General features: G+C 24.9%; 38 protein-coding genes and 1 tRNA gene (1 of these 39 running past the window's edge). 23 read left to right on the forward strand and 16 right to left on the reverse strand.

Features of this window, described 5'->3' with window-relative positions; translation table 4 throughout:
* From metG to JXZ93_RS02235, 8 genes are all read left to right on the forward strand, one after another.
* Nucleotides 1–1,355, forward strand: the 3' portion of a protein-coding gene (gene metG / locus JXZ93_RS02200; protein ID WP_241007092.1) for a methionine--tRNA ligase. 190 nt of this gene lie to the left of the window's left edge; the window shows 1,355 of its 1,545 coding nt (coding positions 191–1,545); the start codon falls outside the window, past its left edge; it ends in the stop codon at nt 1,353–1,355.
* An 11-nt stretch (nt 1,356–1,366) separates the two neighbouring features.
* Entirely contained in the window at nt 1,367–1,651 is a 285-nt protein-coding gene (locus tag JXZ93_RS02205) for an antibiotic biosynthesis monooxygenase (RefSeq protein ID WP_205851727.1), read from the forward strand.
* 107 nt (nt 1,652–1,758) lie between these two features.
* Nucleotides 1,759–2,601: an RluA family pseudouridine synthase gene (locus JXZ93_RS02210; RefSeq protein WP_205852600.1), complete on the forward strand. Its 843-nt coding sequence runs from the start codon at nt 1,759–1,761 to the stop codon at nt 2,599–2,601.
* Between the two features lie 7 nt (nt 2,602–2,608).
* Entirely contained in the window at nt 2,609–2,911 is a 303-nt protein-coding gene (locus JXZ93_RS04225; RefSeq protein ID WP_308699347.1) for a glutamyl-tRNA amidotransferase, read from the forward strand.
* Nucleotides 2,911–4,227 (forward strand): amidase family protein, encoded by a 1,317-nt coding sequence (locus JXZ93_RS02220; RefSeq protein WP_205852601.1) that lies wholly within the window; start codon nt 2,911–2,913, stop codon nt 4,225–4,227. Before JXZ93_RS04225 ends, JXZ93_RS02220 begins: the two co-directional genes overlap by 1 nt.
* Nucleotides 4,228–5,655, forward strand: coding sequence for an Asp-tRNA(Asn)/Glu-tRNA(Gln) amidotransferase subunit GatB (gatB, locus tag JXZ93_RS02225; protein ID WP_205852602.1), 1,428 nt, complete (start codon nt 4,228–4,230; stop codon nt 5,653–5,655).
* The gene (locus tag JXZ93_RS02230; protein WP_205852603.1) at nt 5,636–6,757 is read left to right on the forward strand and encodes a YhjD/YihY/BrkB family envelope integrity protein; all 1,122 of its coding nucleotides are present in this window, start codon (nt 5,636–5,638) and stop codon (nt 6,755–6,757) included. The genes gatB and JXZ93_RS02230 overlap by 20 nt, the downstream gene beginning before the upstream one ends.
* Before the next feature lie 209 nt (nt 6,758–6,966).
* Nucleotides 6,967–8,640 carry a hypothetical protein gene (locus JXZ93_RS02235; protein ID WP_205852604.1) on the forward strand — a complete coding sequence of 558 codons (1,674 nt, stop codon included), beginning with the start codon at nt 6,967–6,969 and terminating at the stop codon, nt 8,638–8,640.
* A 277-nt stretch (nt 8,641–8,917) separates the two neighbouring features.
* Here JXZ93_RS02235 and JXZ93_RS02240 read toward each other — a convergent pair whose 3' ends face one another.
* The 9 genes from JXZ93_RS02240 to JXZ93_RS02280 all read right to left on the reverse strand — a co-directional run bounded on the left by JXZ93_RS02240 (nt 8,918) and on the right by JXZ93_RS02280 (nt 21,664).
* Nucleotides 8,918–9,961, reverse strand: coding sequence for an IS30 family transposase (locus tag JXZ93_RS02240; RefSeq protein WP_308699385.1), 1,044 nt, complete (start codon nt 9,959–9,961; stop codon nt 8,918–8,920).
* A gap of 204 nt (nt 9,962–10,165) precedes the next feature.
* Nucleotides 10,166–12,124: a hypothetical protein gene (locus tag JXZ93_RS02245; protein ID WP_205852605.1), complete on the reverse strand. Its 1,959-nt coding sequence runs from the start codon at nt 12,122–12,124 to the stop codon at nt 10,166–10,168.
* A 2-nt stretch (nt 12,125–12,126) separates the two neighbouring features.
* Nucleotides 12,127–12,402: a hypothetical protein gene (locus tag JXZ93_RS02250; RefSeq protein WP_205851713.1), complete on the reverse strand. Its 276-nt coding sequence runs from the start codon at nt 12,400–12,402 to the stop codon at nt 12,127–12,129.
* A 3-nt stretch (nt 12,403–12,405) separates the two neighbouring features.
* A complete protein-coding gene (locus tag JXZ93_RS02255) occupies nt 12,406–13,446 on the reverse strand; it encodes a carbohydrate ABC transporter permease (RefSeq protein WP_205851711.1) in 1,041 nt (346 codons plus the stop codon).
* Nucleotides 13,394–14,437 (reverse strand): carbohydrate ABC transporter permease, encoded by a 1,044-nt coding sequence (locus tag JXZ93_RS02260; protein ID WP_205851709.1) that lies wholly within the window; start codon nt 14,435–14,437, stop codon nt 13,394–13,396. The genes JXZ93_RS02255 and JXZ93_RS02260 overlap by 53 nt, the downstream gene beginning before the upstream one ends.
* Nucleotides 14,427–16,511, reverse strand: coding sequence for an ATP-binding cassette domain-containing protein (locus JXZ93_RS02265; RefSeq protein ID WP_205851707.1), 2,085 nt, complete (start codon nt 16,509–16,511; stop codon nt 14,427–14,429). Before JXZ93_RS02265 ends, JXZ93_RS02260 begins: the two co-directional genes overlap by 11 nt.
* A gap of 38 nt (nt 16,512–16,549) precedes the next feature.
* The gene (locus tag JXZ93_RS02270; RefSeq protein WP_205852606.1) at nt 16,550–17,893 is read right to left on the reverse strand and encodes a thermonuclease family protein; all 1,344 of its coding nucleotides are present in this window, start codon (nt 17,891–17,893) and stop codon (nt 16,550–16,552) included.
* A 77-nt stretch (nt 17,894–17,970) separates the two neighbouring features.
* On the reverse strand, nt 17,971–20,244 hold the full coding sequence (locus JXZ93_RS04230) for a P68 family surface lipoprotein (protein ID WP_205852607.1): 2,274 nt from the start codon (nt 20,242–20,244) through the stop codon (nt 17,971–17,973).
* Between the two features lie 190 nt (nt 20,245–20,434).
* Entirely contained in the window at nt 20,435–21,664 is a 1,230-nt protein-coding gene (locus tag JXZ93_RS02280) for an MFS transporter (protein WP_205852608.1), read from the reverse strand.
* Nucleotides 21,665–21,867: 203 nt separating this feature from the next.
* Between JXZ93_RS02280 and upp the strand changes: the two genes are divergently transcribed.
* Genes upp through JXZ93_RS02300 form a run of 4 tightly spaced genes read left to right on the forward strand, consistent with a single transcriptional unit; the run spans nt 21,868 to nt 28,969 of the window.
* Entirely contained in the window at nt 21,868–22,494 is a 627-nt protein-coding gene (gene upp / locus JXZ93_RS02285; protein ID WP_205851700.1) for a uracil phosphoribosyltransferase, read from the forward strand.
* A gap of 9 nt (nt 22,495–22,503) precedes the next feature.
* Nucleotides 22,504–24,831 carry a class I tRNA ligase family protein gene (locus JXZ93_RS02290; protein ID WP_205852609.1) on the forward strand — a complete coding sequence of 776 codons (2,328 nt, stop codon included), beginning with the start codon at nt 22,504–22,506 and terminating at the stop codon, nt 24,829–24,831.
* A gap of 12 nt (nt 24,832–24,843) precedes the next feature.
* Complete coding sequence (gene lon / locus JXZ93_RS02295) at nt 24,844–27,483, forward strand: endopeptidase La (RefSeq protein WP_241007093.1); 2,640 nt, start codon at nt 24,844–24,846, stop codon at nt 27,481–27,483.
* Nucleotides 27,476–28,969, forward strand: coding sequence for an APC family permease (locus JXZ93_RS02300; protein WP_205852610.1), 1,494 nt, complete (start codon nt 27,476–27,478; stop codon nt 28,967–28,969). The genes lon and JXZ93_RS02300 overlap by 8 nt, the downstream gene beginning before the upstream one ends.
* Here the strand turns inward: JXZ93_RS02300 and JXZ93_RS02305 are convergent.
* Nucleotides 28,964–32,920, reverse strand: coding sequence for a hypothetical protein (locus JXZ93_RS02305; protein ID WP_205852611.1), 3,957 nt, complete (start codon nt 32,918–32,920; stop codon nt 28,964–28,966). The genes JXZ93_RS02300 and JXZ93_RS02305 overlap by 6 nt on opposite strands.
* A gap of 382 nt (nt 32,921–33,302) precedes the next feature.
* Here JXZ93_RS02305 and whiA point away from each other — a divergent pair, with 382 nt between their 5' ends.
* The 5 genes from whiA to rplT all read left to right on the forward strand — a co-directional run bounded on the left by whiA (nt 33,303) and on the right by rplT (nt 36,645).
* Nucleotides 33,303–34,157: a DNA-binding protein WhiA gene (gene whiA, locus JXZ93_RS02310; protein WP_205851692.1), complete on the forward strand. Its 855-nt coding sequence runs from the start codon at nt 33,303–33,305 to the stop codon at nt 34,155–34,157.
* Between the two features lie 186 nt (nt 34,158–34,343).
* Nucleotides 34,344–35,207, forward strand: coding sequence for a hypothetical protein (locus JXZ93_RS02315; RefSeq protein ID WP_205852612.1), 864 nt, complete (start codon nt 34,344–34,346; stop codon nt 35,205–35,207).
* Nucleotides 35,208–35,357: 150 nt separating this feature from the next.
* The gene (gene infC, locus JXZ93_RS02320; protein ID WP_205851689.1) at nt 35,358–36,044 is read left to right on the forward strand and encodes a translation initiation factor IF-3; all 687 of its coding nucleotides are present in this window, start codon (nt 35,358–35,360) and stop codon (nt 36,042–36,044) included.
* A 1-nt stretch (nt 36,045) separates the two neighbouring features.
* Nucleotides 36,046–36,234 (forward strand): 50S ribosomal protein L35, encoded by a 189-nt coding sequence (gene rpmI, locus JXZ93_RS02325; protein WP_174892773.1) that lies wholly within the window; start codon nt 36,046–36,048, stop codon nt 36,232–36,234.
* 60 nt (nt 36,235–36,294) lie between these two features.
* Complete coding sequence (rplT, locus tag JXZ93_RS02330; protein ID WP_205851686.1) at nt 36,295–36,645, forward strand: 50S ribosomal protein L20; 351 nt, start codon at nt 36,295–36,297, stop codon at nt 36,643–36,645.
* An 88-nt stretch (nt 36,646–36,733) separates the two neighbouring features.
* Here the strand turns inward: rplT and JXZ93_RS02335 are convergent.
* Nucleotides 36,734–36,807: transfer RNA gene (locus JXZ93_RS02335), tRNA-Trp, on the reverse strand.
* A 223-nt stretch (nt 36,808–37,030) separates the two neighbouring features.
* On the opposite strand from JXZ93_RS02335, the gene metK reads away from it, so the two are divergent.
* Together metK and JXZ93_RS02345 are read left to right on the forward strand one after the other, a co-directional pair.
* On the forward strand, nt 37,031–38,167 hold the full coding sequence (gene metK / locus JXZ93_RS02340; protein WP_205851684.1) for a methionine adenosyltransferase: 1,137 nt from the start codon (nt 37,031–37,033) through the stop codon (nt 38,165–38,167).
* A gap of 45 nt (nt 38,168–38,212) precedes the next feature.
* Nucleotides 38,213–38,578: a hypothetical protein gene (locus JXZ93_RS02345; protein ID WP_205851682.1), complete on the forward strand. Its 366-nt coding sequence runs from the start codon at nt 38,213–38,215 to the stop codon at nt 38,576–38,578.
* Nucleotides 38,579–38,709: 131 nt separating this feature from the next.
* Here JXZ93_RS02345 and JXZ93_RS02350 read toward each other — a convergent pair whose 3' ends face one another.
* On the reverse strand, nt 38,710–39,810 hold the full coding sequence (locus JXZ93_RS02350) for a DUF3137 domain-containing protein (protein WP_205852613.1): 1,101 nt from the start codon (nt 39,808–39,810) through the stop codon (nt 38,710–38,712).
* 57 nt (nt 39,811–39,867) lie between these two features.
* Nucleotides 39,868–40,560, reverse strand: coding sequence for a pseudouridine synthase (locus JXZ93_RS02355; RefSeq protein WP_205851679.1), 693 nt, complete (start codon nt 40,558–40,560; stop codon nt 39,868–39,870).
* Nucleotides 40,561–40,675: 115 nt separating this feature from the next.
* On the opposite strand from JXZ93_RS02355, the gene JXZ93_RS02360 reads away from it, so the two are divergent.
* From JXZ93_RS02360 to JXZ93_RS04240, 4 genes are read left to right on the forward strand one after another with little or no spacing between them, the layout of a single operon-like run.
* Nucleotides 40,676–41,116 carry an RpiB/LacA/LacB family sugar-phosphate isomerase gene (locus tag JXZ93_RS02360; protein WP_205851678.1) on the forward strand — a complete coding sequence of 147 codons (441 nt, stop codon included), beginning with the start codon at nt 40,676–40,678 and terminating at the stop codon, nt 41,114–41,116.
* A gap of 2 nt (nt 41,117–41,118) precedes the next feature.
* Nucleotides 41,119–41,367: a DUF2188 domain-containing protein gene (locus JXZ93_RS04235; protein WP_205851676.1), complete on the forward strand. Its 249-nt coding sequence runs from the start codon at nt 41,119–41,121 to the stop codon at nt 41,365–41,367.
* A 49-nt stretch (nt 41,368–41,416) separates the two neighbouring features.
* A complete protein-coding gene (locus JXZ93_RS02370; RefSeq protein ID WP_205852614.1) occupies nt 41,417–42,916 on the forward strand; it encodes a phospholipase D-like domain-containing protein in 1,500 nt (499 codons plus the stop codon).
* A 15-nt stretch (nt 42,917–42,931) separates the two neighbouring features.
* Entirely contained in the window at nt 42,932–46,519 is a 3,588-nt protein-coding gene (locus tag JXZ93_RS04240) for a DEAD/DEAH box helicase family protein (protein ID WP_205852615.1), read from the forward strand.
* Nucleotides 46,520–46,553: 34 nt separating this feature from the next.
* Here the strand turns inward: JXZ93_RS04240 and JXZ93_RS02380 are convergent, their stop codons facing one another.
* Genes JXZ93_RS02380 through JXZ93_RS02390 form a run of 3 tightly spaced genes read right to left on the reverse strand, consistent with a single transcriptional unit; the run spans nt 46,554 to nt 50,232 of the window.
* Nucleotides 46,554–47,477: a site-specific integrase gene (locus JXZ93_RS02380; protein ID WP_205851670.1), complete on the reverse strand. Its 924-nt coding sequence runs from the start codon at nt 47,475–47,477 to the stop codon at nt 46,554–46,556.
* 49 nt (nt 47,478–47,526) lie between these two features.
* Complete coding sequence (gene thiI / locus JXZ93_RS02385; protein WP_205851668.1) at nt 47,527–48,681, reverse strand: tRNA uracil 4-sulfurtransferase ThiI; 1,155 nt, start codon at nt 48,679–48,681, stop codon at nt 47,527–47,529.
* Between the two features lie 15 nt (nt 48,682–48,696).
* A complete protein-coding gene (locus JXZ93_RS02390) occupies nt 48,697–50,232 on the reverse strand; it encodes a hypothetical protein (RefSeq protein ID WP_205852616.1) in 1,536 nt (511 codons plus the stop codon).
* Nucleotides 50,233–50,445 lie beyond the last annotated feature (213 nt).

Below are 50,445 nucleotides of genomic sequence, written 5' to 3' on the forward strand. Positions count from 1 at the left end.
GGGTAAAACCACAAGAGTTCGTTGATGAACTAGCATTAAAATTTCAACAGATGTGAAAAGATTTTCGCATTGAATATGATTATTACTCAAGAACAACTTCACAATACCACAAAAAAACAATACAAGATATTTTTAGTTATTTTCTAAAAAAAGAATTTGTATATAAAGGAAAATATCAAGGTCTATACTCTATTCCTGATGAAGAGTTTTTAACCGAAACTCAAGCAATTAAAAAAAATGGTAAATTTTATCACCCAACTTCAGACCACGAACTTACTTTAGTATCTGAAGAAAGTTACTTTTTTAAAATGAATTTATTTCAAGATTGACTAGTTGATTATATAAATAAAAATAAAGAATTTTTAGCTCCGAAAAAAATTGAAAACGAAATGATTAATAATTTTATTTCAAAAGGGCTTGAAGATTTATCGATAACAAGAGCCAAAATTGATTGAGGAATTAAAATTAATGAAGATCCTTCACATACTGTTTACGTTTGGCTAGATGCTCTTGCTAATTATATTACAGCACTAGGGTTTGATATTAACGGTAATCACAAAGATGATTTTAAATATTTTTGAGAAGATGATAATGCAGAAGTTGTTCACTTAATAGGGAAAGAAATATCTCGTTTTCATATGATTTATTGACCTATTTTCTTAAAAGCATTAAATTTAAAATTACCTTCAAAAATACAATCGCACGGATGGATAATTACCCCTACTGGTAAAATGTCAAAATCTAAAAACAACATTATAGACCCATATAAATTATTAGAAAAATACGATCCTGAAATTATAAAATATTTCTTTGTTAGTCAAAGCGCACTTGGTGATGACATTGTTTTCGATGAAGAAAGATTCGTTAATACAATTAATGCTGAATTAATTAATACTTATGGAAATTTGATTGCACGTACTTTAAAAATGAAAAGCAATTCTTTTTCTAACCCGATAAAATATGCAAAAACTACTTATCAAGAAGATTTAGATATCGAAAATGATATAATAAATTCAATTAAAGAATATAAAAATAACTTTGATGAGTTTAGAATAAATAAAGCTTTTCAAATTGCAAACGAGCTTGGAAACCAATTAAACAAATATATTGATTTAACTAAACCATGAACTATTACAAATTTAGATCGCCTAGAACAAATTTTAGTTAGATTATTAAACGGAATATATGCACTTTCTACATACTATTCGGTTGTTTTACCAAATAAAGTATCAGAAGTTGCGACGGCACTAGATTTAAAAGAATTTAAATTAGATGAAATTAAAGACTTTACTAAATTTAATGACAAAAAATTAACTGAATCGTTCATTCTATACAAACGTTTAAAATTTAATTAAGGAGAATAATTATGATATATGCACAAGCAACAATTTACACAATTGATCCTGAAAAATTAAAAGGTTTTATTGATTATTTATATGTTTTTACACAAAAAACAAGAATGAAAGAAAAAAACCTTTCTTATGAATACGGATTAATGACAGAAGAAAAAATATTAGTAATACAAAGATGATCTACGAAACAAGATTATGAAGACTTCATTAATATTGAAGAATTTGCAAAAGAATTAAAAATGCTTAAAAAAATGTCTAAAAATGTAAAAAATTTATACCAAATTGAATTGACAAGATAAGAATTTTATACTAGTAAGATAACTCTATTTATTAATGGCGTTATCTTATTTTATACAACATTAAACTATAATTAATGTATAATTAATAATTATAATAAGGAGAATAAATGTTTGAAATTTTAGCCACCAAAAACGACTCTGGTAGAACTATTTATAAGTTAATTGCCAAGTATTTAACCAATTTGCCTAAAAGCAAATTGGAAAGTCTATTTCGTAAAAAAGAAATTAAAATAAATGGGAAAAGAATAAACGAAAAAAGTTTAATAGTTCAAGAAAATGACCAAATAGTAATTTACGGAATTTTTGATAAAAAAGAAAAAAAAGAAGTTTTTAAAGTAGAACAAAATTTTAATATCATCTACGAAGACGAAAATATATTAATAGTAGATAAAAAAATAGGAGTTGAAGTTCACGGGCCTGATAATTCCTTAGATAATCAAGTTTTATCTTATTTGAAATTTAAACAAATAGATAGTTTTAAACCAAGCCATGTTGGTAGATTAGATAAAGAAACAAGTGGGTTGATAATTTATGGTAAAAATTACCACACAGTTAAACAATTAAATGATAAAATTTCTAATTTTGATAAAAAATATATGTTTAAAAGTGATTTTAATGAACAATACAAAGAGGTTGAACTTTATTTCTTAAAAGATTATTCGACAGGAAAAATGAAAGTTTCACCAAAAGAAAAAGAAAATTCTAAGTATTCTAAAACAATACTTTATGTTGAGAAGAATAAAAAAATTGCTCAAATTTTAACTGGTCGCAAACATCAAATTAGACTTACACTTAAGTTTTTAGGTAAACCTATTTATGGTGATATAAAATACGGTGGTAAAAAAGCAGATAGATTAATGTTACATTCTTATTACTTAAAACTACAGAATTTAAATGGTGATTTAAAATATTTAAATGGTTTTGAATTTTACTCATTACCAAAATGATAGGAGTATAATGATTATAAATAAGGAAAAAATTAAAGAAATAGTAAGTTCGCTAATGTTTAACCCTAGTGAGGAAGTTTTAAATAATATAATTAAAAATTGAAATGAGTTAGAAAATGATTTAAAAAATCTTGATAAATTAAATTTGGATAATATAAAACCGCTTTCACACATAAACGAGGAATACAAAATAGATTTATTGAGAGAAGATGAATTTGATAATGAATTTAAATCAATTGATAAAAATCAAATTTTATCAAACGCAAAAACTTCTGACCAGGACTATGTAACAATTACAAAGGTGGTTAAATAATGAAAAGAGTTATTAAAAACAAAGGTAATTTACAACTTGCATTAAACAATTTAAAAAACGACAAAAATAACGCCGTTGCTTTTGTATATGATAAAATCGAAAATAAAAATGTTGGATTATTTAAAGATGTTGTCGTTACAATAAAAGATAATTATGCTACAAATGATGCGCCAACAAGCGCTTCTAGTTTGATATTAGAAAAATTTAATACACATTATAACGCTACAGTTATTGATAAATTTATTCAACAAGGAGCTTTAATACCTGCAAAATTACATTTGGATGAATTAGCACTTGGTGGTACAGGTACACATAGTGCTTACGGTATAGTAAAAAACAAATTTGATTCTAGCAGATTATCCGGAGGTTCTTCTTCAGGTTCTATAGCTACTTTTGACGAAAACATTTCAATAGCTTTAGCTAGCGATACAGGTGATAGTGTTAGATTACCGGCAAGTTATAACGGTGCAGTAGGTTTTAAACCATCTTATGGTGCAATTAGCAGATACGGTTTATTTGCTTACGCTTCTTCACTAGATACAGTAGCATATTTTACACATAATGTTAACGACGCAATTGTAACTTCGCAAATTTTATTCGGAAAAGATAAATATGACATGACTAGTTTAGATATCGAGATTAAAGAAGTTATTAAGACAAAACCTAAAAAGATTGCTTTATTAAACTTTTCAAAATTTTCAGAAGATTATGTTAATGTTTCGGTTGAAAAACTTCATAAAAACTTAAAAAAGGAAGGTGTTGATGTAGATGTTATTGAACCTAATTTGGATATTTTAAATGCAATTAAACCAGTCTACAAAGTAATTTCTTTTTCAGAAGCTAGTTCTAATTTAGCGAACTTAAATGGTATCGCTTTTGGCTCTAGAGTAGAAGGAGATTCTTGGGAAGAAGTTATTAAAAACACAAGAAGCAGTAAATTTGGGAAAATGGTTCAAGAAAGGTTATCACTTGGTAGTTATTTTCTTTATTCAGAAAATATCGAAGAAATATTTGTTAAAGCCCAAAAGGCTCGTCGTGTGATAAAAGATTACATGAACGATTTACATGAAAAATATGATGCTGTTATATTTCAAGCTTTTGGAGGTGTTGCGCCTAGCTTTGATCAAAATAGTAAATATGGTGTTTTAGAATTTATTTTAACCGCGGCAAACTTAGGTGGATATCCTTCGATTACAATTCCGTTTGATAAACACAAAAATTTACCTTATAACTTGACAATAGAATCTAAAATATATTCAGATGCAAAGCTTTTAGGGATTGCAGAATATTTTGAAGAATTATTAGGAGGGAAATAAATGAAAAATTTTGAAGTCATTATAGGTATAGAAATTCATATTGAGCTTAAAACAAAGACAAAAATGTTTTCTCCCGCATTAATAGATTTTAATGCCGAACCAAACACATACGCAAACCAAATAGACTTAGCATATCCGGGAACTTTACCACTAGTTAATAAACAAGCTATTAAATATGGTATCGCCCTAGCGAAAGCTTTAAAAATGAAAATAGACGACGAATTACATTTTGATCGTAAAAACTATTTTTATCCGGATTTACCAAAAGGATATCAAATTACTCAATTTTTCCGTCCAATTGGATCAAACGGTTCTTTAGAAATTAAATTACCAAACGGAGAAAAAAAAGAAATTAAAATTGAAAGAATCCATCTTGAAGAAGATACTGCAAGACAACACCACAACACCGATAGTACACAATTAGATTACAACCGTGCCGGAGTGCCTTTGATTGAGATAGTTACTTACCCGGTTATTAGAAGTGCTGACGAAGCAGCTGCATACGTTGATATGATCAAAAAAACAGTACTAGCATTGGGTATTTCAGAAGGTAAATTGGAACAAGGTTCATTACGTGCCGATATAAACATTTCATTGCGACCATATGGTGTAAACATTTTTGGTACTAAAGTAGAAATTAAAAATATGAACTCACTTTCAAATATCAAAAAAGCAATCGAAAACGAAATTGAAACACAGTCAAAACAATTACTTACTGGGAAAAAAATTCTTCAACAAACCAAAAGATTTGATGATAAAACAAATTCAAATATAGTTATGAGAACGAAAACGGGTACAGTTGAATACAAATACTTCCCAGACCCTAATATACCATATATTAAACTTTCAAGCAATTTTATAAATTCGATAAAAATAAATGAACTACCACATCAAAAAGAACAAAGATATTTAGATAGTAAAATTCAACAAATTTATGTAGATAGTTTGATTGATGATATTGATTTGGCTAATTATTTTGACTCTATCGAATATTTAGATAAAAATAAATTATCAAAAATATTTTTTGCAGAAGTAGTATCTTTGGCGAATACTAAATCAGTCAAAGCTTATGAATTAAATATAAAACCAGAACACATAAAACAAGCAATAGAACTTTTAGATCAAGAAATTATTTCAAGTAAATCATTAAAGAAATTAATACCGCTTTTAGTTAATTATAACGATAAAATTGATATTTTACTTGAAAAGCACAACTTAAAACAAATAACAGATCAAAACCTAATTGATCAAATAATAATTAATATAGTTGATAAAAACCAAAAAATTACAGATGAATACATAACAAGACCCGAAAAAGTTCTTAAATTCATTCTTGGTATGTTAATGAAAGAAACTAACGGACAAGTTAATCCTCAATTATCTAACCAAAGAGCACTTAAAGTATTAGATGAAAAATACAAAAATTAACTATAAAAAACTCTCAAAATTAAGAGGGAAAAACTCTATAATAAGAGCTTTTTATTTGAATATAATTCAACCAAGTAAATTTATTATTTTTTCAATAATATATGAAAAAATAATAAAGTATATTATTAGCTTTTTCGCTTTCATTCTCATTAGAGCAAATAATATTGAAAAAAAAGATACTAGAACTAAAGTAGTTCACAAAGTATATGAAAATTTTTCAACTCAGAATTTTACATTTATATGATTATCAATTACTTTTTATCTTCTCATTTCTGTGGTTCCAATTATTTATATAATTAACTTTTTAAATTTGACGATCACCGATAATATTTCAACTTTAACAAATCATGTTGAAGTGTTAACCAAAGAATACAACACTAACAATACAAGTATTTTTCAAGGCTTATTTAACAATATAATTTTTAATAAATTTATTCCTGGTGGACAACAATATTTTAATAACAACGAAGGTGTTGAAGTTATTGACGATTCATTTAGTAAATTATATTCTTTAATACCTGGTTCTTTTATTGCTATACCTTCGCTTTACATTTCTGCGGGCGGATATGGAAAAATAATTACAGCTTATAATTATATGTTTTCTCACGATAAAGTAGGAACTTATTGAGGAAATAAACTAAAAGGATTGTTTTTAGTTTTCGCAATTTCTATATTACTATTTATATTTAGTAATATTTATATATTAATATATGCCTCAATGATTAAAAGCGGATTAAGTAAAACTCATTGAATTTTAGATGTATTTTACTTATTCTTTTCGCTAGTTTTCTTCTTAGTGTCTTTTTTAGTTTTATTTAGATTAACACCTTCTTTTAAATTAAATTTTAAATCTATTTGAAGAGGAGCAATAATATCCACAATTCCAACGTTTGGATTATTAATAATATATACATATTTAAATAAAGTTATTTCATACTCTAAATTTGGGTCTGCTGTAGGTTTCTTTTTTACTGTTGGATTTTTTATAAACTGATTTTCTTATTTTATGTTTTTAGGTATAACATTTAATGAAGCTTACTATAAAAATTATATTAGCACTCGTACAATACCTAAAAAAGTATATTTTTGATTGATGATTTAAATTATTAAGCAATTATTCCTATTTATTAAACAAGATATTTTTTATTTTAACTCTACATCTTGATAGGTCCAGAACTCAAAAAATAACTAAAATTTAAATAAAAAAATATATAATAATATTGTTTAGTTATCAATCTAATAAATAATAAAATTATTATTTATTTTTTATTTAAAACTAAATAATTTCCACAAATAATACAAGGAGAAAAAATGAAATTTAAAACAAAATGATTTAAAGGATTAGTTTTAGTCTTACCTTTTGCAGCGGCAGCTATCACCGTTGGTACTGTTCTAGGTTTAAAAAACAATGAAGAATCACCTGAAAAAGTTGCATATATAAAAGTTATAAATGAAGCGACCGAATTTTTAAATTCCACACCAGATCAAGGTTTCTCAAACATTAAAGAAAAATTAAAATCTAAAGTCGAAGAGGCTAAAAAAATAATTCAATTAGATAATAAAACTCTTGAAGAATTAAAAAATGAAACTCAAAAATTGATAGCATCATTTAATGAAGCGAAAGATAATAAAGAAAAAGTTTTGGTTTCCAACGCAAGAAAACAACTTAAATCAAAACTAGACGAGATTAAGAAATATCTAGATTCTTTAGATGATACAAAATATCCAACAATAAAACAAGAATTACAAAATAAATATAATGAATCTGACAAAATACAAAAACAAGATAATCATCCTAAAGAAACATATAGAAACGAAACAAGAAATATCGAAAACGCCTTAAACAAGGCTAAATCAGACGTAAGAACTAAAGATGAAGAAATAAGAATAGAAGAGGAAAACAAAAAAGCTATTCAATCACTTAAAGAAGAAATAACACAAATTAAATCAAAGATAAACGAACAAAATAATAATTTAAATGATAGATATAAAACACAAAAAGATAAAGTTAGCGCAAAACTTTTAACATTCAATAATGATGATACGCAAACAAGAAATCAATTAGAGGCAACAAAAACAAAAATAATCTCATTCGAAACTGAATTTAATAATTTTGAAAGAGATACAAAAATTTTAGATGAAGTTATTAATTCGCATCAAGAAGAATTTAAAAATGTAGATAATAGTAATCAAATTTTAAATAAATTAAATCAACTAAAAGAAAGCGCATCTTTAAACCTAAAAAAAGCAGGAGAACTAAATTTTGTAAAAGATGAAAATTCTAAAAACAAATTCTTTAATTGGGTATTAGGCGATAATAATGTTACATTTTCAAAAAATGATGATAAAGAAAGATATTTAAGTATATTAAATGACGAAACTTCATTAGAACTTAAAAACGAAATTAAAAACAAATTATTAGATACAACTGGACTTAAAAATATGTTTGCTGTATTACTAGGATATGAGGAAAATTATAATGATTTATTTATAAATAACTCATATATAATTGATAAAAATAATTTAAATAACAAAAATTATGATAATTTTAAACACTTTGAAGGAAATGACAATGGTAAAATTGGTTTACACCCAAGATTACTGGAAAATTGATTAATTTTTAATTGGGATAAAGATCAAAATAACACCCACTATGGTGATACTGTTGATAAAATAAATGATAAAGTTGAACAATTACTTACAGAGTTAGAAAAAATTGATAATGTAGAAACATTTAAAGAAAACGAATTTAATGAACTATCAAAAAGAATAAATGATTTTAGCCCTTTAATTAAAAATGCAATGACAGACGATAAGAGAGCGAAAGCAAAAGAATATTCAGAAGCTTATTTATCTTCATATTTAAATTTAGTCATAATAAAATATGAAATGAAAAAATATATTGCTAAAGAAATAGAAAAAGTAAATAAAAGCATAAGTGTTGTTGAAAAGATAAACAACTTCTTGGAAGATTCAAATAAATAATAACTATTAAAATAACATTAATTTAGATGTTATCCTAAAATGAAATATCAAGTGCAACACTTTCGTGCTTGGTATTTTAATTATATCTTAATGATCCATAAAATCTTAAATTTATTTAAAAAAATCAATATTTTTGTTTTTGTTGTCAATATTAAAAGTTTTTTTGTTTCACTTTTTTAAAAAAGTGAAAACTTTGTTTCTTTGGTTACAAAGAAACCCACCCTTCGCTAGAAGGGTGTTTTAAAATTGTTTTGTTAAATTTTTTATTGCTTAAATCTTAAGTCAAATTTTCAAAAGTAAACATTTCAAGGGAAGTTTTTCATTTTAAAATTTCTCTTGGCATATTGTTTATTTTAAAAACAATTTCTTGTAAATAATCAAAATTTATAGAGTTAAAATCAAAACCTTTTTTAAATTCTCTACGTATAAGTCCATTTCAATTTTCATTTGATCCGCGTTGGAATGATGCATAAGGTTCTGCTCTATAAATTTTGATATTTAATCACTTAGCTAAAATACCTATTTTTTCAAATTCAATTCCGTTATCAATTGTTATTGATTTAACATTAAGTTTATTTTTAATAATCATTTGCTTTAATTTTGCATTTATTTCATTCGGTGATTTAGAACTAACAAAATCTGCAAAACCAATTCTAGTTTTACGCTCAGTTAAAGTTATTATATTTTTATAACCTGTAGATCTTTTACCTAATATTAAGTCTGCTTCCCAATGTCCAAATACTAGTCTTAAATCGACTTCTTTAGGTCTAGCCCATATTGGTAATACGTATTCAGCACTTTTAATGAGTCTGCTTATTACAGAAGATTGCCGCTTTCCGCCTTTTTTATAGTAAGATCTTAATCTATCTTTTCTGGTTATAATTCATTTATTAGTTTTGAGTCAATTAAAAATAGTTTTTATAGATGGTATTAAAATATTATTGTTTTTACTTTTTACATAATTATATGTAGCCTTAACACCGTGAAATTTTTTATCATATTTTTTCTTAAAATAATTGCTAAATTCTTCGAATTTAAAATTAACATCAAATCTAAAAAGATATTTATGTGATTTTCTTCTCAGCATTTTTTCTTCGGCAATTAAAAAATTATAATTACCATAATAATCACAATTTTTTCTTATTTCTCTTGAAATCGAAGAAACATTTCTTCTTAAACTTCTAGCGATACTTCGTAAAGAAAAGTTATTTTGAATACTATGAAAAGTTATTTTGAATACTATTTTGTATAAAAAATCTTTCTTCTTTAGTCATTTGATTGTAATTTTTTGTTGTATAAATCATATGGTTCCTCGGTTCATGTGGAGCCATTTTTTTATTAAAAAATTTCAAGTGCTCCACAACTATATTTTATATTAATTGTGTTGCACTTGAAATTACAATTTAGCATAACATTAATTTAGATGTTATTTTTTTAATATAATAGAATTTAAAATATGATTGAGCATAAAAAAACACCAAAAAGTTGTTAAATTTGGTGTTTTTTTGCTTTAGTATAATTAAATTTATTTTACATTCGCTATTCTAACAAATGCTGGATCAATTATAAATTGTCCTTGATTTATTTTTTCTTTTGTTATTTCGTAGTCATTAAAATTAACGTTATCTAAACTCGAAGCTGTTTTTGTATCTTGAAATAATGAATAAATATCATAAGCTTTTCATTCTTCGCTAGATTCTTGAACTTCTAATCAATAAGTTTTTTCTCTTTGAGTTGAGTTTGTTTTACTTGGTTTTGTACCTAAAATAATTTGGGTTTTATTTTCTAATAAGAATAATATTTTAGCAAATATTTCATTTAATGAAAATTGAGTTGATTTAGCTATATTAGCTTCTTCTCTAACAAAATTAATTATTTTATCAATATCTTCTTTATGATCTTGTCTAAATTTTGTTAAGAATTGTTCGTCTTTTTCTGGTAGGTTTAATTTATCTATATATGCTCTAGAAGTTTGAATTCTTTCAACTTCTTCTATTTCTTCTTCGAATTTTTTAAGCTTAACCTCTGCTTCAACGATTCTAGCTTCATTTTCTTTAATTAATCTCGAATTTAATGAAGAAGATTTTGGATTAGTACTCATTTGTGCTCTTAATGTATTATTAAGGTTAACATATTTATTAATTCTATTACGCAATTCATTAATACTATCAGAACTATATTTATAAATTATTAAATATAAATGTGATTCTATAAATTCAATAGGATTTTTTAAGAATTCTTCATTTTGTTGAGCATCTAATTCTATTTGTTTTTCAGGTTGGTCTTTTTCAAAAGTGAATATTTGGAATTCAAATGATTTCTCTTTGTTAATTCTGTCTATACCTTGTAATAAGTGGGTAGGACCAAAACCTAAAGAAATACCATTTGATAAACTATCTAAAGAATCTACTTTAAAATTAGAATAATTAGTAATGAAGTTTTTAAAAAGTTCTTTAAGTAATTCTGAACCACGTTTATTTTGTGAATTTAAGAATAAATTTAAATTATTACCAGTTATTTTTTCAAATACGTTTCTAGGAATAGCGTCTTCTACTATTTGTGGCGAAATTGAGACATTAAATTTATAAGAAGATGAGTCATGTGATAATATTGGATTTCCGATTTTTAAATATTCTTCTGCGGAAGTTTCGTTTTTACTTGATTCTTTTGATAAAACATCATAAGTTGCAAACGGAGTGTCTTTTATAAAAGCATTAACAATTCATTTAACATCAGCTTCCGTAACAACATTTTTAATATTAGTTAAATCAAAATAAAAGAAATTATCTAATGCTATTAAACGTTTTTGGATTTCTTTTTCTTTATCAACTAATATACCTGTATCTCTTTTATCATTAAAAATATATCTTTTAATTCTAAATAAATCTTTATGTGTTTGATTAGGTTCAAGTTCTTTATACTCTTGTATTTCATTAGTTAATTCACTAATTGTAGTTTTTAAGGCTTCTAAATTATTAAAATTAGTTCCTAATAATTCTTCTACATATTTAAGACGATCTCAAACATATTGACCATCTGAATCTGTGTTTGGATATGCATCTTTTTCTTTCTTTATTTTTTCTTTTACAGCATCAAATTGATTTTTATAATCATTAATTTTATTTGTATTAATTTTTATTGAACTATAGTCTAATTCATAAAAGTCATTAAATAATTTGTTTAAATGTTGATTATCAACACTTACAATATTCGGGAGTGCAACATCTACGTTTGAAAACGTATAAATAAGTTTTTTAGTTTCTATAATATCTTTTACAAATTCTTTTTGTTTGTAAGCTTCATCTTTTTTAAAATATCCATCTTTAGGATTAAAAGTAACGTTGTTAAATAAATTATTTTTTACAAATTTATCTGAAAATTTTACTGAATTATCGCTATCATAAAAACATGATACAGCACTAAGAGGTGCAAGTGTACTAAGCACAATTCCACCCATTAAAAATTTTATTTTCTTAAATTTCATAATTATGAAAACATATCAACGTATTTTCAAGATTTATATCCAGCATACGAAATGATAGATCCAATCCCGAAGACTACAACTGAAAATGCTAACCCCCCTATTGAATATGATTTGATAAATTTATATGTATCGGTTATTTTTTGATCTAATGTTACTTTTTCAGACAAGTTTAATACAAATTCTAAATTGCTAATTAATATTGATAAAGATACTATTCCAATAAAAGCAATTAAAGTTACAATTGATCATATAATAATTTTTGTTTTATATTTTCCCATAATCTATCCTTTAATTGTTGAACCTTGTCTACTAATTGCACTCATAATTCTTTTTCTAAAGATTAAGTAAATGATAAACATTGGTAAAATAACGATAACCGAAGCAGCTAATCTAATATTTTGTTGTACATTTTGAGTTGAATCAGGATCGTTAGGATCAATACCTGCTTTAAATAATCATACAGAAATAACTTGTGCTTCTTTAAAGTCTGAAGCAATAATTGATGGTCATAAATATGAATTTCAAGACGCTAAGGCTGTTAGAATAACTATTGTTAATGTTGTCGGAACAACCATTGGGAAAGCAACTTTAAATAAGTATTTAAACCCTGAAGCACCATCTACAAGTGAAACTTCTTTAATTCTTCCAGGAATTGCTTCGAAAGCATTTTTATACATAACAGTATTAAAAACACTTGCAACAAATGGAAGAGAAATACCTAATAACATTGTAAGTAAATTGCTTTTTAGGTTTGTTTTAACTACTACTGTATATTGACCAGAAAGTAAGGCAACTTCCGGTAAAACTAAAAGTGCTAAGGCAAAGAATCAAATTATATTTTTACCTTTTCAATTTCGTAACGAAAATGCATAACCCATTAAAAATGTAATAATAACCTTAAGCGTAACAGAAATAAGCACATTTAAAAATGTGAACCCCGCAGATGATCAAAATCCTGAAGTAAAAGCACGTTTATATGTATTCGCAACTACTGTTGCTCAAGGTGCTATTGAAAAACCACCAGCAGTATCTGCGTTAGTATTAACAAAATAAGTTCTACCTTCTGTAAATGAAGGTAAAAATCTAAATTCTGTTTGTAATTTTAACGCTTCATCATCTGTCATAAATGATATAGAAATCATTAAAATAAACGGAAATAATATTAATACCCCAAAAAATGAAAGTAATAATAATTTTGATAGCCCACTTAATATAACTGTTGATAAATTTTTATCAACTACTTCGGAGGTAACTTTTTCTTGATTGCGCTTAATTTTGCTTTTTATTAATCTCTTTTGAAGCTTTAACTTTCATTCAAACATTTCTTTCTCCTAAGTTATTTAGTGATAATTGAACCATAAAGAATCCACCACGAATTATTGATGAGAATGTTACCCCGATGATGAATAATGAAATGGCTGCCGCTCCAGCTAAGTGGAAGTTACCTTGTTTTGTTACTAAATATACATATAACATAAGTGTACCACCACCATATGTAAATGCATCTTCTGGTCTATTTTGGAATAAAGCAAGTGGGAATACTTTAAGTCCACCAATAATACCAAGTGTAATAATAAAGTTAATTGTACCTTTAATTGAAGGTAATGTTATTTTAAAGAACTGTTTAAAACCAGCACAACCATCGATTGAAGCAGATTTATATAAATTCTTATCAACACCTAACATTGATGTTGTAAATATTAAAATATTAAATGCTAAACCGCTTCAAATACCATTAATAAACATAGCGAATAAAGCATTAAAAGTATATGGATCATTTGTTGATAATCATGGTGTATTACCACCTACCATATTATTTAATATACCATTTGTACCAAAGAATTGGATGAATGCTGCAGAAACCGCAACCGCATTAGTTACATATGGCATAAAGAATATTGTTTGTCATAATCCTTTAGCGTATTTACGATGTAATCTTGAAATTACTGATGAAATTGTTAAAGATATTGACATAACAAACGGTAAAACAATTAAACCATAAATGAATGAGTTTCTAACCCCAACGGCAAATCTGATATCTTGGAATATTTTAGAATAATAAGAAAGTGTAAATTGACCATCAGGTGTATAAAATGACTCTTTAATATTAAGAATCATAGGATAAACCGTAAACATACCGATTAAGAATAAACCTGGCGCTAAAAGTAGTAGTGGTATTCAAAATGGAGTTGGTTCATCTAAAATTGAGTGTGATAAAGAAAGTTTTTTCTTAGATTGTTTTTTAAGTGATCAGTTTAGAATGAATGGAATTTTAGTTGCGATAAATTGATGCAAACTATTATTAAAATTCATATTCAATTCTTTCTTCTGTTGATGCATTAAAGATATGTAGTTTATTTAATGGTAAATTGAAATAAATTTTATCATCAACTTTGAAGTTGTATGTATTATCAAGTAAGAAATTAATTTTTCCTACATTTTCAATATCAACAACTAATTTACTTTCTTTACCAAAGTTTTCTTGAATTGCAACTCTACCTTCAAACATATGTTCTTGGTCTTTTTCTGTTAAAATAAAATCTTCAGATCTAACCCCAACATTTAATGATAAGTTTGAAGCATTTGGTATTTTAACTGAATCGATTTTTTTGTTTGCAATGTATAAATTACCATCTTTATATTCAGAACTAAATAGTCCCATTTCAGGCATACCTAAGAAACGAGCAACGAATTGGTTTCTTGGCTTGTTATATAGTTCAAGCGGTGAACCAATTTGTTGAACTTTTGCTGTAGACATACACACAATAATATCAGAAATTGACATCGCCTCTTCTTGATCGTGTGTAACAAACACTGTTGTAATACCTAATGATTGTTGAATTTCTCTAATTCATTGTCTTGTTGAGATACGTAATTTTGCATCTAAGTTTGAAAGAGGTTCATCCATCAATAAAATTTCTGGTTTTTTAACAATAGCACGAGCTATTGAAACACGTTGTTGTTGTCCACCAGATAATCTAGTTGGTTTCTTTTGAAGAATAGGAACTATTTCAACACGCTTAGCAACTTCCATAACTTCATTATGAATTGCTTTACGTAATGAAATATTATCTTTTAAGAATTCTTTTAATTGTAGTTTTTCTTCCTCATCAAGAATTGAAGGAATAGTTCCTTGTCTTTCTTCTTTAAGTTTTTGATTTAAATTATATTTAGTTTCAATTTCTTTAACTAAAGTATAAAAATCTTTTTTAGCTAATAAAGGTAAATTTCTGCTATCTTTTAAAAGAGTTTTGTAAGCTTCGTCTGTTTTTTTAACATTTTTAAATAATTGTTTTTCTTTTAAATATTGAGCTTTAGTTTCTTCTTTAATAACTTTGTATTTTTCAACAATTTCTTTATGTTTTTGAATATATTTATATCTAGTCAATAATTTAAGTAATTTTTCTTCAAGTTTAACAATTTTTATTCTATCGTTTAAATCGTAATTGTGAAGGTCCACAGAAACTAAATTAGCAATATTTTCTTGTAATTCATTTATACGTGAATTATAGTCATCTTCGTTTTTAACTTCCTTGTATTTCAAGATATTTTTATCGAAGTTTTCAAGAATTTCAACCTTAGTAAATGTTTCTGGTAATAAATGATTATTTTTATCAGAAACAAACTTTTCTTTTATATTTCTAATTTTGTTTTTAGAATCTTGTTTTACTTTTTCATTTGTTTTTAATACATTTTTTGTAAGCAATGAAATATCTGAAGTTTCATGAACTATTGATAATTTGTAATTTGTGTGTGCTTTTTCATAATTATCAACTATTTTTGCATAATATTCATTTAATTTGTGTGGCAATTCTTCAGATAGTACTTGTCAAGTGTCAAAAGAAGTGATTAATGAGTTTATTTCTTCTTCTGAAGCTCCTAGTTTTCTTAAATATAATGATCTAATATTGTTTTTAGCTTTTTCCTTTTTTAAAAATGTTTTGAATTGTCAATCAAAATCATTTTTAAGAGGGAAGGCAATGTTTGCATAAACACTTAAATGCGGATATAAAGCATAGTTTTGGAAAACAAAACCGATTTTTCTTTTTTGTGGAGTAAAATCAGTAACATCTTTTCCTTTAAAAAGAATTTTTCCTGAAGTTACTGTTAATAAACCTGCTATAGCATTAAGTGTGGTTGTTTTTCCAGATCCTGATGGACCAAGTAATGTAACTAATTTTCCTTCTGGAATTTTAAAACTAACATTGTCAACTGCTAATGTTTCTCCAAAGTCAATATTTAAGTTTTTAAGTTCAATAGCCGAAATATCATCGTCTTTTTCATTTTTAAACTTATCATAATATGACTTAATTTGATCTTTTGATTCATTATTGTTTGTTAATATTAATTCTAACAATAAATTTTTAATTTTTTTAAGTGAAATCATTAATAATCCTTTCTATTCTAATTTTACTATATTTAATGTTATTTATCAATGTAATCACCTATATTTTTGGAATTTTTATCACTTTTTTCACCATAAAATGGATGTCATTTGTTATTAATTTTGATATTATAGATGTATTTTGTTACATCAAGAGGTCTATCGAAGTATTTAAAGAAACCATTATTGTTTTTTATAGCTTCATTAAATGATTTATACATCTCTGGGTAAATTGATTTAATATATGAATTTTCTAGTGTTTCTGATCTCATAGCTGTTTCTCATGCGTCATTTGCGTATGGCAAAGTAAATCCTGCCCTAACAACCTCGTTGTTATATGAAAATTGATGTTTATCTCCGAAGAAAATATCTGCTGTAACACGTCCATAAGCGTCAAAATCAGTAACAAAACCAACATAAACATCATTTTTATATTCTTCAGAATTTTTAAATAAACTTTCAGCAAAATGTGTTGGCATTAGAGCAAAAGCGTATTCAAATGGTGAAGAAGTAACTACATTATTACCGCTACCAACCGCTTTTTCAGGTGTATCAATTCCAGCTAATCTAATTGTATATTGTTTATCTTTAACCACAGAAACATTCGATACATTTTCTTTATTTTCTAAAGCAATAACATCAAATGTATCTCCGTCTTTTACACGAACTATTTTGGCTCTAAAATAATCAACTTTTTTAGCACTTTCGCTTTCTCAATCAAAAGCGGGTTTAAATTTTGTTTTATCATAAGTTGTTGGTAATTTACTCAAAATTGGATTAATTGTTGTTCTTGGTGCATCCACTCTAAATTCAATATCTTTTAAATTGAAAAAAGTTTTATCGTCCAAATATGCTTTGTAAGTTATAGTTATGTAATTGTTAACCTCTTCTAAGTTTAAGGCTGCCTCTTGAGATTTAGCATCTTGACCTTTTTGACTTAAAATTCCTAAGTAAAGATTAGATTTTGTTTCTAAAAATTTTCAAGTGATAGTTTTTAGTTGTCCATCTAAATTCATTTTACTTTCAAACGATTCTGGATAACCAGAAATTTGATTAGGATTTCTCAATAATTTTGATCCGTTTTGTTCGGGAATAATTATTGAGTTTAAATTATTTTTTTGTTTAATATCATCAACATATTTATTTATATATTCATTAAATCTGTTTCTTGTTTTTATTACAGATTCATTAGGTATTGATGATTTATATTCAATATAATAAACATTTCCTCTTAATTTTGTATTTAACTCTAATTTATCTATTTTTTCGTTAGATTCTTGTTTAGAATCATTAGAACTGGAAGAACATGAAATTGTCGCTACCAACGATGAAGAACTTAAAATTATAGGGAAAGCATATAATAATTTTTTAATATTTTTTTTCATTTTAACATCCTATTATTAAATTTATAAAATAAATGAGTTTGCAATGCAAACCCTATTTATTTTTTATTTTATATTAATTATTGAGCGTTTAGACCTTGAGTCATTGTTTCTACAAATTTATTAAAATCTGTTTTAGTTGCAGCGTTATCTGAATATTCTTTTTGTCTAGCGTCTCATGCAGCTTTAATTTGTTTTCTAAATGAAGCTGAATATTCACCTGCCGGTTCTTCGAAAGCAACATAATCATCATCCTCTGATACTTTTCCGAACTCTTCTAATGCAACTTGTAAATATTTATTATTTCCGTAAATTTTCTTTTTCTCTTCTTCGGTAAATGTATTGAAGTTAGATACCGGTGTAATATAACTCATTGATTTTTGTAATGAAAGTAATTGTTCTTTGTTGTTCATTAATCATTTAACAAACGCTTTAGTTGCATTATCTTCAACTTCATTTGCGTGAACTCCAATTAATGATGGACCTTGTAAGTACAATACTTTTTTAGCGTCTTTTGATTCTCATTTTGTAGGTGTTACCCTTGATATTAATTCATTTTCATTTAAGTAATCTTGATCTGATCTTGATTCAAATGATAATCCCATTTTTGCTAAAAATTCATTTTTATTGGCACTAGAAACTAAAACTAACACAACTTCTTTGTTTCCGTTTATTAATTCAATGTATTTTCCTGAAAGTTCTGTTTCATTTGCTTTGAATGTTTCGTTAACTTTTAGTAAATCAAAATCTTTTTTATCAATTACTAAAAGTGTTGAAGATTGCGCATTTAAAAAACTTTCTAATTTAGTATCTGAACTTGCATCTTTTGATTTGTAATCATATTTACCAACTTTTTTATCACTTGTTGATTTCAATAATTGATTTTTGTATGAACTTATATAACCTATAACATCTTCTGGTTTTTGACCTTTTTTAGGGGTTAAACCATATTCTAAAAATGTTTTATTATCATCATTTAAAACAACTTTTCCATCTGCTGTTTTATAAACACTTACTGCATTACCTGCTTTTTTAAAGTTATATGAATAACCTGCTGTAGAACCTATAGAAAATGCAATTTTATGTTCTGTTTGTGTGGTTGATGAATATTGTCCACCAGGGAATGCATAAACTGCACCTTTTTCAAATGCGTTTGAAAATACATCGAAAATAGCATTAGAATTTTTGTAAGTACTTTGATTAGAATTTTTTATATTTGTGAAATTGATTGATGTTCTACCGTCACTTTCTCTAACAACTTTTTGTAACATTAATCTAGAATCTGCATTTAACGATGAATATAAAGCTTGTTCATAAACTCCAGCAATGTCATCTATACCAAACACATGAACTGAGGAACTTGTATTTTTAGCTGATTCTGTAAATAAAGATTGTGCAATAACACTAAATTTAATTAAATCAGAGTAGTTATTAAACATATCGAAATTTAATTTTACGTTAGTTAAAATACTTCTTGCATTTGAAACGGGTTGACCTCAAATCTTTTCAACAGATGCTCTATCACCTTTACCCGCTTCAATCATTTTTTTAAATTCTAATTCTGATTCATTATTTGCGTATGTTGCTCCATTTTCAATCATTTTTTCAAGAATATAACTCATTACAGAAGCGTTAATAGAAAGAACTTGTGTACTTTTGAAAAATGGTAAAACATATGTAGATTTATTTATAACGTTTTCTAAATCATCATTATTCGAAACAAATGATTTATCAAATTCAGTAATATCAGTATTTATTGAAGTTTCTTGATCGTTGAAACTTAATAACATATTTTTACTTGCTAATGTAGCAGCTACAGGAGCATAGTTAATTGTTAAATTATAAAAACCATTAGTGTCTTTTGCATTTAATTTACTTGAAACATCGTCTTTTCCTGCATCATATCCACTACCTAAATTTTGTTGTTGAACAGGAAGAGCAAATTCACTAACTCCTAATTTTTTATATTCTTCTTGCTTTTGTTCTTCGGTAAGATTTGCATTTTTTCTAACTATCTCTTTTTTCTCCACTAAAGCATTATACGCCTCAAGAGTTTTGTTTAAACTTCTTGCTTGTGGACCTGTTTCACTAAATGTTGTACCAATTTTAATTACACCATCATTAACTTGGTCAAAACGTGAGTCTGCTGGTACTGATGTATTTGCACCGATTGATGCATTTGTAACTCTTTCAAGTTGTTCAGCCGGTATTTCTGCAGTTGAACTAGTACCGCTTGTGCTAGTTGACCCACTTTTGTTTTCAGTCGATTGACCGCAACTAATCGCAACACTTAATGCGGCAAATGATGAAACACCTGACAACGCAAAAGCGAATTTTTTAAATTTATTATTCATTAAATATTTCCCCTCTAAAATTAAAATAAATATATGAAATTAATTCTCTAACTTTAATTTAAATATTAAAAAACATATCGAAAATAGATAAATAATTTCGAATATATTATATTATTTTTTTGAGTAACTTTTTTAAAAATATGAAATAAATGCATTTTTTACCACAAAAAACACTTAACCCAAAAAATGATTAAACGTCTTTTGAGTTAAGTGTTTCTTTTTTTCTATATGAATATAACAATAAAATCATTGTTAATAATATTAATGTATATAAAACATATGCGTGATAATATGAAACATTTACTAAAACATATGTTAATAGATATGTAAAAAATATTGAACTAATAGTCGGTATAATTAAAATTAATCTATTAATATTTAAACAAATCTTTTTATGATTATTATTAATACTTTTAGTTTCAAAACTAATATTATTGTTTACATAATTTATAATAAATTGTTGAATTGCATTAATAACAAAAAATCAAACAATACTAAAAATAGTATCTCTTATTTGACTTATAAATAATCAGCTAAGATTTAAACCAAAAAATATAAATAATAATAACGTGTTGTTTATATTCAATTTCTTCTTTTTGATTACAAAAGAAGTTAAAAGTCCTAATATACCCACAAAAGCCATAGTAATTGCTAAATAGTAACTTCAAAAATGAAAATCATATTGATAATAGTTAAAAAAAGCAATTACTCCTGATTGTCTAGTAAATAAAAACAAGCTACTTAATGATATTAATGTTATTAGGTATATACTATTATGAACTTTTTTATCGTTTTCAATTTGTTTTATTTTATTATCAAAAGAATTTTTGTTTAACTTCACTAAACTAAATAAAAATATTGAAATTAAATAAAAAATTAAATTGATAGTCATAAAAATATCAAAAGTAACTTTATTGAAAACTTCTACCGAAAAAATGGGTGATATTAATAAAGATAAGCCAACTCCTAAATTAAAAATGTTGTTTACTATACTAAATTCTTTATTATTAGAAGAAATAAAATGAGTCATTTTTTTAATACACATTGTTTTCAATGAGTATGTAAATGATTGTAAAACATTTAAAATTAATAAAATTGTAACAATAAGTTCGATATTAGTACTGAACGGAAATAAATTTCACATAATAATCGGAATAATTAAAAAAATAGCACTAATAAGATCTAAAATAATTAGAATTTTTTTAAAATTAATTATTTTTAACAATTTTTCATTAAAAATTTGAACAACAACTAGTGGAAGTTGCATCAACATAAAAAGAGTAGTGACAAGTCAATATGAATGAGTAAAATTATATATTTGCATTGCGCTACCCATCTTTAAAGATTCCGAAGGAACCCAGGGAATTAAAACACTCGAAATAAATTTAAATGAATTAAATTTAAAATTATTTTTGTTCATTTTTTTCCTTTCTTATCGTTTTTAGTTTAATTCTAATTATTGTAATTAAATTTATACCACATTTAAATGTTAAAACAATAAAAAAATTTTATTAAAAAATAAAATTGATTATAAAATAAAAAATACAACTAAAAAATAAATAAAAAAAGTATAATATAATAAAATTTATATATTTATTAAAAATTCAATAAAAAAGGATACAAATGTTAAAGATATTAGAGCACCCACTTATTAAAATTAAAATGACAAAACTAAGAGACAAAAACACAAATCATCGAGAATTTAGAAGTAATTTAAACGAAATTGCGTCTTTAATGGTTTATGAAATAATGAGAGATTATAAGACTAAGCCACATAAAGTTACAACACCACTTAATAAAGAATTTGAAGGGGTAACTTTTGACAAAGAAATTGCTTTAGTTCCAATCTTAAGAGCCGGGTTGGGTATGACAGAAGGATTATTAAATTTAATTCCAGATGCACGTGTAGGACATATAGGAATGTATCGTGACGAAGAAAACCTAACACCACACGAATATTATTATAAAATGCCAAACGTATCAAAGGATAGTTTAATCATAGTTGTTGACCCTATGTTAGCAACAGGTAATTCTGCCGTAGATTCTATAAAGAGAATAAAACAAGATGGATTTACAAATATTAAATTAGTTTGCTTAGTTGGTGCTCAAAAAGGCGTCGATAATGTAATAGCAAATTTTGGTGCAGATTTTGATATTTACTTATCATCTTTAGACTCAAAATTAAATTCAAATGGATATATAGAGCCCGGTCTAGGAGATGCCGGAGATCGTATTTTCGGAACTAAATAAGGAGCAAAAATGGATTTTTTTAAAAAAATTGAAAATAAATGACAAAATAAATGAGAAGAAGAAAAGTATTTTGAACCTTCAAGTGATTTTACATTACCGAAAAAATATATTGTAAGCATGTTCCCTTACCCAAGTGGCAAAATACATATGGGGCACACAAGAAATTATGCACTTAGCGATGCTATTGCAAGATATTTTAAAAGACGTAATTACAATGTTTTTAACCCATTTGGTTGAGATGCTTTTGGGTTACCCGCTGAAAACGCTGCCATAAAAAATAATATTCACCCTAAGAAATGAACATACGAAAATATTAATTCTATGGATTCAGAATTTAAAAAATTAGGTCTTTCATTCGCGTGAAATCAAAAAGTAATTACCAGTGATCCTGATTATACAAAATGAGAACAATATATATTTATAGAATTTTGAAAAAATAATTTAATTTATAAGCAAAAAAGCGAACTAAATTGGTGTGAAAATGATAATACTGTATTAGCAAATGAACAAGTTATAGACGGAAAATGTTGACGCTGTGATAACCCTGTTATAAAAAAAGAAATGGATACATATTATTTAAAAATAACTAATTATGCTCAAGAACTTTTAAATGATTTAGAAAAGTTAGAAGGAAATTGACCAAATAAAGTAATTTCCATGCAACGTAATTGAATTGGTAAAAATGAGTTTTTTAAATTTGACACAAAAGTAATAAATAATAATGATGAATCAGACATAAGTATCTTAGAAAAAGATTTAGACATTATTAAAAACGCTAATTTTGTTGCTATAAGCAACAAACATAGTTTAATAAAAAATTTAATTAAAAATAATTACTATAGCCAAAAGGAATTAGATTTAATTAATCAAATTGACCAAAATTTCGCAACAAAAAACTTTAAAAATAAAATATCAATTAAAACTCCACTAAAAATAATAAACCCTGCTAACAACCAATTATTAAATGTATATATAACAGATTTTGCAAGTTATGATTCAAATATCGAAATTAAATTTGTTTCTAATTTAAACGATAATCACAAAAATTTTATAGAAATTAATAATTTGGATGTCGTTAAACCAAAAGATAGTTCAAAATATGATTTTACAAAAGTAAAAAAAGAAACAAAATACAATTTAAGAGATTGAGGAATTTCAAGACAAAGATATTGGGGTACTCCAATTCCACTTATTCATTGCGAAAAATGTGGAACAATTCCGGTTAAAAAAGAAGAATTACCTATTTTACTACCTGAAAAAGTTGAATTTACAGGCAACGGAAACCCACTTTTAACAAATCAAGAATGACTAAAAACTACTTGTCATATTTGCGGTTCAAAAGCTACAAGAGAAAGCGATACCTTAGATACTTTTTTTGAATCTAGTTGATATTTTTTAAGATATACAACTCCAAAAAACCTTAGGTTAGATAATATTTTCGTTAAAGAAAATATAGAGTATTGAAATCAAGTGGATGAATATATTGGTGGTATAGAACATGCTATATTGCACCTTTTATATGCTAGATTTTTTACGAAGGCTCTTGCTGATTTAAAATTCATAAACTTTAGGGAACCATTTAAAAAATTATTAACTCAAGGTATGGTTCTAAAAGATGGATCTAAAATGTCAAAATCTAAGGGTAATGTAATAGAACCAAAAGATATTATTGAAAAATACGGAGCTGACGCAAGTAGATTATTTATATTTTTTGCAGCACCACCTACAAAAGAGTTAGAATGAAGCGATGCAGGCATTAATGGATGTTTTAAATTTTTAAATAGGTTGATTGAACGTTCAAAAGAGATAAAACCAATTAAAGATTTTAATTTTAAAAATATTGAAATATCAAAATTAAGTGACATGGATAAAAACGCTAGATTTAAACTTTACACAGGTTTAAACAAATCGATAGAAACTTTTGAAAAAAAAGATAAAGACTATGGATTTAATACACTTATTTCTTGAGCCATGGAAACTTTAAATGCATACGATAACGTAACAAACATAGAATTAATAACCGAGATGTTTTATGTAATTCTAAATATATTAGAACCTTTTGTTCCTCACTTATCGTGAGAATTATCTGATAAGTTTTTTAACCTAAAAAACTTAAAAGATTTTAACATTGATCCAAACGCTCTAACTGTAAGTGAAATTAATTATGGAATAACAATCAATGGTAAAGCTAGAGCCGAAGTTAAAGTACATAAAGATATTCAAAAAGAACAAATAATAGAATTAGCAAAAAAAGAAGTGTCGAAATGACTAGAAAATAAAACAATTGTTAAAACAATTTTTGTTCCAAATAAAATTGTTAACTTTGTTATTAAATAAATAAGGAGAGTTATGAAAAAGAAAAATTATTTCACAACAATAGTATTAAATGAACAATTATATACTTACCCAAGTGCTATCCACGAATTGGTAGTAAATAGTGACTCCATGTCAGATGAATCATTGGTATTCGAACATTACAAGCAAAACAAACCAATTGCTCTTGCATTTAAAGATTTTGAAGATGATTTACTACATCGTGGTATTTATGCGGAAATATTAGATATCGCGAAATTAGAAGATTCTAATGACTTTAAATTTGTTTTTAAAGCACTTGCGTTCATTGAATTTGATGATTATGGTTTTGCACAAATTGAAAACGATTTAAAAATAAAAAAAGACAGTTTTGTCAATTTTGAATTTTTCAAAAAAAATATCGCTGATCTACAATCTAAAAACTACATACCCGTTTCTTCAGGAGAAATAATTTACCTATCAAGTAATAATGATGCGATATCAACGAATATTGACGTAACTATTTCTAATGATGAAATTACTGAAGAATTACAAAAAATACAAACAATAGTAGAAGATAGTAAAATAACAAAAATTTGATTTGCAACAAGAAGATCAACAAACAAAAAATGAACATACAATGAGTTTTTAAAATTTATGTTAGATTTCGGCATTAGCGAAAATTTAACAACTTACGATGAAAAACTAACATTTTTAAATTCTCTTCTTTCAATAGTTAATGAAGAAGTTAGAGAAAAACTAGATCTCTTTTTAGAATATAATAGATTAAATGTTCAAGCAATAATATTAAGAATTACAGAAATTATTACAGAAAATTTTATGACAGAAAAAATGATTGCTGACAAGATGAACACTAGACTAACAAACCAACAAAAAGAATTTATTTTAAGAGAAAAATTAAAATCAATCCAAGACGAACTTGAAGAAATGAAAGTTCCTGTAGATGAAGATGAATATTTAAAATTATTGAAAGACAAAAATAAAAATCTTAGATATCCTTCATCTATTCGTGAATTAATCAAAGAAGAAACAAAAAGAATTTCTGAAATGATGCCTACTTCTCCAGAAGCTAATATTTCAAAAACATATGTAAGTTTATTGAAAAAATTACCATGAAGATTAACAGAAATAGAAAATCTAGACATTAATCATGTTAAAAAAACACTAGATAAATATCACTACGGTATAGATAAGGTAAAAGAGAGAATATTGGAATATATTGCCGTAATAATTAAAATTAAACAAAACCAAATAGATGTTGACAAAAAAATTAAATACGACAATAATAACGAAATAGATTTAAATCTTTTTAAAGAAAACGAAAAAGAAAGCCAAAAAACATTTAATAATGTTCCTATTATTTGTTTAGTTGGTCCACCCGGTACAGGTAAAACTTCACTTTCTAAAGCTATTGCAGAATCATTACAAAGAAAATTTGTAAAAATTTCTCTAGGAGGAGTTAGTGATGAATCTGAAATAAGAGGTCATCGTAGAACATATGTAGGTGCAATGCCTGGAAAAATTATTAAAGGAATTAAACAAGCTGGAGTTTCAAATCCTGTTGTATTATTAGATGAAATCGATAAGATGGCGTCGACAAACAAAGGAGATCCTGCTTCAGCTATGTTGGAAGTTTTAGATCCCGAACAAAATAGTAAATTTCAAGACCACTACCTTGAACATGAGTACGATTTATCTAAAGTTGTATTTATCGCCACAGCAAATTATTACGATGCAATTCCGCACGCATTAAGAGATAGAATTGAAGTTATTGAGCTTTCAGCTTATACTCTTTCAGAAAAAATGAACATAGCTAAAAAGCATTTATTACCAAAAGTTGTAGAACAAGTTGGTGAGAAAAATGGATTTTTAAATATTAGCGACAAAACCCTTGAATATATAATTTCAAACTATACAATTGAAGCGGGAGTTCGTGGTTTAAAACGTATTCTAGATAAAATTGCTCGTAAATTCACTTTAAAAAGTTTAGATAAAAATGAAACTAAAACTAAAAAATATAAAGTTGAAATTTCAGCATTAAAAGAGTTATTAGGGCCTGAATATTACAAAGATAATGAAGAAGATAATTATCAAGTTCCGGGTGTTGTTAATGGATTAGCTTACACAACAGTTGGGGGAACATCGCTTCAAATCGAAGTAAATACTTACCCGGGAAAAGGCGAAATAAAGTTAACAGGTTCATTAAAAGATGTAATGCAAGAGTCTGCAAAAATTGCCTTATCTTTCGTTAAAGCTAATGCAGAAAAATTCGGAATCAAAGATTTTGATTTTGATAAAAATACAATTCATATTCACGTACCGGAAGGTGCAACACCAAAAGACGGACCAAGTGCTGGTGTAACATTTACAACCGCATTAATTTCAGCACTTAGCGGTAAAGTTGTTCCTCATTATTACGGAATGACTGGAGAAATTACACTTAGAGGTAGAGTCTTAAATATAGGTGGCTTGAAAGAAAAATCATTTGCAGCAACACAGAAAAAATTGAAGTACGTATTTATCCCATTCGGAAACGAATCTAATCTATTAGAAATACCAGAAGAAATAAAGAAAAAAATAACATATATCCCTGTTAAATATTATGAAGAAATATATGATGTAATTTTCAACAACAAAAAACCTAAAAAAGTAATAACAACTGGAAATAATGAGTAAAAAGCATTTTGGTGAAAAATCTTTTACTTTATTTACAATCAATTTCATAATTGGGTTGGGTTTTCTAACTACAATAGCAAATGTTTGAAATCTAGGATTTTACGGATATTTAATAATATTAATATCCGTTTTAACTATTTTTGGAACATCTTTAGTTTTTTCGCGGTTGGCTAATTCTTTCAAAGAACACTATGGCGGTTCTTACGCCTTTAGTAGACAACTAGAAAATGATATTTACAAAAAAGAAAATAATATAGAGATAACAATACCAAAAAAACAGAAACTATTAAATCATTTTAACTTTTTTATTGGATGAAATCAATTTATTCAATCGCCTGTTTTATCTTCAATATCACCGCTATTTCTTTCCACAATAATTGAGTTAGTAATTTCGAAAGATAATCCTAATTATTCAACTATAGTCTGAATTATTAGGATTATATCATTCATATTTTTTGCATTATTGATTGCTATATCTACATTTGGGTTGAAATTGAATACTAAAATAGTATTTTTGACAGGCATAATTAAATGAATTTTTCTAGGGATTGGGTTAATAATATTAATATACTTAACCTTTATGGATAATGCTTTGACAAACACATATTTAGAAGGCTATAAAGAAAATATAAATAATACAATCAATATAAGAATTACTCCGAAACTAATTTTTACTAATATAATACTTTTTATATTTTCGTTTGCCGGAATTGAAGATATGGCTTCAATGACAAAAGATGTTAAATTTAAAAACTTCAGAAAAGTATTGTTTTGATCAATTTCTATAGTGTTAATAATTTACTTATTATTCTATACTTTTATAATGGGAATAAAAGATTTGTCATCGTATAGTAATTTTTCTTCCTTTTACACAAGTTATACAAGAGGCCTTGGTATTTTCGGGGTTATCTTATTCATAGTAGGTTTTATTTCAAATGATATTGGGTATAAAATTTCACAAACTGTTTCTACAGCGAGAAAGTTAATACCTCTATCACAAGACAATCATATTAGTCCTTTTTTTGCTAAGCAAAATAAAAAAGGAGAATTTCATAATGCAATAATTTTCACTGGTATATTTACTTTTATATCAATGGTTATTTTATGATTGTTACCAATATTGTTAACAGATGAAAATTCAGAAAATCCATATTTTAATGCTGTTATAATCGTTAATAGTATAGCTTTATTGATTGAAGATATGTTAACATACATAGTTGCCTTTATGTTAGATAGAAAAAAAATAATACCAAAAATACCTTTTTGAGAAAAAATTATTTACACAATAAATGTAATATGAATATTTATAATTACATCTATTATAATTTTTCCATTCATAATAAACGACTCATGAAAAAGTGAAAATACATTTGTTTTTGTAATTTATTTTTCTTTCATATTAATAGGATTTTTATTTAAGTGAACATGAAGTGTATACAATAAAAAAATTAGTCAAAAAAATAATAAAAAATTCAAGTCTTTATAAACTTGAATTTTTCTTTTTATTTTTAAGTTTCAATATCATAATAATATTTAACAATAAAATGAATAGCCCAACGGGAATTAGAAGCAAATAAAAGTAACTATTATTTCACCTTCTTACTTCGTTTTTAAACTCCGAATTAATTACAAATTCTTTTTCTTTTTCTGTTTTTTTTGAATTAGTGTCACTTATTTTGTCTTTTTTCTGAGGTAAAATTTTTTTTGTTTCACTAACTGAACTTGAATTTTGATCCTTAAATTCATTATTTTTTGTTTTGTTAATTGATTCGATTGAATCATCGTTTGAGTTTTTGTCAATTGATTTATTATTATCTAGTCCATTACTATCAACATTAGTTTCATTTGTTCCATTATTCGGAACTTCTAAATCTACTTTTTTATCACTATTATTATCATTATAGTTATTATCACTAGCACCATCTATGGTAACTAAATTATCATCATTGATCTTGTCTGAATTATCTAATTCGTTTTCTTTACTATTATTATTCTCGGAAATAACAATATTATCTTTTGAATTCTCGTGTTTGAATTTTATAGACTCATCTTCTAATTTGCTTAAAAAATAATTTATATCTCTAATTTTTTCTTCTATTTCTATATAATTATTACTTTTTTTATAAATTTCTCTTAATTCAGAAACCTTATTTAAAAGGTTATCTTTAATTTCATCATAATTATTCAAAAACCTATCTTCTAATTTAATTTTTTCTATATTTTTAAAAAGTTCTTCAGAAATTATAATAGAATTATCTAAATTTAAATATTTTTGTTTATTTGAAAGATAATTTTCTTCATTTACAGAATTATTCAATTCGTATAATGCATTTTTTCTTTGTTCATTAGAGAGTTGCTTAAATATATTTTCATCATTATTTTTTATATTTTTTTCCTCTAATATACTTATCTGATCTTTAATTTCTTGAAGCTTTTCGCTATTATCAACATTGCTCAAAATAGTATTTAAATTATTTTTTTCAAATTCATATAGTTTATTTGATTTAGCAATTCTATCTCTTAAGTTAGATATTACTTTTTCACCATTAAAAATTAACATATAATTGTTTAGAAAATTAATGTAACTATTCACAGTTTTAATGTCAATATCTCGGCTTATTTTTTGCTTAATTTCGTTATATTTATTCGAAAAATCAACTTGTTTTTCATGCTCAAGAAGTCCATAACCTTTTTCTAAATCATAATTCGAAAACTCATAAAACAACTGTTTTAATTGATTCATTTTTTTGTTTAATAAAGATGCATCATTTAATTTGTTTTTTAGAGCATCAATATCAATTATTTTTTTCATTTCACCGGATAGATGACTTTTTTGAGAAAAATTTAAATATTCTAAGTTAGATAATTTATATAAGAAATTTTCTTCTTCTAAGTTATCTAATTTTTTAATAAAATTAGCTAAATTACTTTCGTTAACATCAAAAATATTATTTAAGCTTGAAACTAATTTTTCTTTTCACTCTTCATACAACTTATCACTATCATTTATCCTTTTAATAATATATGAATAAAGATTGTTTGATTTTTTAGCTTTTTGTAATAAAGTAACTATTTCTTCTTTTTTATTATTTATGTAATCTAAATCTAAAAGTGAATTTGGCTCATTTATCTTATTTTTAATTTCGTTTAATGCATTTTGAAAATTTCTATTATTTAGATTATTAAATGAACTATTTTTCGAATCATATTCTTCTGCTTTTTTTACTTCTTGTTTTAATTCACTTAATTTTAATTTATATGAATTTACTAATTCTATTATTAAATTTGAGGATTCAAGATTTGAGATATTATCAATAATTTCATTTCTAAAAAAATCTTTAAAAATGAAATTTCCATCACTGCTTAAAAAATTTTTAATTTCGACAATATTTTTCCTTGCACTATTAATATTATCTTGCATCAACTTCGCTTTTTCTTTTAAATGATTATATTCTTGTTTTGAAATTAAATTAATTTCATCAACACTTGTTGTGATTTGAATTTTAGATATTATTTCATCTGGAATCAATAATGTTTCGTTGATCTTACTATTTCAATGCTCTTTTGCAAAATTGAAATCGGGGTTCTCTTTTTTGAAATCTAGTTTAAGATTTTTAAAATTATATTTATTAAACTCATCAATAATTTTAGGCACAATTTTAGATATTTCATCTTTTTTTAATGTTTCTAAAAATAAATTATTCATTTCGCTACTTGATATATAGTTAACTCTATTATTGAATAAAGAATTTATTTTTTCTATGATATTGTTTTTTAAATTATTGATCTCAGTTATCTTTTGATTAGAAAAAATATTATTTATTTGATCTCTTTTTGTATTTAAAATTAATAAATTATCATCTATATTATTTAACAATAATAACTCTTGGTTAATTTGATTTTTAATTGAATTAAAATTATCTGTTAATTCCGCTAGTTTTAAACTATCATTGTTTTTTATATTTTCGAGCGGGATGCTAAATTTATCATTTAAATATCTAACAATAGATGAATAATTTTTATTATAACCATAGTCAATTTTTAGTTTATTTATAGCATCAATCAATTCATTTCTTTTTATAATAAATTGATTTGTTTCGACCGGTAAATCTATATTTATTTCATTGTATTTTCTTTGCGCAAATCAACCATCATTTGGTGTCATTTTATATGCTGATACTTTAATTATTTGAGGGTGTTTAAGTTGATTTTCAATATTTATTTCGAATTTATTACTATTATATTCGGAAGGAATTACTTTAGATATTAAATTGCCATCTATATCAAATTCGATATGCAGGTTTTGATATGATTTTGGATTATCAGATGTTATTAATGTTATTTTATTATCTCTATCATATACTTTGTCGAAATGTAAACTGTTAACCAATGGGCCTAAAACATTATTATTAATTATAGTGTCCGTATAATTAAAGTTGGTCCTATAAATAGATTGTATAAGCGAAGGACCAGGAAAATCACTAAATACAACACCGAGTGTAGAAAGTTCGTTATGATTATTAATATAATCAGCTACTTTTCGATTTACTTCATTTGATGAAGTGTTAGGTTGTCTTCCACTAGCATATGAAGTAAAATTGACATATAATCTATTATCACGGTAACCTTTATTATTAGTTCTTTGAAAATGATCGGTAATATGCTTTACTTTTTCTTCACTCGAATTAATTCCGTCATATTTATCTTGAACAACATAATTGTCAGTAATTGCTCTAAAATGAAAACCACCAACAGTATCTCGATTAATTTTATGATGTAAGTGATTTAATACTATTATTTTTCCTCTATATTGACCTATATTGAAACCTTTTTCTTTAGATAAAGTATCTACATTTTCACCGGATTGATTATAAATATAATCGTAGTAGTCTCTAAATATAGTTTTTTGGTAAATTTGATTAGCTTCTTTAGCGTATTTTTCGTTATTTACGTTAAAATTTTCATCTTTTATTCTAACTATAATAAATTCACTAGGATGCTCATTTAAAAATTTCACATATTCTTGAAAAGCCTTATCTATAAATTGATCCGATGGGATACTACCATGAACTAAACGACCATCATTTTGCATTCTTAAGTCAAAAGCCCTTACACCTAATTTTAATTGGTCTTCAAAATTAAAATATTGGGTTTTAGCTAATAAACGACCTCCAATAGACCAAAAAAAACCTCATCCGTTATACATAGTTGAATCGTGTGTTCCTGGTATGCTCAATGAAAATAAGCTTCTGTTATCAGGTATATCCTTCATTCAATCAGTAGCTAAATAATCACTAACATTTATTTCAGGTCCATCAATATGTGATAAACTTTTTTTTAAATAAGTCGTTTTATTGTTAACTGAAATACTGCTTGATAAAACAATTGGCAAAGTTAATATCGAAATAAAAGACCAAAAGAACAATTTCTTTTTCATATATCTCCTTCATTTTTGCAAGTCAAATATTATTATTGAGAAAATAGTACTTAATTATATAACTTAAATTTGAATATTATTTATAATATATTTCAACTATAAAAATTAAATTTGTTTTTTATAAATAATGTGAATAAAAAACGACCTTACCATGTCGATTGTTTATTTTCTTATTATTTTCAAAATTAAAAAGTTTTTTTACAACATATTTAATACAAATTTTATTCTTAATTTACTATATTTTTGCATTATTTTTAAAAATATAAATCTTACAATTTAATTTTACATTAAAAAACAATATTTTGTCATTATTTATTAATTTACTTTAAATTAAATTTATTTTTCTTTTTAAAAAAACTAAATATTATAAAATAAAAACACAATGGAAAAATATAAAAGCTCATTTTCCTGAACAATAAAAAAGGAAATAATAAACAACATAACTAAAACAAAAGAAATAAAATCATTTTTATATGGTTTGTATTTTTCTAACGCAATAGAAAAAGATGATTTTCAAATCATAACAATAAAAAATAACTATATTTTAAATAAAGTTATATCAAGGTTAAATAAATTAAAAATTAGCGTTTACAAAATATTAAAAAATAAAATCTATATTTCTAACCAAGAATACAAAAAAATAATCGATAAAAATTGAGAAGAAAAGTTAACAAGTTTTTTTGCTGGTGTTTTTTGCGGTGGTGGGAGCATTTCTGATAAAAATTCAACTTCTTATCATTTAGAAATTTCAACTCATTCTATTCAAAATACCGAAATGATCATTAAAAAATTAAATAAATATGATTTTAATTTTCAAGTATTAAAACGTAGAAATAGATTTTTAGCCTACACTAAAAAAATTGATGAATTATTAGATTTTTTATCTGCTATAGGTGCAAAAAAATCATGATTTGAATTACAAAATTTAAAAATAACCAGAGATATTGAAAATGTTTCAAACAGAATAAATAATATAGATATTTCTAACCTTCAAAAAATTGCTAATAGCTCCATAAAACACATAGAGAATATCAACTATATCTTCGAAAATAACTTGATAAATATGTTTAATGATGACCAATTAGTTTTCTTTAGAATCAAATTAGAAAACTCATGAATTTCAATGAATGAAATGGTTAAAAAATTGGAGCAAGAGCATAATATAGTAATAACTAAAAGCGGTTTAAATCATTGATTAAGAAAATTAAATAATATAGTATTAGATCATAAAAAATAAATAATTTTTATGATCTAATTTTTTATTAGTAATGAAAATCTTTATTAAAAAACAAAAAAATGCATTTTACTTGATTAAAAACTTTTATTTTTTGTTTTTTATACTTTAAAGTATTATTTTTTAAATTTACGACCTTCCTTTTTTTAATATAATTTTCAAAAATAAAAATAAACAAGGAGAAAGTAAATGAATAAAGTTAAAAAATATTTTATTTTTATAGGTTCAACTATATTTTCATCATATTCTTTAATTAGCGTCATTTCGTGTTCAAATCAAAATGAAAAAAAAGAAGAAAATAACTCGAATAAAGAAAAAAATAAAATATCAAATAATCAAAGCGACATAAATCATAATCTATCAGAAACTAACAAAACAAATAAAAATGAAGAAACAATTAATAAAAATATCAAAAAAAGTACAGAAGAAATTCTTGAAAAAGATATCAAAATAGAAAAAAATGATAAAAAAAATACAAAACAAAATAACGATAAAACTATAGATAATCAAAATAGCGCATTAGATAGAAATAATACAAATAATAAAGATAGTAAAACAATTAAGACTAATCCAATGCAAAATAATAATGAAAATATACAATCTAAATCAACTGAAGAAAATAAAAATCAAAATAATATATTAAAAAACAATTCTTCAGAGCAAAATAAAGTTCAAGACAAAAAACTCGATTCTCAAAGCAAACAAAAACAAGAGATTGAAGATCATCGAAATATAAAAAAAGAAAATAAAGATGAAATTCAAGAGAATGAGCAAGTCCAACCAGAAGAAAAACCAATTGATGAAGAAATTTTAAAAGAGTGCGAAGAATATAAAAAATCAAATGATATAAAATTTTTAAAAGAAAAAATAAAAAATTTAATAGAAAAATTTAAAAAATTAAAAGTTGAAGAAAACGACACATACAAAAAAGCTTTAATTTCATATCATTTGGATTTATTACCAATGCTTTTAAACTCATTTGAAATAGATAATGTAAAATCTGGTTTAATCGACGGAACAAAAGATATTTGAAGATTAAAAAATGAAAATTAAAAATACCTTAATTCTATTTAAATAATTAAAATTAGAATTTTATTTTTTATATAATATGATAAAATAAATAAGCAATATAAAAATTTAATTGCAGAAAGTAGAATCACTTCTCACCTGATGGACTATATCCTTGGGTTTTGCTACAATTAAATGTATCTATTTGATACATTTTTGGCGAGAGCGAATGAAACTTTTTTACTTATTATTTTAAGGAGAATTATTATTATTCAAGACAAAAGAAAAAAACCAAAATCTAACCACTATGTAAACAGAGACATTCCATATTCTAGAGTTTTCTTAATTGATAGTGAAGGTAACAAAGTTGGTGTTATGTCAACTTCTGAAGCTATTGAAAGAGCTAAAAACCAAAAAATGGATTTAGTTTTAATTAGCGTTGAACCTAAACCAATTGCTCGTATTTTAGACTACGGTAAATTTAAATACGATCGAAAGAAAAAACAAAAAGAGCTTAAAGAAAAACAAACCAATATACAAAATCGTGAGATTCGTTTGACTCCTATGATTGGAGAAAACGACTTATTAACAAAAAGTAAAAAGGCAACAGAATTTTTACTTAAAGGTGATAGAATTAAAGTTTCTGTTAAATTAAGAGGTCGTGAATTAGGGCGTAAAGATCTTGGTATAAATGTTTTAGATAGATTTTATTCAAAGGTTGAGGCGATTGCAGATAAAACAACCGAGCCAAAATTAGTGAATGAAAGATTTTTAGATATGAATCTCCAACCAAATAAAACTAAAATCGCTAAATATTTAAAAGAAAAGAATCAAGTTTCTGATGAAAATTCATCAAATAGCGATTCTAAAGAAGGAGAATAAAATGCCAAAAATGAAAACTAAAAGCGCTTTAAAAAAGCGTATTAAAGTTACAGGAACAGGTAAAGTTCTTAGAGAACAAGCATACCGTTCACACTTAGCACAAAATAAAACCACAAAACAAAAGCGTCAATCTCGTAAAGCTACACTTATGTCAAAAAGTGACTTAAAAAGATTTAAAGCAATGTTTTAATCTTGTTAATTTATTTTGTAAAAATTTATTTAGTTACATAAATTAGAAAGGAAATATATTATGGCAAGAGTTAAAGGTGGTACAGTTACAAGAGCAAGACGTAAAAAATGATTAAAATTAGCTAAAGGATACTTTGGACACAAATCAATCGGTTACAAAGTTGCTAAACAAGCAGTTGTTAAATCATGAACATACGCATTTAGAGATCGTAAACAAGTTAAAAGAAATTTCCGTAAATTATGAATAGCTCGTATTAATGCAGCTACAAGAGCTGAAGGTTTAAGTTATTCAAGATTTATTAACGGTTTAAAAAGAGCAAACGTTACAATTAACCGTAAAATGCTTTCAGAATTAGCTATTAACGAACCAAAAACATTTTCAATGTTAATTAAAATCTCTAAGGAAGCTTAGATAATAGCAAAAATCAAGTATTTGTTACTTGATTTTTTTATATAAAAAAATCAAACTATATAAATAAGTTTGATACAAATTACATTTTTGGCAGGGGTTAAAGGAATCGAACCCTTACTTTTGGTTTTGGAGACCATAGCACTACCATTATACTAAACCCCCTCGTAATAATATAATTATAACATTAAAATTTCTAATTAATATTATTTATGTTATAATATATGAACTTTAACGTAAGCATATAGAGAATGGTTCAGACTGTGATATAAACCATTACCAACCTACAATTATAGCAAGGTGGTCAGTCAGAAGTTAATTCATAATTAACTTAACATGCGACAATTCCTAATGCTTCTAAATAATATATAAAAAGGAAGTAAAAAAAATGAGAAAACTATTTACAAGTGAATCTGTTGGACGTGGTCATCCTGATAAAGTATGTGATCAAATTTCAGATTCAATTTTAGACGCATATTTAATGCGGGACCCTAAAGCTAAAGTAGCAATCGAAACTATGGCAAGTGGTCACAATATTTTTATTGCTGGTGAAGTTAATTCACAAGCAGAAGTAGATGTTATTGAAATTGCTAAAAATATTTTAAAAACATTTGATTATTATACAAGCGAGACAAGCTTTATAACTGACATAAAAAAACAAAGTCCGGATATATCCCAAGGTGTAGAATTATCAAATGATGAAATCGGAGCGGGAGACCAAGGTATTATGTTCGGTTTTGCAACTGATGAAACTAAAGAATTTATGCCTTTAGCAATAACTCTTGCACACAAATTAGTAAAAAGAGCTGAAGAATTAAGAGTAAGTGGTGATTTTAAATGAGCTAGAGCTGATATGAAATCTCAAGTTACGCTAGATTATACTGATCCTAAAAAAACAACAGTTGATACTATATTAATTAGCATACAACACTCAGCTAATTTTGTTGAAAATGAATTTAAAGATTTTATAAAAAATAATATTATCAAACCTGTTTTAGAAGAGTATAAACTTGAATTACCTGAGAAAATTTTAATCAACCCTACTGGTAAATTTGTTATAGGTGGTCCAATTGGTGATACTGGTTCAACTGGTAGAAAAATTATTGTAGATACTTACGGAGGAGCATCAAGACATGGTGGCGGAGCCTTCAGTGGTAAAGATGCAACAAAAGTTGATCGTAGCGCAGCTTATGCAGCTCGTTGAATCGCTAAAAATATAGTTGCAGCTAAATTAGCCAAAAAAATCGAATTACAAATAGCATATTCGATCGGTGTATCTCAACCTGTTTCAGTAATGGTAGAAACTTTCGGAACAGAAACAGTTAAAAAAGAAATTATTGAAAAAATAATTATGGAATCGTTTGATTTAAGCCCTAAAGGAATAATAGAATCTCTAAATTTAAGACATCCAATTTATGCTAAAACTTCTTATTTCGGACATTTTGGTAGAGATGATTTGGATTTACCATGAGAAAAAACAAATAAAGTAGATCAAATATTAAAATTATTAAAAAAATATCAGTAAAAAGAGTAAAATTAATTTATATTAAAACATTTTTAAGGAGAAATCATGAATAGAGAATGCAACAAAAGAGCATGTCGTGAAGCTAGTGCTTCAAACACAATGGAAACACGCGAAGAGAAAGTATATGAGCCAGTTGGCGGAGTTCGTTGTGAAGATGAAGGAATAGCAAACAAAATAGCTAACCAATTACTAGAAGATAAAAAACATGAAGTCATCGAACAAACTAGAGTTGGTTACCAAGAAAAAGAAGTAGACACAAAAGAAGAGAACTTAGTTCAAGAACAAGAAGAAATAATATTGCAACAAAATACAAGTGAACAAGTTTATCAAGAAATTCAACAAAAAGAAACTCGTGTTTACGATCTACTAGACGTTTTAGCAGAATATAAAGATTTTCTTCAAAAATTCTAAAAATAATTTATTAATATAGTATAATACCTTTGAGCCGACATCGAGAGAAATTTAATTTCCTTGTGTCAAATAAGCCTTCTTAAGAAGGTTTTTTTTATTTAAAAAATCCAAACTATATTTGGATTTTTGTTTTATTTGTCTAAATAAATTGGTATATAAATTATCGATAATATTCAATATAAAGTATATGTATCATATAAAAAGTCATTATACATTGAATTTAAAATTTTATTTTTATTTATAGATGGAATAATATCTAACTCCATAAAATTCATAGGTACAGAGTACTCAAAATAAATTGAATCACCTGTTGAAGTTACATACATAGAATTAACTATAGAACCATGGACATCCTCCACCCTTTTAACTGATAACTCCATTGAAAGTGGTGTATACATTTGTCTAGCTTTTAGTTCATCATCTGCTACTAACCTTATTTTCTTGTTAAATTCTTTATTTTCTAATTTTATTGGTTTCTTACTAAACAATCCCCCTTTAAATAAAGTAAATTCGAAACCTCTATCACCCAAGTTTCTTGTATCAATTTTTAAAACGCCTCTTTCGAAATATCTTCTTGAAACTACTTGACCTTTTGAATTTCTAACTATTTGAAGATAAAGAACATTCATAAATGATGCAGGATATCTATTATCAATTAATAAATATTTTTGTTTAGACTTTTTAACAATTCTAGCATCATTTGGAACACCAAAATTAAAAGTAATAATTTCTTCACTATCAAGCGAACTATCTAATATTTCCTTTTTACTAAATTGTTTGGTATCTAAAAAAAATTCTACATTTGCCTTTGTAGATAAATAATTAATTCCATTATTTACCTTTTTGAATGATTTATTGTATATTTTTTCAACGTCAATTGAATTCCTTATTTTAGAGATTATCATGTTTAAGGTTTTTTTATATTTTCAAAATATAACAATGCCAACAAACATTAATATAAAACTTAAGATTAGAAAAACTAAAAAGACAATAAAATTAGTACTTTTTCCATTTTGAAAACCAATTACAAAAAGCAACAAAACACCAAGTAAAAACGAAAATGTAGAAAGTATGAAAAGTATTATTGATATTTTTCTGTTTTTTCTCATTTTATTTATTGATGATTCGTCCGAAAACGCTTCTTCAATTGCGCTTTTAAAAATAGGATAAACTGTTTGATCTGTTATAGACTTATAAGAATTAAAATTCATATAATCTTCAACTATTTTCATAAAACTCCTTTATTAAATATGTTATTATATTTAAATTATATTATATTAAATAATCATTTATATTATTTGATCTCTTTTTATTTCTATATATTCACCTTTTTTTAGATCTTTTGGTAAATTTAAATTAGCAAATTTAACTCTTTTTAAATAAATAACTTCTAAACCAAACTTCAAAAACATCCTCTTTACTTGATGAAATTTACCTTCGTTTATAGATAAAAAACACTCATTATTATTTAAAATTTCTAATGTAGAAGGTTTAGTAATATTTTTTTCGCCTATATCAAATCCTTTTTCAAATATTTTTATTAGACTATTATCTAGGTTGCCGTTCAATCTTACAAAATATTTTTTTATAACGTGTTTTTTAGGCGCTAAAAGTTCGTGAGTTAATTCCCCATCATTTGTAATTAACAAAAGACCTTCGGTATCTTTGTCTAACCTACCAACCGTATGAATTCCTTTGTAACTTAAATATCTAGAATCTATTAAATCAAATACAGTTTTATTTATTTTATCTATGTTTGCACACACATATCCTGAAGATTTATTTAAAAGTAAATAAATAAATTGTTCTTGTTTTTTTATAATGTGATTATCAATTTTAACAACATCATCAAAATGAATTTGCTCTGATTTTTTTATTACTATGTCATTAACTTTTATTCTTCTATTTGATATAAATTTCTTTATTTCTCTTCTAGAATAACTTGTATTTTCTGATAAAAATTTTTCAACTCTAATTTTCATTTCTAACTTATTTTATTTAAAAATGGAAAAAAATAAAATAATTTATTAATAATTTAAAAGATTAATTTAGTATAATTAAAAAGATTAATTGATTTAAAATATAAAAGGAGCAAATATGAGTAAAAAAGTAGTAGCCTTAGCTTCTGATCATGCAGGTTTCGAACTTAAAGAAGAACTTAAAAAATATGTTAGATCTTTGGGTTATGATACAGTAGATCTAGGTCCGGACAACGGAGTTAATAAAGTTAGTTACGCAACTCAAGGAAATGAATTAGCTGAATATATTAACTCTCGTAAACCTGATTTTGGAATTGGAGTATGTGGTACAGGACTCGGAATTTCATATGCTTTAAACAGACATAAACATATAAGAGCTGCTAGAATTACTTCAGTTGAAGATGCTCACTTAGCAAAACAACATAATAATGCAAATGTTCTAGTGTTTGGTGGTAGACAACTAAAAACTGAAGATGCAATTAAAATGATTGATGAATATTTAAAAACAGATTTCGAAGGTGGAAGACACATCGAAAGAATAGAGGAGTTAGATAAATAAAAATGGCTAAAGAAACAAAAACAAGCGAAACAGCAAAAAAAGAATTAAAACCAGTTTGACACATTACATTAGATAGAGAAAAGGGTAAATGAAGAGTATATAGAGAAGGCGCTGAAAAAGCAACTATAACTTTCGATACCCAAAAAGAAGCTATACCATACGCTAGAGACCTAGCTAAAAAATACAATGGAACATATTACATTCATGGAGAAAACGGTAGAATTCGTGATGGAAAAGGATATAAGAAATAAACTATACCAATAAACTAATTAATAGTTTATTTTTTTATATAATATAAATATGATATGAAAGTTAAATTTATATAGATTATTAATAATATTTGCTCAATTTATTTTCATAAGCTGTTTTTTTGTTGGTATTTCTTTCTTAATTTATAACATAAACTCAAATTATGTTCATTTATTCATTTGAACAAACTATTTATTAAATGTAGTAATGGTACTTGTTATAGCATTTCAAAAAAGAAATTCTCAAATTAAGCTCTCATGACTATTTTTAATGATAATATTACCTATTTTTAGTGTAGCTATATTTTTTACTTTAGGAAAAATCAAACCAAATAAAAACGAATTAAAAGTAATTGAAGAAGATAGTTATAACTTAAATAAAATAGATCAAATAGATAAAATTAAAAGTAATAACTCCATCTTAAATCAATTAAAAAATATAACCGATAATACCCTTTTTAATGCTGATTATAAATTTTATGAAGAAGGTTATAGATTTTATGATTCTTTAGAAAAAAATATAAAAAACGCAAAAAAAAGCATTTTAATAATTACTTATATAATTAAAAAAAGTGAAATTTCAAGAGAATTTATAGATTTAATTAAATCAAAAGCGAAAGAAGGGTTAGAAATTAAGTGATTAATTGATGATTTTGGCGCTTTTCCAAAGTTAAAGAAAGAATTAAAAAAACTTAATAAAGTTGGCGTTAAAGTACATTTTATAGCAAAAATATATTACCCTTTCATAACTCACAAGTCTTTTTATAGAAATCATCAAAAATTCATAATAATAGATTCTAAAAAAGTTTTTTCTGGAGGAAATAATATATCAGATGAATATGCATCATTATCTCCAAAATACGGGCATTGAATTGACTTAAATTACAAAATAACCGGAGAATACGTTAACGCTTACAACATTCATTTTATTAAATTTTGAGAAATAGTGACAAGAGAAAAATTAGATATTAATAATTATATACATAAATTTAACAAGGAACAAAAAGGACAAAATGAATCTATTTTAATTTTTGATTCTCCATCATGTGACTATTCAAATGCAGAAAGAGTTTGGATAAAACTTTTTAGTCAGGCCAAAAAATCTATTAAGATTGCTACACCATATTTTTCAATAACAGAAGCAATGTTTAAAGAAATTGTTTTAGCACTTAAAAACAACATTGATGTTACCATTTTTTTTCCTGGATTACCAGATAAAAAACTTGTTTATAAGGTTGGTTTATGACAGATTAAACAATTAGTGGAATTGGGTATGAAAGTTAAAATATATAACGATCACTTTTTACACTCAAAATCAGGGGTTATCGACGACGAAATAGCATGAGTAGGCACAAGTAATTTAGATGCAAGAAGCATGTTTTCACAATATGAAACAATGGATATAATTTCAGGACCATCTGTAAAAAGCATTATTTATATTTTTAACGAATATAAAAAAAATTCGACAGATATACAAAATAATCATGAATTAATGAAAAAAGGGACCATTTTTGAAAGATTTTTTTTCATATGAACATCACCTACAATTTAGAAAGATGAGGAAAAAATGAATGACAATGACAATTTGAATATAATTGGATTTAATTCAGAAAAAGAATTAGAAGAGGCAATAATAAAACAGCTTGAATACAATTATAGGGTAGACAAAAATACAGAATCATTAAATCAAACTTCTAACCAATATACTAAGACAATTTACAATAAAACCGAACAAGATTTAAAACAAAACTGGTGTAATATTCTTAATAGAATAAATAAAAATTACTTAAATGGATATAATTTAACAATTAAACACATTGATAGAATTCTAGAAGAATTACATGATAAGAAATTAACAGAAATAACAAATGGAATATTAAAATACGGTTCATTGCCTCCAATTGATTATTTTAAAGATGAAGGAAATAATAAAAAATATTCTTTAGTTTTATTTAAAAATGGTGGTAATAATCAAAAAATAATAGGAAATAATGATAGTGTAGGAAATTTCTTAAATACTAAAGATCCAATTTATCAAATTGCAAGACAAATTAAGTTTGAAGATATTGACGGAATAATACCGGATATAATGTTATTAATTAACGGAATTCCAGTTTTACTAATTGAATTAAAACTAAGAAGTTCTAATATAAAAGACGCAGTCCAACAAATCAAAAATTACAAAAAACGTATATCTAATTTTAATTCAATAAAGAAAAAAATGACAATGCTTAATTTTGTTCAAATACTTTCTGTTATGTCGGAAAATAAAATGTTTTATACCCCAAACCAAACTGATGAAAAAAATATTCCAGATAATTTTATTAATGATTGATTATATTTTACAACCTGAAATTCTAAGGATAAAGAAAATAAACCAGTTCATAAGTGGCATGAAGTAGTTAAATATTTTTTTAACATCCCAACCATACATGATATGGTATCTAAATATACAGTTGAAAACTTAGAAAATGACAAACTATTCTTACTCAGAAGTTACCAATACCACGCAATTCATAATATTTTAGAAAGAATGGATAAATCATACCGAAATAATGATGGCGAAAATAAAATAGGTTACGTTTGACATGCAACAGGTTCTGGTAAAACACTAACAAGTTTCAAATTAGCTCAACTTTTAAAACAAAAGTATAATAACAAAAAAATTTTCATGGTTGTCGATAGAATAGCATTATCTAGCCAAACTAACGATGAATACAAAAAATTTTCAAATAATTCATTAGATATCGAAATAGTATCAACAAAAAATACTAATAAACTAAAAAGAGAAGTAAAAGGTAAAAACGATTTCAACTCTTATCAGTTTATTAATAATCAAAAAATAATAATAACCACAATACAAAAAATTAAAAAGATGTACGAAAGCGAAAAAGACTCGGTAATAGAAAGTAATAAAGCAAAAAGTAAAGATTTCATTTTTATATTTGATGAGGCACATAGATCTACTGATGGTATACAGTTTGAAAGTTTCAAAGAAATGTTTCCAAACTCTAAATTTATCGGATTTACTGGTACACCCATAATTAATGATGACGTTAACAATAATTTTGAAAAACAAACTACTAACGATATTTTTGGTAGTTTAATACATAGTTATACAATTAAGGATGGAATAAAAGATAAGAAAGTTTTACCATTTAGAATATTTGTTGATTATCCTAAATATCTAGTCAAACTCTTTACAAATACATCTAATATTCTAGATATACAAAAAAATAAAACAAAAGAATATGATTTACAATCACTTTATCATGAATACAAACAATTAATCGAGAAAAACGAATCAGGGTTAGATGACCTTGAAGAAATTGAAAAAAGCAAAAAAATAATAGAAGATAAATATAACATTAAATTTAAAAATTATAATGATGTAGATGCAGATGAATATGATATATTAATTAATACTAATAATCATAATATGGAAAAATCATTAAAAATAGAAAAAGAATTATATGAAAATAATTTTTATAACAATAAAGCTTATAAAAATTGAATAGTAGAAGAATTAATTAAAAAATCAATACAAAATAAACAAAATCATGGTGGTTTATATAGTTCGCTTTTTGCAGTAGAAAGTAAAGATGATGCTATAGAATACTATAATATATTCGAAGAAAAACTAAAAGAATTTAAATGTAAAATTAACTTTACTTTACTATTTGATTTTAGTGAACCCAACACAGAAAAAGGTGTTATTGAAAGAAGCGAATTTTACGATAAATTATTGAAAAATTATAATAAAATGTTCAATACAAATTTTAAAATAGACCAAATAAAAGACAAGTATAAAGAAGATATTTTAAAAAGATTGAAACAAGAAGGTATAAATTATCAAGTAAGATCTAAAGATGATTATTCTAAAAAATTAGATTTATTAATTGTTGTTGATCAATTATTGACCGGTTATGATTCAAAATACATAGACACAATTTATTTTGACAAAAACATAAACCAAGACTACTTACTTATACAAGCAATCTCTAGAACTAATAGAGTTTTATTACAAACCCAAAAAGAAAAAGAAATATGAAGACCTAAAGAGTATGGTAAAATAAGATTTTTCCGACAAGGTGCAAATATGAAATTTCTTTTAGAAAAAGCTTTTAAAAAGTATGCAAATCAAAATAGCGGCGATGAGAGTAATATATGATTTTTAGAGTTAAAACCTAATATAATAAAAGAGCAAATAGAAATAAACTTTATTAAAATAAATGAAATTAGTAAAAAAATCGGCTTTAAAAATGATTATAACAGAATTCCAACACGATTAAATGAAGCTATTCAAGAATATATGCAAACAAAAAAAGAAACTCAAATAATAAAGGAAGCTAAAAACTTCAAAAATTATGCTGATATATTATTAAAAACATGAATTAAATTTAGTAATCTTGATATTGAAGATAAAAACAAAATTATTAACGATATTAAAAATATTTTTAATTTGGATGACACAAGTAAAATTTTAAGAAGAATTGACACGATAAGAAGTAGAGCAAAAGAAATTAGAGATATCCTTAAAATAACTGACACATCTAATGATTATGATTATTATGATATTTATAATGTAACTAATGATTATTTTTTAGAAAGTCCTAGTGAATCATTTTTCTCAGAAAAACCGGACGAAACATATGATTACGAACTTCTGGAGCAAAAAATATCAAAAAATGAGAATGATGAAAAAAATAAAATCGAAGATATTGATTATTTTTTATCTAAATATAATTATAACGACCAAGATTATATAAAATCAAATATAGATGTATATAGTTTTAAAAATACATACGAACTTCAAAATGTCGTTTCACAAAAACTTAATGAAAGAGCTCAAAGCGAAATAAACGAAAAATATAATTCATTTTCTAGGGCTACTGGGTTAAGTATTGAACAAATAGCAAGTTTAATAAGCGATTATAATAATGCCGATGACGGTAACAAACTTTTAAAATTAAATGATATTTATAATGCGATAAATGAAAATTTAAAGGATGATAGTGATATATTAAATGAATATTATAGTTTTTGCGAACTTAACTTTAAAAAAGACGTTAGAGGTGGTAATAAATATAAAATTTCAGGTATTAACTCTAAAAAATGTATTAAAAGTTTTTTAGAAACAATTATAAAAAAGTAACTTAACGTTACTTTTTTAGTGGGTTTTAAAAAAATTAATAAAGATTAGATATTGATCTCATAACTAAATCAATATCTTTATTTTCTAATTCACTAATAACATGTAAGTAAACTCTTTCAGTTGTATTCATACTAGCATGACCCAATCGTTTTGCTACTGAGGCTACCGAAACTCCAGCATATAATAATATAGAAGCGTGAGTGTGTCTAAGTCCATGAACCGTAATTACTGGTACATCAGCACTTTTACAACGTCGCTCTAAAATATTATTTATTGTTGAATTAAATATTTTTCCACTTTTTTTAATAAAAATAGGTTTATCACTTGGCAGATTTTTAATCATAAAAGCAAATTGCGAAGTCGTCAATCAATCTAATTGAATTTTACGAATAGAACTTTTATTTTTAGTTGGTGCAAAGCCTTTAGATTCTTTATAATTTCAAGTTTTATTTATGTTTAATAATTGTTTATTTAAATCAAAATCAGCTGGAGTTAATGCTAAAGCTTCTGAAAACCTTAACCCTGTTTTTGCAATAAGTAAAATTAATCAATCATAGTTAATAGAACCTTGTATTTTTAGTTTTTTTATTAAAGATTGTAATTCAAATTGACTTAAAAATTTTATTTTCTTTTTTCTCTCCGGAATACCTTTAATTACTGCTTTTCGTGTTGGGTCATTACTTAGATAACCTTCGTCAAAAGCATCTAACAAACACGCTTTTAAGTGATGATGAAAATCCATGGTTGTTTGTCTTTCATGATATAAAGCGTATTCATTTAGTATTTTTTGATATTCTAATCTATTTAAATCTTCCATTTTTAAATTTGGCGAAATTCTATTAACTCACTTTAATGTTAGTTCATATTTTCTGTAACTTATATTAGTTATTGAACCTTTCTTATACACAATAATTCAATTTTTAAAATATTCAGAAAATGTAAGATCAGTTTTTTTCATTTTTCCTCCTTTAACCCACTTGAGAGAAAAAATTTAAATAAACCAAGTGCTAGCTTGGTTTATTTAAATTAATAGAAATTTTAATATGTTCAATTTTAGATTCTAATAATTCTGATTCTAAAGCAGGAATTTGACTAAGTTCTTGTTCTAATTTTAAAGCTACTCCTATTTTAGGTTTAGTAACTGGTTCCTTAGGAGCAAACAACTCACATGTCTCATTAGCTTTTATTATTGAAATATCATGTGTTTTTATCAACCTGGCAATTTTAATAATTTCGTTCTTATCAAATGTTAATAATGGTCTCAAAATCGGTAAAGAACTCTCGCTACCAATTGTATACATTGATTCTAAAGTTTGAGATGCTACTTGTCCTAAATTATCTCCATTTGAAATTGCTAAAATATTATATTTTTTAGCAATTTGCTCAGCAATACGATAGAAGCTACGACGCATTAAAGTTATTTTATAAGATTCATTAGAAACAAAAGAAATATAATTCATTAAAAACGAATAATCAGCAATTAATAAATTGGAGGTCACTTGATAATTTGATAAAGTTTTAACTAAAGTATTTATCTTGTCGATTGTTCTTTGATCAGTTTGTGGTGGTGTCATAAAAGTTAAAAAATCTACTTTTAAACCTCTTTTCATTAATTCAAAAGCAGCTACAGGAGAATCAAATCCACCTGAAATTAAGTGTAACACTTTTCCTGACACTCCTACTGGTAATCCCCCTAAAGCTTCGATATAGTTAGAAAAAATATATGTTTGTTCTTTTCTAACTTCAACATAAAAAATTTGATCTGGATTGTGAACGTCTACTTTTAAACTTGTATTTTTTAGAACATGAGTACCTAAAATATTATTTATATTAGATGAATTAAATTCAAAACCCTTAAAATTACGTCTTGCTTCAATTTTAAAAGTTTTAGAATCTTTTTTAACCAATTTTAAAATTTCGTCTTTAAAATTATCAATATTATTTTCGGTAACTATAACTGGAGAGTAAGAACTTATCCCGAATACAAATTGCAATCTTTCTAAGGCTAATTCACTATAATCTAAATACATTCTATCAAACTCAACTTTAGGTTTTTGACCAACTATATGTATAATATTATTTGATAATTGATTTATAAACGTCTTTCTATTTTTCTTTTTTAAAACTAATTCTCCATATCTAATTAAAATTTTTTTATACATTTTTCTCCTCTTTTTTTATTGTGTTAAAATGAATTTTTTCATTATTTTATAAGCGGCTTTATAGTCTGAATTTTTAATGTTATTTTCTGCACTTAACAAAAAACTTTTTAATACTTGAATTTTATCATTATATTTTTTATTATCAATAACATATTCTATTATTTTCTCGTACATTTGTTTATATTCAATGTTTTCACCAATAAAAATAATTAACTTTTCAATATTAATTATTCAGTCATTCAATTTATTTTTGTCTGTTTGTACTTGAATATTTTTATATAAATTTTCTAAGTTATCTGTAATTGCTAATGTATTATTGTTTTTAGGCAAAAACTTATGTTGAATCACAATATAATATAAATTTTCTATGTTACTTAATTCGTCCCTAATATCGCATGTACTATTTTTTTTATTTTCTAACAAAATTAAATAAACATTTCTTTCTAATTCTTTAAATGAATTTATTAAATCTTCTAAACTAGATAAATAATAACTATTATCTATTTCTTTTGTGAATATTTTTAATTTTTCATAATAAAAACTTAATTCATCTTTAATTCTTTTTTTAGACTCAAGATTTAATTTGGAAATTTCCCTGCTTTTAGACTCTATTAAATTAAAAATATAGTTAATTATAGATTCATTATTTTTCTTTTTAAAATTGTCAATGATGGATTTAAATTTAAATTCTAAAAACACATTACTCAAATAAAAATATAAACTTCTTATTTTTTCTATTAATAGTTTGGTATTAAAATTATTATCAACTCAAATTTCTTTTATTTCCCTAAGATGTTTTTCAATAACTTTATTTTGTTCACTACTAAATACATTTTGTGATTTTATAAAAGTTAAAAACGGACCAAAAAGCATATATTCTATAGCTAAATGATTATTTTCTAATTTAAATAATTCTAAAAGATGTTTTTCTTTTTCGCTTGCAATTGTAAACAAATCATTTATATTAGAATTGGTTTTTTTATCAAGTATAGCTTTTGTTTCACGTTTAAGATTTAAAACTTCTTTAAAAATATAATTAACAGTTTTAAATTCTAAATTAGCAAAAGATTCTAATCGTTTTATCAAATATTCACAAACTTGAATTATTCTAGATACAGATTCATCAATATTTTCGTATGTTTTTTGAAAATCAGTAGTTATATTCTTAGCCTTTAATTGATTAATTTTAAATTTTTTTAAATTTTTTTTAAGCGTAATATTTACTTTAAATAATTCTTTGGTTTTCCTATCCCTAATATAATTATTTGAACTTTCTAAATTAACTCTCAAAATACTTGAATATTTAGTTAAAGTATTATAATAAACATTTAATTCACTATACATTTTTTCATATGTATTGTTATTTTTTGATAATAGTTTTAATCTAGTTAAATTCGTTTCATTTTCATACATAGATCTGCTAATCTCATCTGTTATTTTTCGATTTCTTTTTGAACTTACTTCAATATAAATTGATTTTATAAAAAAAATAGTAACTATAATTAAAAATATCAATAATATACTAAATAAAGTAAATAAAATATATGCCATTCTTTTTTTATTTCTCCTATTTTACGCTATTAAATTATAAATTATATTTTTGAATTTAATAGAATAAAAAAATGCCCTTCTGGGCTTATTCTTTGAAAACTGAATAGTAATTAATAATTCATTAAAATGTCTTAAATACATCTTAACTTCTAAACCTATCAATTTATTAGTAATGGTCAGCTAAATGTATTACTACACTTACACATCCATCCT

Origin of the sequence: Mycoplasma sp. CSL10166 (genome assembly GCF_017116885.1) — a bacterium.
In the GTDB taxonomy this organism is placed as follows: Bacteria; Bacillota_I; Bacilli_A; order Mycoplasmatales; family Metamycoplasmataceae; genus Mycoplasmopsis.